Raw genomic sequence first — 57,671 nt, 5'->3', positions numbered from 1 at the left:
GGTTGGTGAAGCTGTTGGACATCACAAAACTGGGGTGACCTGTTGCACAGCCCAAGTTAACCAAACGACCCTCAGCCAACACGATAATACGGTTGCCGTTGGGCATGGTTACATGATCAACCTGTGGCTTGATGTTATCCCACTTCAGCTCACGGATCGAAGCAATGTCAATTTCAGAATCAAAGTGACCAATATTACAAACAATGGCCTGATCCTTCATCTGCTCCATATGTGCACGGGTAATAATGTCCTTATTACCTGTTGCGGTAACAAAGATATCCGCTTGGGAAGCAGCCTCATCCATGGTCACCACACGGTAACCTTCCATAGCAGCCTGCAGGGCACAGATGGGATCAATTTCAGTCACCCATACAGTTGCACCCAAACCACGGAAGGCCTGCGCACACCCTTTACCCACATCACCATAGCCACAGACAACGCCAATTTTACCCGCAACCATCACATCCGTGGCGCGCTTGATGCCATCCATCAAGGATTCACGACAGCCGTACAAGTTATCAAACTTGGACTTGGTCACAGAATCATTCACATTGAATGCAGGGCACTCCAGGGTACTATTCTGGGCCATTTCATAGAGACGCAGGACACCGGTGGTGGTCTCTTCTGAAATACCCTTCACACCTTTCATAATATCCAGGTATTCAGGGCGGTGCATGATCTCCGTCAGATCACCACCATCATCCAGAATCATATTAGGCACCCAACCATCAGGACCTTTAATGGTCTGTTCGACACACCAGACATACTCTTCCTCGGTTTCACCTTTCCAGGCAAACACAGGAACACCAGACTTGGCAATGGCAGCGGCTGCATGATCCTGAGTCGAGAAAATGTTGCACGAAGACCAACGGACCTCAGCACCCAAAGCGGTAAGGGTCTCGATCAACACAGCTGTTTGGATGGTCATGTGCAGACAACCTGCAACGCGGGCACCTTTTAAAGGCTGCTCCTTACCAAACTCACTGCGCAGGGAGACCAGACCGGGCATCTCGGTCTCTGCAATTTCAATCTCTTTACGACCCCAATCAGCCAGGCTGATATCGGCGACTTTAAAATCTTCGCCAGGGACCAGTTGCATCTTGTTGACCTCAACGTTCATGGCTTACCCATTCCCTCTATAAATGGAATCCCGGACGCACTGGCGTCCGGGATGAATTTCCCAATTGATCGAAGCAGGGTAACAAACCCCCGCTAACATGTCATTAACGACCTTAGATACCCGCTGCAGCCTTCAGTGCAGCAGCCTTGTCGGTCTTCTCCCAAGTAAACTCAGGCAGCTCACGACCAAAGTGTCCATAGGCTGCAGACTTCTTGTAGATGGGACGCAACAGATCCAGCTGCTGAACAATGGCTTTAGGACGCAGGTCAAAATTTTCCTTAACCAGCTCAGTAATCGCCTCATCCTCAAGCTTACCGGTCCCAAAGGTATCAACCATCACCGACATAGGCTGGGAGACACCAATGGCATAAGCCACCTGGATTTCACATTTTTCAGCCAAACCAGCAGCCACAATGTTCTTAGCCACATAACGACCCATATAGGCCGAAGAGCGGTCAACCTTGGAGGGATCCTTACCGGAGAAAGCACCGCCACCATGTGAGCCCATGCCGCCGTAGGTATCGACAATAATCTTACGACCGGTTACCCCGGCATCACCCACAGGACCACCAATCACAAAACGGCCCGTTGGGTTGATAAAGTATTCCGTACCTTCATGCAGCAGCTCAGCAGGGATCACCGCTTTAACCACTTTTTCGATGATCTCTTTTTCAATGGTGTCGTGGTCGACATCGGGGCTGTGCTGGGTAGAAATAACAACCGCCTCAACAGAAACCGGCTTATCATCTACATACTTAACCGTTACCTGGGATTTGGCATCAGGACGGGCCCAAGCCAGTTCGCCACTTTTACGCAGTTGCGCATGTTTTTCAACCAAGCGGTGGGCAAAATAGATCGGCATAGGCATCAGCACATCGGTTTCCGTACAGGCGTAACCGAACATGATGCCCTGGTCGCCAGCACCCTGGTCCAGGTCGATACCTTCTCCTTCATTCACACCCTGAGCAATGTCTACAGATTGCTTATCCAGCGTGACGAAGATGGCAGCACTATCACCGGAATACCCCATCCCATCGGCAGAGGTATAACCGATTTCGTTAATGGTATCTCGAGCGATCTGTTGATAGTCGATCACAGCATTGGTGGTGATCTCACCGGCCACTGTACAAAAACCGGTGCTGACCATGGTCTCACACGCCACACGGGAAGCTGGGTCCTGCTCAAGCAGGGCATCCAAAATGGCGTCGGAAATCTGGTCGGCCATCTTATCGGGATGACCTTCGGAGACCGATTCGGAAGAGAACAGATAGTTACGCGGCATGATCCTCACACTCCTGTGATGCCTAACAGCATAATAAAACCGTGTTAACAAACACGGTGGGTTAATCCACAAAACAGGGTTTGAACCAGCCGGCCCCACACCCTCACTCTCATCTCACATACCAACATCCTACTGAGTGACAACTCAGAAAGAAAGTTTTCGTCTTTTGAATATCTCTCGGGTTATGCAACTATTTGGCCGACTTGCGGTGTATATCCCGATGCCGCACCAAAACCCTGTACCCCAACTGCGCCAAGGCATCCTGCAAACGGTCGACCAAGTAGACCGAACGGTGTTGACCGCCGGTACAACCGATATCCACCGTGAAGTAGCATTTGCGCTCTTTAATGTAGCGGGGGATCAGATAGCCAAACAGACCCTTCAAATGGTCCAGGAACTGCTCAGCCTCATTATCCGATTCCAAAAAATCCCGTACAGGCTTATCCAAACCGGTTAAAGGGCGCAAGTTGGCGTCGTAATAGGGGTTTTGTAAAAAGCGGGCATCCAGAACCATATCCGCATCGGTATTAGAGCCATATTTAAACCCTAATGAACGCACAAACAGGGTGATTTCCTGACCATTGGGGTCACTGCGGAATAGGTCAGCCACACGCTCTTGTAACATCTGTGGACGCAAGTAGGTGGTATCAATCACCAAATCGGCATTGGCCCGGACCGACTGCATCAGCTGTTTTTCTTCTACAACAGCTTCTTTAACCGTGCGCCCTTCCAAAAAGTGCTCACTGGTATGCGCTTCTCCCGCCAAAGGGTGGCGGCGGCGGGTTTCCCGAAACCGTTTGACCAGAATATCGCTATCCGCCTCGAGATAGAGCAGCTCCAGACGGGCTGCCATCTCATTAAGAACCGGGTAGAGCCGCTCCAAAGCATCTGGATCTCGGCTGTGGTCACGCATGTGTAGACCTACTGCGACATGAATATCCTGGTTGTTTTCCCCCAACTCCCTAAGCAGTCCGGGTAGGGCCAACAGGGGCGGGTTATCGATCCATAAAAAACCGATATCCTCCAAACTTTTTAACGCTGTAGATTTACCTGCGCCTGACAGGCCTGCTACCAGGACTAAACTTGTGACTTGAGGGGTATTTGCCCCGAGCTCTTCCATGGATCCGGCCACTTCCTGTGTAAGGGTATCCGATTGGGCTTATTTAGGTTCCAGCTGTTTACGCCGTGACGATGAAGGTATGTTCATCGCCTCCCGATACTTAGCCACGGTACGACGGGCAACATTAATGCCTTGCTCTTTGAGCATTTTGGCCAGCTTTTCGTCAGAGAAAGGACGTCGAGCCGGTTCACTATCCACCAACTTGCGAATTTTAAACTTCACGGCCTCGGATGAGTGTGACTCACCGGTTTGTGAGGTCAAAGAGGAGGAGAAGAAATACTTCAGCTCAAAAATACCACGCGGGGTGTGCATATACTTATTGCTGGTCACCCGGCTGGTGGTGGATTCATGCACACCAATATCATCAGCCACATCCTTAAGGATGAGCGGCTTGAGATATTCTGGCCCTTTTTCCAAAAAATCTTCCTGAAAACGCACAATACTCTCCGCCACCCGATAGATGGTTGAGGAGCGTTGTTCCAAAGATTTAATCAACCACTGGGCACTACGGGCCGACTCTGTCATAAAGCGCTTGTCATCGGCCGAGGCGTAGCGGGAGATCTGGTCCTGATAGTGGCGGTTAATACGCAAACGAGGCTGGGTCTCAGGGTTAATCTCTACAACCCATTTGCCATTTTGCTTACGCACATAAACATCGGGCACCACATAACTGGTTTGATCACTGCCGTAGGCCAATCCGGGTTTAGGATCCAGCGCATGGATCACCGAAACCGCATCCGCCAACTCCTCTTCAGAGAGTTTTAAAACCCGGCTCAGTTTTCGGAAATCCCGTCGGGCCAGATCATCCAAGTGATCCAGCAACGCGGTATAGGGCGCCACCGCCATGCGGTCTGCTTTAAGCTGCAGCAACAGACATTCCGCCAGGGTTCGCGACCCCACACCGGAAGGTTCAAACGATTGTATCAGCAGCAGGGCATCTTCCAGATCATACAAAGAGGCCCCTGTGGTATCTTGAAAGCTCTCCAGAGAGGCCGTGAGATAGCCATTTTCATCAATGGCATCAATCAGGGCCATGCCCAGGACACGCTCACTGTCATTTTGTGCGGAGAGACCCAGTTGCCAGATCAGATGATCCGACAGGGTGTCGTTGCGCACCAACGTATTTTCCAGTGGCGGTGCTTCAGAGGTATTGAGGGAGTTATTACGGGATTCGAAATTGGAGTTGGTATCGGCATAGACATCCGACCACTCCGCATCTACCGGCAGATCCTCACTAAGGTTGGTGACCTCAGGAGCGGGTCCTTCCTCGACCTGAAAGCCTTCCATCTCGGCCGGAGTCTCTGTTGAGGGCTCGGGGGCCGTTTGGGGTTCCGCAAAACTTTCGGTCTCTGAGCTACCTGCACTTTCAGATGCCGCAGCTTCGCCACTGTCGGGGGCGGTATCACCGTCCACGGCATTGCCGTTTTCGTCTTCACGCTCCAGCAGTGGATTTTTCTCCAGCTCTTCCTGGAGATACTCCTGAAGATCCATGCTGGACATTTGTAGCAGCCGAATGGCCATCTGCAACTGTGGTGTCATCACCAGTTGCATACCCATCCGCAGCTTGAGTTCCATACCCAAAGCCATGGACACACTCCCTGTTAAAAGAGTTGTTCCTCCCTTTGCCATAGGGTGGACAGCCTGCCAACTCTTGTGTGGTTCCATTATGAAGGTCGCTACCTTGCAACCTTTCGTTTGACTCCGACTTCCAGGTCAGAGTTTAAAGTTTTCACCCAGATACATTTTTTTCACCCGTTCGTCCTCTACGATCATACCCGGTTCGCCGCTTGCCAGCACGCGCCCTTCGGAGAGAATATAGGAGTGATCACAAATACCTAGGGTTTCACGAACATTGTGGTCCGTGATTAAAATGCCGATACCCCGCTCTTTTAGATGGCGGATGATCGACTGGATATCCCCAACAGCCAGGGGGTCAACCCCAGCAAAGGGTTCATCAAGCAAAATATAGCGTGGTTCAATGGCCAAGGCCCGCGCGACCTCTACCCGGCGACGTTCACCACCGGAGAGGGCGTAACCTTTGGTTCTGGCCAGATGCGCCACCCCCAACTCCAGCATCAGTGACTCCAACTTTTGTAGCCGCTTTTCGCGCCCCAAAGGTAGGGTCTCCAAGATGGAGAGAATGTTATCTCGTACCGTTAGCTTACGAAATACGGAGGGCTCCTGGGGTAGGTAAGCGATACCAGCCCGCGCCCGTTTAAACACAGGCTCTGTACTGATATCACGCCCATCCAGCACAATAGCGCCGGAATCCGGCCCAACCAGCCCGACAAACATATAGAACGTTGTAGTTTTGCCTGCACCATTGGGTCCCAGCAGGCCAACCACCTGCCCTGGCTCCACACCAATACTGACATTGGCCACCACTTCACGACCACGGTAGCGCTTACTCAAGCTACGTGATTCCAGCCGGTTGGTCGCCTTATTGATCCCTGAATTCATGAGATCCTATTTCCTCAAGGCCGTTCTTGGGGTTTGATATCCCCATCTGGCGTGATCACCGCAGATACCCGACCCCGGCGGCCACCCTCGACCTTTACATTCTTGATCTGGCGGTTTTCATCCATCTGCAACAGAATTTTTTGCCCTTCCAGGCGATCCTTGTTGCGTTGCACCACCGCCGTACGTTTTTTGCCTTCCAGGATCAGTGATCGCCCTTTGACGTTATATTTGGCCACATCTGCCCGACCAATATGTTCACCTTGGCGTAACACCACATTACCTGTGGCCAGGATTTCGCGGATGCGATCCTGTTTATTACTGCCCGGCTTACTGGGGCGATAGCGCACCGACATACGGTCCGAAAAGAGCTGCATAGCCCCCTCCTCCGCATGCACATTGCCTTTGAAAATGGCAATCTGCTTAACGTCATTCATCTCCAGCTGATCAGCCGATATGGTCAATGCCCCTTGTTGGGCATGACTCATCGGCACCAGACAGAGGGTGCATATAAACGCCATCCATGTGGCGACAATCCATTGTTTTGCCATCGAGCTCATGCTCACACCAGATCCTCGGTGCCTTGGAGAAAAATCAAACGTACCCGCTTAAGCACATGCAATTCTCGTGCCTGTTTTAACAGACGGAGCCCCACACCTTCAAGGATTATATTTTCGCCAACCAGTTTAAACGCCCTGTCCGAGGAAAGCTCCCCCTTTTTGGCATCAAAGTGCAATCGGTCTGTCGTCAGCCGCCGTTGCAGCTGATCGGTAACCTGTACATCCTTCAGAAATTCCATGGCTCGGGTACTGGCATGCACCCGCCCTGATAACGCTGAAATGTAGATGGCATCACCATCTTCCGTATAGAGCGTTAACCTTGGTGCACGAATTTCTGTCCAGCCACTCAGACGCTGATTGGCCCCAGGAGCACTTAGGGCCCATTGTAATTTATCCCCATCATATTGGGTCAGGGTAATGCCCGTGACTTTACCTTGGGCATCAACCTCTGTTGTAAAGCTGTTATTGCCCAGCAGCTCATCGGTACCGGGCAGATCTTGATTGGTTAAATACCAACCCGTCACACCCACAATACTCAAAGCGGTGAGTAAAAACATATTTTTGACATGCTTGCGCACAGTCTTGACACCCTACCCGATCATTCTCGCCATAATAGTATCCCACACACCTTGGGTTTGCAGCACTACATCCGACAGTGCCCGCACGGCACCAGCCCCACCGGGTTTAGGCGCCACCCAATCCACCCGTTCCTGAACCGCCATATGACCATCAGCCGGGGTTGTAGACACACCAACACGGGTCAGAATGGACAGATCGATCAGATCATCCCCCATATAGGCGCACTGACTGGGTTCAACCCCCAGCCGTGTCATCTCCTCACGCAAACAGCCCCACTTCTCTTTAACACCTTGATGCACAAAACTCATTTTCAGCTCAGCACCCCGGCGTGCCACCAACTGGGACTGCCGAGCGGTAATTAAGCCGACATGAATGCCCGCATCCAACATTAAGCGAATACCCAGGCCATCTTGCACATAAAAGCGCTTTAGCTCTTCACCCTGGTTACCATAATAGATCCCCCCATCGGTGAGCACCCCATCGACATCCAACGCGACCAGACGGATCTCTTTTAACCGCTTCAACAGTGCTTCATCCATAACCAAGAGGCTCCTTATACCACACCAGCACGAAGCAGATCATGGAGATGGATAATCCCCACCATCTTATCGCCATCCACCACCACCAATGCGGTAATGGAACGGGACTCCATATCATGAACAGCCTGAGCCGCCAAGGCATCCACAGAGATGGTCTTTGGGTTCACCGTCATAATCTGCTCAGCTTTAAGATGCATGAGGTCAGCCGGGTGGTCCTCCAGCTGGCGACGGAGATCACCATCGGTAATAATGCCACAAAGTCGCTCATCCTCTTCCAAAACCGCGGTCAAACCCAGCCGTTTAGAGGTCATTTCCCACAGCGCCTCTTTAACCAGTGTCTGCCGTTGAACACGGGGCAGTTCCGCCCCTTTATGCATCAACTCCCGCACCGTAAGCAGCAGTTTACGGCCCAGGGCACCACCGGGATGGAACAGGGCAAATTGCGATTCATCAAAACCTCTGGCTTCCAACAACACCACAGCCAGCGCATCCCCCATCGCCAAAGCGGTCGTGGTGGAGGTGGTCGGGGCCAAATTAAGCGGGCACGCTTCACGGGTGACCGAGGCATCCAACGCGACATCACTTTGCCGAGCCATGGTGGAGTCCATACGGCCTACAATGGCGATCATGGAGGCACCAATACGCTTGATCACCGGCAACAGGGCCAAGGTCTCTGCGGTTTCACCACTGTTGGAGAGTGCGATGACACAATCGTGCTCGGTCACCATTCCCAGATCTCCATGGATCCCCTCACCAGGGTGAAGATAGAGAGAGGGCGTACCGGTTGAGGCCAGAGTTGCCGCAATCTTATGACCAATGATGCCCGATTTACCCATACCGGTTACCACAACCCGACCGCGACAGGAGAGAATAAGATTCACCGCTTTTTCAAACTCACTGCCGATGCGATCACGCATCTCCAAGATCGCCTCTGCCTCCAACTGCATGGTTTGCCGTGCTCTATCCAGCATCGCTCTACTCTTTCATACCGATTTTAAAACCCATGGGACACCATTCAACACACCAACCATGGGCACAACATGTGAAGACCAAAGGGTGATTTTGCCCTTTTCTAAGGGTAAAAGGCCATGGTTGATAAAAATTGATCGGCAGGTTTGTAAAAAAAACCGGTCACATCCGGCCCAGCTATGGCTATAATGCCGCTGCATGCACCCCATTCACCGGCCTGAAATATGAGCCATAAAGGAAGCCCCCATGAGCCATCACGACCACAAGCCCATGAAGGTGCGCGACCGAATGATCGGAAACGTCATCACCCTGACCCCTACCTCCAGCTTACGGGACGGTATGCGGGCCATGACCAGCCAATCCCACTCGGCACCCGGTTTTGCCGTGGTGTTGCAGGATATGGTACCGACAGGGCTGGCCACAGAGTTTGACTTTCTAAAATGGATTGTGCAGGGACGCGATCCCGATACCACCAAGATTGGGGAAATGCGTCTCTCCCGCCCCCATATTGTCCATGAAGAGACCCCGGTACAGGAGCTGTTGGATCTTTACAGCCGTCGCCGGTTCCGTCGTTTCCCGGTACTCAATGAGGAAGAGATCCTTATTGGGGCGATTAATGAAAAACAGATTCTGGCCTCCCTACCCCGCACAGATCTACTCAAACAGTTCCGTGCTATGGATGTGGTCCGTAAGCCGATCCCCATGCTCTCCCCTGGTATTCAATATCGGGAAGTAGCCCAAAAGATGTTCGCCTGGCACCGCGGCTGCGCGCTGGTGGTAGATGCTGGTATTTTAATCGGCATTGTCACCGAGCGGGACTTGATGAACCTGCGCCTGAGAGAAGATTGGTCACCGGAGTGGTTATTGGATCATTTCATGCGCCGCAAGCCGGTCTCTATTGATCCAGGTCGTACCCTGGATGAGGTGATGGAGATCTTTATGGAGACCGACCATCGCCGCCTACCAATTGCCGATATGGATGGCACCTTCCACGGCATGATCAGCATGACCGATGTGATCAACGCCATGGCCAGTAATCTACGCAGCCATCAGGCGGTGCTAAACCCTGAGAGCGTACCCGACCCGGCCGTTTGGATTTTGCCAGAAGGGGAACACACCATTTTGGCCTTTAACGAAAAGGGCAAAAAACTTTTGGGGCTAACTGAAGCTGCGATTAAGGATCAGAGCATCACCGCCAACCACCTGGTCAAGGATAAGGAAATTTGGCCTGCCCTCTATACCCTGCTGACACACTGTGGTGAAATCCGTAAAATCCAGATACCGGCCGTCACCACAGAGGGCGAGGAAAGAAAAGTTTTGTCCCGTATTCGACTGGTCAAAACCCCCTCTGGTGAAGAGCGGATCTTCTGGGCTATCCAGGAAAATGATGATGATGACTACTGATTTGGTAAGGGAGTAAGAGACAATGCCCATCATGAATGACGACCAGATGGTCGATATGTTAAAGACCAGCAAGACCATCGCCGTGGTAGGTTTAAGCCCCAAACCGGATCGTGCGTCCAACATGGTTGCTGCCTATATGCAGCGCCATGGCTATACCATCATCCCCATTCGCCCGGGTATTGATGAGGTGTTGGGTGAAAAAGCCTATGCCACACTGGAAGATATTCCCAGTGATATCCAGGTGGATATTGTCGATGTTTTCCGCCGTGCTGAGCAGACCCCTGAGGTGTGCGAAGCAGCGGTTAACATTGGAGCCAAACATGTCTGGATCCAACTTGGCATTGCCAATGAGGATTCCATGGCCATCTGTGACAAAGCGGGCATCCCAGCCACACAAGATCTTTGCCTAAAGATTGAACATGCCCGTTTGCAGTCCCAGCTTTAAGCACTAAGGTACCCACACGGGCTGCTTGCTGCAGCCCGTGTTTTATTAGGCACACACCACCTCATGGGTATCCCCCCCTGCACGACCCTGAATGGCCATAAACCCAGGCAAGTTATCTAAAAACATATCCACCACGGCGGGCTCAAACGCGCTGCCCCGCTCCTGTTTAATAAGCTCCAACACCTGCTCCAATGGCCAGGCCGCTTTATAAACCCTGGGGTGGAGTAGCGAATCAAACACATCAATCAGGGCGGTAATGCGTGCAAAAGGGTGAATATCCTCCCCCTTTATCCCTTTGGGGTATCCGGTACCATCCCATCGCTCATGATGTTCCAGAGCGATGATAGCGGCCATCTTTAGCACACTGCGTTCAGCCCGTTTTAACACCTTATAGCCAAATTCGGAGTGGTCACGCACCTGATCCATCTCCCCAGGGTCCAACCGGCCCGGTTTATGAAGAATTTCATCAGGAATGGCAATTTTTCCCAAATCGTGAAGAGGGGCCGCTTGTCGCAGTGTCTGAGCTTCCTCCTCTGAAAACCCTAAATAACGGGCTAACAGATAACAGCTCTCCGCCACGCGCTGAACATGGCTCCCGGTCTCTTTACAGCGCATTTCAATCACCTCACCCAAGGTAAAGGTAATCTCCTGCTGGGTTTCCAACACTTCGTGATGCAGATTCAGGTTCTCAAAAGCCAGACTGATGTTGGATGAAAAAATACGAATCAGATCCTGATCCATCTCACTTAAAGGCCGACTGCCTTTGAGTAAGATCAACGCGCGCTTACCCCCGCTTGTCTTGAACAGCCCAGCAAAGGTATCTTTTTCAAACCGATTTTGACCACGCTCCAACACCGTGCGAATACACGCACTTTCGGCTTCACATAACCCTGTTTCATTAAGAAATTGATTCTGGTAGGCCTCAAAATGCCCAGTCCCTGCAATGATGCGCCAACCACTAACCGCATCATCTACCGCAGCCAAGCCGCCGGTGGGGCAAGCCATTAAAGAGTTCTCCTCCATCCCCAGTATCCCCACCAACTGCATTAAAATACCCGACGCCAACCGCTGTAGGGAGGAGACCTCAAACAGTTGATTGGTGGAGTCAATAATCCGGGCTAGCCCCGCTCGGCTCTGCTCAATGGTTTTTAAATCCCGATAATTGCGCAGTGAGGCGATCAGTACCGTCACCAACTTGCGCGCACTTAAGTCACTTTTTTCTTTATAATCATTAATATCATAGTCAATGATCACGGAGGTTTCAGGGGCATGCCCCGGCTGCCCAGTGCGGAGAATAATACGGACCAGATGGTTTTTAAGCTCCTCACGAATATATTTTACAGCCTGCAAACCCGCTTGATCCTGCTCCATCACCACATCCAGGAACAGCACAGCGGTATCTGAATGTTGCGCGATCAGGGTTTGCGCCTCTGCACCGGAATGTCCATGAATAAACTGGATCGATCGCCCGCCAAACTGCACATCCTTAAGCACCAGCTGGGTTAAGGCATGCACATCCTCATCATCATCAATCACCATCACCTTCCAGGGTTCCAATACAGAGGTGCCCTCAGGCTCAGATGAGGATGGAGCCTCTGGTGCCAAACCCAGTTCATCAAGCATATCGTTCATATCCCACTCCGAGGCTTTATTAGGATAATGCGGCTTGCGCCAATAAAGTTTGTGCCCGAGAAACCGTTTGGGGGAACATGAGGGTAAAACAGCTACCCTGCCCCACCTCACTCTCCACAGCAATGGTGCCCTCCAAACGGGTTACCACCATATTGTAGACCACATGCAAACCCAGACCTGTTCCACCCGCATGGCGCTTGGTGGAGAAGAAGGGATCAAAAACCCGGGTTAAATGCTCTGGCGCAATGCCACACCCATTATCCTTTATGGTCACCACAATCTGCTGCTGCTGCGTCTGCACCTTTAAATCAATACAACCGACCTGCTCGCCTTCATCAAACGCATGTTTCACGGCATTAAGCAGCAGGTTACTCACCACTTGGGAAAATGAGCCAGGGCAACTGTAGAGCATAAGCCCTTCAGGACAGGTTAAAGAGAGGGTGACAGCCGTATGCCTTAAGGTGGGTTGTAAACTTAAGAGCAGCTCTTCCAAGTAGACCTTTAGATCAAACCGACGATCTTGGTTTTCTGTCTGGTCAACCGCGACCTGCTTAAAGCTATGGACCAGATCAGCCGCCCGCTTTAAGTTGGCGCGTATCATTTCACTGTTCTGTTCCAGATCGGTAAAAAACTGTTCCAAACCGGACTTTGTCAGCTCTCCAGCCCGGTAGCGTTTTAAGGTCTGTTCCAGGGTGTCACGAAAGTGGGTAATACCGGTATAACCAATACCCAACGGCGTATTGATCTCATGGGCAACCCCAGCCACCATACTCCCCAGGGAGGCTAATTTTTCAGCCTGAACCAACTGGGTCTGGGCCTGTTGAACTTGCTCAAGAGAAGCTTCCAGCTGTCGATTACTCTCCTCCATCTGAGCATGTTGCAGACGTTGCTTCGCGTGGCTAGAGCTCACCAGACAGACCATCTGGTTAAAGTAATCTTCCAGCTGATCCAGGTCATCCCCTTGTTTTTCTGTTAGCTTTATATGTTCCAAATTACAGCTATAGCTATTGGATATCTGCTCCAATCCGCCGGTTAGGCGGTAAAAGCGTTGCATCAGCCAGCGTACAAACCAAACCCCAATAAATAACACCACCACAGAGACCATCAACGGCATGGCCAAGGCATAATTTTTGGCTTCATGAAACTGCTGGTGCAGTTCCGATTCACTGCGGACAATCTCCAGCACCCCTAACGAATCGCCCTGAATATTCAAAAGCGGCAGTTCAATGGCAATGTTGGAGGTCGCCTCATCCCACCGACCGACTTTCTCTATAGCCGTGACTGTGGGGCGGTAAGCAACACGCTCAAAGTTTGTCATCTTGGCAAATGCTTGCACCAACCCCGGCATATCCATACCAAGCACGGCATAGGCTAAGGGTTTGCCTACCCCTACAAACAGTGGCTGGATCACCACCAACCGAACTTGCCCATCCGGGCAGCGCATAAGACCCACTTGACCTTGCTGTTGTTCACGGGCGCGGCTGATCAAAGCGGGTTCTCTATCCTGCCAAACAGGGTTTTTCATACCATAATTGACCATACCTTGACCTGACATCCCGACTTGCCAGATATAGAACAGATCGATGGTATGACGCATCTGGTTCCAACTACTCAGTGCAGCCTGCTGAGCATCCAGCCCATCCTGACCGTTGAGTGCCCTGCGTAGGGTCCCATTACGCCAGACATGATTCACCAGACCCTCCATCGCCTGACTTTTCCACATCAGCAAATGTTTCCAATGCCGCTCAGACTCCTGGGGTGCCGTATGAACCAACTGAGCGATGCCTGCCTCCTCCAGCTTGTAGATGGAGAGATAGACGGCGACCTGCACCACCAACAGTGGTAAGAGCACAATCCATAAAAGTTTGCTGCGCAGGGAGGTCAACATCGCGATACCTCTACATCATAGGTCGACGTTGCGCACGCCATTGGTTCATACCTTGACGGTACCAATAGACCTGCTCAAAACCCATAAGCTGCAAGGCCAATACAGCTTTGGCACTACGCCAACAGTGGGCACCATTACAGAAGACAACCACTTTTTTTTGTGTGTGGCTCTCCAAACCCTCTAAGGCAGAGCAGCCCGATAGAATGCCAACCACCGCTTCAATTTCATCACGCTGAAGGGTGGGTGCACCAAATGGGACCGGGCAATTATAGGCGGTAGGAATGGTACCATTGAGATAGTCAGAGCGGGTTCGGGCATCGATAACCAGCAAAGATCCGCCCAACACACCTTGCATAAGCTGTGTGCTCACGATCTGCTTTACAGCAGGGAGTTGCAGGGGCACATCCACAGCTGCAGATGTGCCATAAACCAAGCCTGAAGGGAAAAAAAGAAAGCTAAACAGAAAAAAAAGTCGGCTCATGACCATACCCATAAATAATAGACACGGAATACAACAACCTAAGTAGCATACCAAAAATATTTGTCAGCATTACATCTTTATACATATATACATATAAACAGAAGGGTTTTTTATATTTATCTCATAAAATCTTATGGATATCCCTTTTTTCCAACCCATGCTCAGCACTTTTTTTCGGACCACGGCGTGCCTATTTTCTCCTGCATCAACACAGCGTCAAAACAGGGATCCACCCACGACCAAAACAGTTAAGAACACCTTACTTTTGCAGCATTTACCGCGGATACGGACCATTTATTATCTCTGTTACCCTGTGTTTCTTTTGGGTGCTTTCACTATGATATAAATTCCATTAATCTAGCGTTGCAGTTGCGGCTGGCCTGGCCGTTTGTCCGTAGAGTTTTCGACCCCACGATAGGAGTGATGCTATGGGTATGACACGACGCCAATTCTCCGCCCTAGCCCTGGGTAGCCCCCTCTTACTGACAGGGTGTGGCGACGCGCCTGAAACCACCCCCCACATATCCGCCAAACAGCATAAGAGCAAAAAACCGAACCTGTTGGTCTATTGTGGCATTACCATGATTAAGCCGATGATGGCGATCGGCCAGCTGTTGGAGCAGCGTGAACAGATTAAGGTGGTCTTTACCCAAGGTGGCTCTCAAGATCTTTATATGAGTTTAAAAAAATCTCATGAAGGGGATCTCTACCTACCCGGATCAGCCTCGTACCGGCAGCGAAATATGGCCGATGGCCTACTGGGCGATGCCGTACATATTGGCTACAATCAAGCCGCCATTATGGTGCAGAAGGGCAACCCCAAACAGATCAAAGGGGATGTTCGTGAGCTCTTGAGAGAAGATCTCTCTGTGGTGATTTGTAATCCAGAAAGTGGCAGCATTGGCCGTGAGACCAAAAAGATCCTTAGTCGTGCAGGCATTTATCAAACAGTATTTGAACATGCTACCTATCTAACTACGGCATCTCGCACCTTAAACCGTGCCCTGCGTAAAGGGGATGCCGATATCATTATTAACTGGCGGGCTACCGGCTACTTTGAAGAGAACAAGCCCCTATTTGATGTAATTGATCTACCCCCTGCCATGGCCAAACCTAAAAAGCTGGTTCTCTCCAAACTTACCTTCAGCCGTCACCCTGAACTGGCCGATAAATTTATGCAATTAGCAGCCTCTGAGGAGGGGCAATCTATTTTCCGCGCCTTTGGTTTTCTGGATACCCATACGGATGTTAGCTAAAGCATATGCTTAAGCCTTTAAACCACACAGCGCCACCTTTGCATACCGAAGCGGATGAAGCCTCACCCAGACGTCGGGTCTATCTACAGATGGCGCTCTTTCTGGTGGCCTTCATCCTTCTTCTGCTGCTCGACTTTATCTTTACCAGTGTGATTGATGACTTAGGCCAGAAAACAGAAAATCAGCGTGCCCGTATCTTTTTGGGTGAACAGATTATCCATAATCTAACCCTCATTGAAAAAGGGGTGTACGCCCTGCCGCTCACCCCAACCCCCCGAGGACGCTTGGTGGTTCGAGGGCAACTGTTGGATGAAATTAACAGCCTGCGCAGTAAATTGAAGGTACTTAAATGGGGAGGGGTGGTGAATATGACCACCCATCTGAACCTGACCGTTCAAGACACCATGACCCGCACCGTGCACTACCGTATTGATGAACGCCACACACCTTTTGTACTGGAGATGATCGACCTGGAGCCCAAGCTGGAGCAAATTGAAGATAAAATTGCCCAGTTATCGGTTCTTTTACGTCAACAGGATCATCTTTTTCAGCTCAAGACTGAGTTGAAACGCGGTTTGGGTAACCGCCATGCCATTGAACGTTTTATTAAAACCATACCCCCTCTTTTTGTGCGCATGCATGAAAATGCCAGCCGACTTTTTTATGAAACCAAGCAAACATTGGATGCCTTAGAACAGAAGGTTGCCCAACAGAGAGCCCGCTACCGGGTGATGCAGCTGCTGTTCTCACTCCTGGTCATTGCACTGGTACTTTTAATGGGCATGGTGATTGCGCGACAGGTGGACCGCACCCACCGTAACCTGCACAGGTTGGTTAAAGATCTAACCAAAGCTAAAGAGCAAGCCGAGAGCGCCAGCCAAGCCAAAACCGCCTTTTTAGCGATGATCAGTCACGAGATCCGCACCCCACTTCACGGTATTCGTGGCATGACGGACCTACTGCTTGGTTCCGAGCCTAACAGCCAACGGCAACAGCAACTGCGTACCATAGAGAGCAGTAATTTTGCCCTTCAGCAGATCATTGATGACCTTTTAGATCTCGCCAGCTTAGATACCGAAACACTGGTTTTAAAAGAAGAGAACTTTGATCTACTGGAGTTGATGGAACATGTAATTTCCGTCATTTCCCAACAGTGCCCGGCACAAGGTCCCGCCATTGGCTACCATCTACCCAGCCCCTTGCACCGCAGCTATCAAGGGGATGCTCAACGCTTGGCTCAGGTCCTATTAAAACTACTGGGGAATGCCCTTAAATTTACCAGTGAAGGGTCGATCACCCTTGATCTGGAGTTGGTCAACCGTTTTTCAGACCACCATCTTATTCGCTTCAATGTGCAAGATACGGGTATCGGGATCTCTCCGGGCTTACAGAAAACACTGTTCGAAACCTTCACCCAGGGGGATGATTCCGCCTCGCGCCGCTATGAAGGTGCTGGCCTGGGCCTGTCTATTATTAAAGCCCTGGTTCATCGAATGGGGGGCACGGTTCATGTGCAGAGCCAGGAACGTCAAGGCTCTCACTTCTGGTTTGACCTTCCTCTCCCCCTGGCTGAGACCATTCACGCCCCTCCGCCAACACACTTACGGGATTTACACCTGCTTTATTGGCACCCCAATGCCGTGGTTGGGGAACTACAGCGGGATCTGCTCGCCCCTTATTTTCGTCAGGTCACGCTGGTTACCAGTGAAGACCAAACCTTGCGTACTTTATGGCGGTTGCATGCTCAAGGACGCCCTGTGGATCTGGTGTTGCTCGAACATGAGCAGGATGAGTTTGCCCAAGCACTGCGACGTAAACTGCGTAAAGAGAACCCTTTTGAGCATCTGCTCATCATGCTCATTCATCCTCCCGGTGTTGAGGTTGATACCTCCGCAGGCCTACTTACCTTGCCGCGCCCTCTGCGGTTGCGGGCCCTGCTAACACGACTGGATCATCACCTCAATCCCCCAGCAGACCTTGATCCTGTGAACCACACCGGCGCAAACAGAGCTGGCCCATCAGGCCAACATACAACCCCTGATCGTGCGCCCAGCCTCCAGATACTGGTTGCAGAGGATAATCTGGTTAATCAGCAGATTGCCGCAGGCTATTTGGCCAAACTGGGGCATGAGGTGACCTTTGCCAACAACGGTATTGAGGCACTCCAGCAGGTTCAACAAGCGCACTACGATCTGATTTTAATGGATATTCGCATGCCAGATATGGATGGTTTGGAAGCGTGCCGCCACATAAGGGCACTACCCACGGCACCACATGCCATACCAATTATTGCCCTGACAGCCAATGTGCTGGAGCAGGATCGGCAAAACTGTATGGCAGCAGGTATGAACGGCTTTTTGCCTAAGCCTATTGAGTTAACCCAGTTGCAACAGGCCATTCATCCGTATGCCTGCCTTGTTGAAGGAGTCGACCCATGACCATCAGTGGTAAGATCATCACCTTGGTCAGCCTGATCGCCGTCTTGGCTGCAGGTAGTGTGGGCTATGCCATTATGCAGCGGTTTCAACAAGAGCTGGTGGTGCATGCGGAAGAGGAAGTGACCCGTTCCGCGCTGGACATTGCCGTTCAACTTAATCAAACCCTTCAGCATTTGATCTCCGATCTACGCACCCTATCCAAAGATCCGGCTCTGGTAGAGCTTGCAGAACGTGCCCGCGGCCAAACCCGTGCCCTGGGAGATTTAAACTATCATCTGGACCGTACAGCACAGATCTTTACCAATTTGGCCCAAGAGCGCCCCGATTATCAGCAGATCCGCCTTATTGGTCTTGAAGCACACGGGCGAGAGGTGATCCGTATTGAACGCCCAACTGGTCAGCCCCATATTCTACGTATACCCCAGGAAAAATTGCAGTCCAAAGGACAACACCCCTATTTTAAACGGGGTATTATCCTGCCCAAAGATCGGGTCTATCTGTCAGAGATTAATCTAAACCGGGAACATGGCGCGATCCAAGAACCCCATGTACCGGTTATACGCGCTAGCATGCCTATTTTTGATCAGCGGGGAGAGACCTTCGGCATCCTTGTCATTAATTTGGATGTCCGCCCTCTGTTCCGCCTCATCCAGGCCATGCCTCAGGGACGTTCCATGTATCTGTTTAACAGTCATGGCTATCTGTTGGCAGGCAATGCCACCCATAAGGGCGAAGATCTGTTTGGTTTTGAGTTCAACCAAGCACCACAAATGCTAAACCTCTATCCGCAACTGGCGCAAAGGCTGAATCATGGCCTAAAAGACTCCTTTTCTTTGATCTCCAACGGAGCCCAAGGCTATGAGGAGTTGGTGGGGGTCGTTGCCCTGCACCATAATCCGGATCGTCCCGATCAGCGGTTGGTCATCACCGTCGGCCTGCCCTACCATGAGATTTTAGCCCAGCTCTACAACAGTCGTAATGAAAGTTTGGTGGTGGGCCTGACCATGGTGGTCATGGCCTTGCTCTTAGCCGTTATGCTCACCCGCTCTCTAACCCGGCCGTTACGTGAGATGATCCACTCGGTCCATGCCATCTCACGGGGGCAGGTTGATCAACCCCTGCCCACCACCGCCAGTGGCGAGGTGGGCATACTGGCCAATGCCTTTGATGAGATGCTCAAACTCATTGCACAAAAAAGTGAAGTCGAAGCCGATAACCGCGCCAAACAGTTATTGGAGGCTACCGATGTCGGTGTTTTTGGCATTGATGAGCAAGGGCTTGTCTCCTTCATCAATCCAGCCGCTGAGCGGATGCTTGGCTATCATCAAGAAGAGCTGCTGGGGCAAAATATTCACGATAAAATCCATCACTCCTACGCCGATGGCACCGCCTACCCTGAACATGCCTGTCGTATGTCAGCCGCCCTACGGGAACAGCGGGAACACCATGTGACAGATGAGGTGTTGTGGAATAAGGATGGCAGTTTTTTCTATACCGAATACAGTAGCATACCCCTATGGAAAGGAGAAAAACGCTCGGGTGCCGTTATCACCTTTTGGGATATTACAGAAAAGCGTTTGGATGAGCAGAAACTGATCCTCTCTCAACAGGATGCCGAGCTGAATGCCGCAGAAGAGCGCACCTTGGAGATGCTGCTTAAACTAACCCTGCAGGAGAGTGATGTTGCGAACTATCTGGAAGAGGTGCTGGAAACACTCATCTATTCCGTCCCATGGTTAAAATTAAAACGGGTTGGTGCCCTTTTTCTGACCGATGACTCAGGCCCAGAGCCCTGCCTGAAGTTAATGGTCAACCATAATTTAGATCCTGAACTCACCCAACGCTGTGCCGAAGTACCCTTTGGTACGTGCCTCTGTGGTCAAGCAGCCCAAAGCGGTACCCTACAGTTTGCTGACTGTATTGATCACCGACATGAGATCCAATTTGAGGGCATTGCCCCCCACGGTCATTACAACGTACCCATTATGGATGGTGAACAGGTCTTGGGTGTGTTGGTGCTCTACCTTACCCACGGACATCAACAAAAAGAGGACGAGACCGCTTTTCTGGCCCGTGCGGCCAATGTGGTTAGCATGGGGTTAATGCGACGGCAAGCGGCACTGGAGCTGAGCAACGCCATCCACCGAGCAGAGCAGGCCAACCAGGCTAAATCGGAATTTCTGGCGACCATGAGCCATGAAATTCGCAACCCCATGAATGCCATTATTGGGTTGAGCCATCTGGCCATGGAACAGACACCGGATAAACGACAGAAGGATTATCTGGGTAAGATCCATCATGCGGGACAATCCTTGCTGCGTATCATTAACGATATTTTGGACTTCTCCAAGATTGAGGCCGGCAAACTGGCGATTGAACAGACCGACTTCCAACTGGACGATGTGCTGAGCAATCTGGCGACCCTCACTGCGGTTAAAGCGCAAGAGAAGCAGATTGAACTGATTTTTGATAAAGCCCCTGGTCTACCCAACACCTTCCGTGGGGACCCATTACGTCTGAGCCAGATCCTACTTAACCTTATTGGTAACGCCATTAAATTTACCGATGAAGGTGAGGTAGAGCTTTGTATTACCGCACACCCTTTACCAGCCACCGAAAACATCACCTTAACATTTGCGGTACGGGATACCGGCATTGGCATGACCGACGCGCAACTATCCGGCCTATTCTCGGCCTACCAACAGGCAGAGGCCTCCACCTCTCGCCGATATGGGGGTAGCGGTTTGGGACTGTCGATCTCTCACCAATTGGTTACGCTCATGGCTGGGGAGATCAGTGTCACATCCACCCCTAATAAGGGCTCACTCTTTCAGGTTACCTTGCCCTTCTCAGTACCAGAGCATGAGCAACCCAGCCCACAAAACTTTGAAGGTAGCGTAGTGATTGCCAGTACCAATCAGCGGGTCCGGGAGGTCGTTGGGGAGCATCTTCAGCGCTTTGGTCTGATCTGTCATCCCGTAAAGGATATGACAGCCCTTAGCCAGTGGTTGGATCAGCATCCGCTACCTCTGCTCATGGTGGTGGATGCCGATATGTTACCGGTCTCTATGGCCCAAGATCTGGAGCTGTTATTAAGCCCCATGTTGCAACGGTTTGAGCACGGCGGGGTTCTGCTCCTGCATGGGTATCAAACCCAACAAGCGGTTATGGATCTCTCGGCCAATGATAACCGGGTGGGGTCGGTACAAAAGCCTGTGACCCCCTCCAGCCTCTATGACAGCACCATGCAACTGTTGGGGGATACCCAGTGGCAAGGCCTAGCCCAAGTTGACGTACCCAAGGGCTCAGAACCGACAGAACATTGGCCTCAACTGGCCGGTCGGCATCTGCTCTTGGCAGAGGATAACCCCATCAACCAACAGGTTGCCTCAGAGCTTCTACGCCGGGTGGGCATTCAGGTCACCGTGGTCAGTAATGGGTTTGAAGCGGTGGAAAAAGCCACTTCGGGTCAGTTCGATGCCATACTCATGGACCTACAAATGCCCATCATGGATGGTTTTCAGGCAACCACTCAGATTCGTAGCCGTTTGGGAGAAGCCCCCCTTATTCTGGCCATGACCGCCAGTTCATCGGTAGAAGATCGCCAAAAGGTTAAAGCGGAGGGGATGAATGATCATGTGGGCAAACCTATTGACCCAGAGGCGCTGTATCAAACCCTGAGCCACTGGCTTGGCAGATCCAACCCAGAGGGTGCATCCGCCCCCCCCCAATCGGCTAAGGAAGCTGAGCCTGCTACAGAGGATGCAGCAACGACCTCATCGAACCGAGCCATCACAGCAGAACCCACCTCAGACCCCTATCCAACCCTACCCGGTATTAACTATGCCATGGGTTTACAACGCCTGGGTGGTGATGAACAGCTCTATCGGGAAATTCTCCTCGCCTTTGAGGTGGATCAACGGCACACCTGCGAAACACTGCGCAACCTGCTTAATACCGGTGATTATGGCGATCTTGAACCCATTGTTCATACCTTTAAAGGACTACTGGGAAGCATTGGTGCAGACCATCTACAGGCGATGGCCCTGGCCTTGGAAACAACCATTCAAATGCGCCAACCCAAAGATGAAATCCACACCCTTATCGACCGTATGGATCAGGAGATAACCCCACTGTTGCAGGCTTTGGCTGCATGCCCTGAAACCACGTAAAAGCCTGGGGCAATCCGGTTAGAGATGGGGGATAAACCCTCATCACGCACCCCCATGGCAACAGACAAGCTGGGGGCCGAACCTGCAAGGGTGGTTCAAGCAACCATAAGCCATACACAGAGACCCTAGAACAGACGGCCAAAAGTGGGGACATCCCCGCTTTTGGCCCCCTGTTTTATCCCATCTCATCGGGCACTCTGCCCTTTTAACCGCGCCCATACCGCCCAATAATAATCTGGACAGTATACCCCACAGCATTTATCTTTATATGAAGATACTTTGCATAAAGACATTAACAGAACATCTGGATCACGTGGGGGATATCATGGCTCAACATGATCATGTGGATACCGTTTTGGCCCAATGGCGTCATGTCTCACCGGAGCGCGATGCCTCACCCATGGCCATCTTCACCCGGGTTTTTCGCCTGTATAAGCATTTAAATAAGCGTGTGTCGCATCTATTTCGCAGTCATGGCCTACATGATGGTGAGTTTGATCTTTTGGCCACCCTCTACCGTAGCAATCAGCCCCAGGGCATGACCCCCAATCAACTCCGTCATGCCTCAGTCCTGAGTTCGGGGGCCATGACCAACCGATTAGACCGGTTAGAAAAAGCAGGGTTTATTCAGCGCCTGCCTAACCCGAATGACCGACGCAGTCTACTCATTCAATTAACGGAGACGGGAACAGAGAAAGTTCTAATGTTGTTGGATGATTATCTTGAGGCCCTACATCAACTACAAGCCCCACTACGCCAGGCGCAAAAACGTGAACTGGCCGACGGTTTACGGACTTTGTTAACGGCCCTGGAGCAGGATCATGGCGTTTAAAACCCCAATCTCTATCGCTCAAGCGCATATGGGCATGTTTGTCTGGACGATCATTGTGGGGTTTTCATTTCCTGCCGTAGGGTGGATGTCTGAAGGCTTACCCCCCATGTTGCTCACCGCCATACGCTTTTTAATCGCTGCGCTGGTAATTTGGCCCATGCTACCCAAAAACCAACCCCAACGGTTGGGCTATGGCACACTCCTGCTCTATGGAATTATGGGCAGTGCCTTGGCGCTCTATTTTGGCATTATGTTCTGGGCTGCACATCGGGTCACTTCCCTGACCATGGCCACTTTATATGTAAGTGTCCCTGTGCTGGCCTATGCCATGGGGCGCCAGCTGGGGGTTGAACCCCAAGCCAAAGCGTTGATGAAGATCTTACTTTTGGGTGCACTTGGTGCGCTGGCATTGGCCTGGGCAGAGAGTGGTGGGCAACTTCAACAGATTCAATTGGGGCCGAGTGAAGCCATCTTCTTTTTAGGCTGTATCGCTTCTGCCCTCTACCCTGTGTTAAGCAAGTGGGGGCTTAACCGTGGGTTGCTTGCCCCTTCGGCCCTGTACCGTACGTTCTGGAGCTTATTGATCGGCAGTGTCATCATCGGTGTCATGGGCTTGCTTTGGGAACCCCCCCAAGCCCTAGGGCGTATGCACCTGCTGGATCTGGGTTTGTTGCTCTATCTTAGCCTGTTTTCCAGCGGGCTCACCTACTGGCTCCTTCAACAGGCAACCTCGGTGCTAACCCCCGCGGCGGTTACCGCTTATAGCTATCTGCTACCCTTTGTATCCATGTTGCTGTTGCTCACACACAGCCCAGACTTGCGGGGGTGGCACTGGCTACCCGGAAGCACCCTGGTAGTGATGGCCATTACCCTGCTTATGTATCGGGATATCAGACAACGTCAGCTCATTAAGGGGGGGTAAATCAGCGCTTAGGTAGGCACAACATCAACGGTGGTAGGGCACACCATGTTGGATGGTCATTGCACGGTAAAGCTGCTCGGCCACCATGACACGCACCAACATATGGGGGAACGTCATGGGGCCAAAAGCGAGCTTAAAACGACATTTTTGCAACAGAGAGGCATCCAAACCATCGGGACCACCAATGAGTAAGCCAACATCCCGGTCACCTGCCTCGTGCCAGGTTTGAATCTGCTTGGCCAACCCTTCACTATCCAAGGGTTTACCACCGCGATCCAAGGCAATCCACAACCGCTTATCCATCTTCTCGGCCATACGCGCCGCTTCATCAGCCTTGGCTTTTTTGCGGGTTGCATCACTCTCTTTGCCAACCCGGCGCCCCTCTGCAATTTCCAGAAGTTCCAAGCCACCATAGCGCTTCATACGGCTGGCATAGTCATCAAACAGCCCTTTTTCAAGCTTGGGCATACCACGACCAACAGAGAGGATGCGAAAACGACTCACCCTTCCGCTTCTTCCAGATCTTTATCGTCCAGATCTTCGGCATGCCAGGGATCATTAGAGGGCTTATCATCTTCCTCAATTTGAGCCACCTGTTGGGCTTGCGCCTTGGAAGGATGCGGAGAAGCAGCTTCGGTGCTCCACAGTTTTTCCAGGTTGTAGTGCGCACGGACCTCATGCTGAAAGACATGGACAACAATGTCGCCAAAATCCATCAACACCCACTCCCCATCTTGCACACCCTCAATACCCACCGTGGTGAGTTTTAACTGAGAGGCCAGTTGATCAACATCGTCCGCCAAGGAACGAACATGGGTGTTGGATCGACCAGTGGCAATAATGAAGAAATCCGCCAATCCTGAGCGTCCCTCCAGATCCACCAGAACGATATCTTCGCCCTTCTTGTCATCCAGCTTGTTTTTAATGGCGAGGGCAGCTTGCTCAATCTCTGCCTTGATCTGGTCATCGTTCTTAATGTCGCTCATGGACGGTAAAGCTCCTGCTTGTGTATGTAGTCCACCACCCGTTGGGGGGTAAGATAGTCAATGCTCCGCCCTGCCACCAGCGCCTCGCGCATGGCTGTAGAGCTGATCTCCATAGGCGTAACGGGTTGTATGAGCACCCCATTACGCCCCATCTCTTCTCGGTACAACAGCGCACCACTTTGCACCAGAAAAGGTTCTAAATAACGTCCTGCCTCTGTCGCACTAAGATCCACCGAATACCCCGGGCGGGTCATAATACACAGATGGGCATACTTAATGAGTTGCTCCCAATCCTTCCAAAGGTGCATCTCTTCCAACAAATCACTACCCAGCGTAAATACCCACTCAATGGTGGGCCGACTGCGCGTTAAACTACGCAAGGTATCGATGGTATAACCTATGCCCTCCCGCAGGACCTCAATATCATTGGCTTCAAAGCGGGGTTCACGGCTAACGGCCAAACGCACCATATCCAAACGATCTTCAGGTGCGGCCAACACCTCATCCCCTTTAAAGGGGTGGGCACCACTGGGGATAAGATGCATACCATCCAACCCCAGCCCCTCCATAACCTCCATGGCAGAACGCAAGTGTCCTAAATGGGGCGGGTTAAAAGATCCCCCCAAAATACCAATACGTTTGGCCAGATGTTGGCGAAAGGCTTGAGACATTGTCTTAACTTCTCAGCTGACCATCACCCAATACAATCCACTTTTCGCAGGTCAAACCTTCCAGACCCACAGGACCACGTACATGCAGCTTATCCGTAGAGATCCCCATCTCTGCGCCCAAACCAAACTGGAAGCCATCATTAAAACGGCTGGAGGCATTCACCATCACCGCGGAAGAGTCAACCTCCCGCAAAAAGCGCATAGCGGTGGCGTGGTGCTCCGTCACAATCACTTCGGTATGCCGTGAGGAGTGGGCATCGATATGATCCATGGCCATCTCCATATCCTCAACCACACGTACCGATAGAATAGCGGCCAGATATTCGGTATCCCAATCTTCATCGGAAACAGGAATAACCGGTGCAACTTCACCCACGTGACGGATGGTCTCCGGGCACCCTTTAATCACACACTCAGCCTTGTTCAACTTCTCCGCAAGGGCAGGAAGCACAGCCTGGGCAGCTTGGCGGTGGACCAGCAAGGTTTCCGTAGCATTACAGACCCCTGTGCGCTGCATTTTTCCATTAAAGGCCAACTCAACCGCCTTGTTTGTATCGGCATGCGCATCAATATAGGTGTGGCATATGCCATCCAGATGCTTAATAACAGGAATGGTGGAGTCCTCCATAACCCGTTGGATCAACCCTTTACCACCACGGGGGATAATAATATCCACATAGGCATCCGCCTTCAGCAAAGCACCCACAGCAGCACGATCCGTGGTACCCACCACCTGTACGGCATCGGTTGGTGCCCCCCCCTTTTCCATCCCTTGGGCCAGGGCTGCAGCAATGGCCCGGTTGGAATGAAACGCCTCAGACCCCCCACGCAGAATGACCGCATTACCGGATTTGACACACAAGGCTGCGGCATCTGCCGTCACATTGGGGCGGGATTCATAAATGATCCCAATGACGCCCAAGGGCACACGCATTTTGCCGACTTGCAGATCATTTTCCAGGCGACGCATACCACCGATCTCACCAATGGGATCAGGCAGTGACGCAACTTGGCGGATGCCTTCTGCCATACCGCTAATCACCTTATCGGTTAAGCGCAGGCGATCCAGCATGGCATCGGTCAACCCATTTTTTTCACCGGCTTCCAGATCTTTCTCATTTTCAACCTGGAGGATATTTTTCCCGGCGATCAGCGCATCCGCCATGGCGTGTAAGGTGGCATTTTTTGTAGCGGAGTCCAGCCACGCCAGTTGCCGCGCAGCTTTACGGGCCTTTTGGCCAATCTCTTTAATTAACTTGGTTGCGTCATCGCTCATGGTATTGCCATCCATTATCTTTGCTTTTCTCAAGATACCATCCCCCACCCACTCTTCATGTTGATCACTGAAGAAAGCATGGTGGGGATCTGGGGAAAAACATGTGGTTTTCTCACCCAGGTTTAATACAGGCCAGCCCCACTCAACCAGGCTTACCTACCTAAATGCCAACGGTATAAAAACAGGGAAGAAGCCCTGTTTAACCAGCTGGTTTGCCAAACGTCCGGTGCATGCAGGTTATCGGTACACGCGGCAACGCTCTATCGCTTATACCCTATAAGGGTCAGCCTTGTTGGCATGGTTGTCGTCTCAAACCACATCTCTCAAGCCTTAGCCTGATCTACCGGCCCTCTCTCAAAGCACATACACACCATGGCTGGGGGGCACGTGATGCTTCTCGTTAGGGCCCCACCTTTGAGAGATCAACAGCATGTACGGGCACGGGCTGCACCCTACTTCACCAACAGCACCATATCATCTCGATGCACAACCTCTTCATCCACAATAAACCCCAGGGCCGCCTCAATATCACGGCTGTGCTTACCCTTGATCAAATCCATATGGGTGTGGCGATAATTGACCAGACCTTTACTAATGCGGCGACCATCGCGATCACAACAATAGACGGCAGCCCCTCGGTCAAACTTACCTTGGACCCCAACAACGCCACGCGCCAACAAACTCTTGCCCCGTCGTAACGCCGCAACCGCACCATCATCCAACAGCAGCGATCCTTCACAGGTTAAGCCGTTGGCAATCCACCGTTTACGGCTGCTAATGGCGTCACCAGAGGCTAAGAATAGTGTGCCAATCCCACCCTTATTGATCACGCCATCGATGGGGTTATCCTGAAAACCATTGGCCAACACGGTTAAACACCCGGTCCGTGCCGCCATTTTTGCGGCACGCAACTTGGTGATCATCCCCCCAGAGCCCACTTCAGATCCTGTGCCACCGGCTAAGGCTTCGATCTCTGGTGTGACCTCCTTAACCATGGGAATCATCTGTGCCGAAGCATCCTTACGGGGGTCTGCGCTGTATAGGGCATCCACATCCGAAAGTAGAATAAGAACCTCAGCTTCAACCAACCCTGCCACCAACGCCGCCAGGGTGTCGTTATCCCCAAAGCGGATCTCCTCTACGACGACCGAGTCATTTTCATTGACCACCGGGACCAACCCCAAAGACAACAAGGTCTCGAGCGTATCACGACCATTCAAATAGCGACGGCGATTGGCCACATCATCTCGGGTTAATAGGATCTGTCCCGTATGCAAACCATGGGCATGAAAGCCTTGCTCATAGATCTGCATCAGCTTGCCCTGCCCCGCTGCTGCAGCCGCCTGCTTTTCAGGCACCGTTGTTGGACGCCGCCCTAAGCCCAAACGCGACGCACCCGCCGCCACCGAGCCTGAGGTCACCACCACCACCTGTTTACCCATACGGATTAAGGCGGCAATTTCCGCACAACGCCCTGCAATCCAATCTTCACAAACCCCATCTTCCGAGGTCAGCAAATTGGAGCCAATTTTCACCACAATCCGTTTGGCATCAGCCACGCGCTGCCACGCCTTTGCAGCCTCGCTCATACTCACTCCCGCACCCAGATGACCTCTACACCGTCGTCATCATCCTCATCGTCCTCATAATCATCCGCATCCCACTGCTCGTTCTCAGCGTCCCGCAGAGCCTTTAGACCCGCACGAGTGGGGGCATCTTCCATAGCCAGACCAACACCACCTTGCTCTTCACGCCACTTGGCAACGATATCACCCACATGATACATGAGCGTATCGACCCCTTCCCCTGAGGCAGAAGAGATAATATAGACCGGTGGCATATCCTCCCCCAAACGATCCTTAAACCAAGAGGTCACCACCTCACGATCCTCCTCACCCAGCACATCGGCCTTAGAGAGAACCAGCAAACGGGGCTTTTGGGACAACAGCTCTGAATACCCCGCCAACTCTGCTTCAATGGTCTCATAACGGGTCACTGGATCGTCATCCTCCAGAGAGTCGATCTCAACCAAATGTAGCAAAATGGCGCAGCGCTCAATGTGTTTGAGGAAGTGAATACCTAATCCTTGCCCCTCATGCGCCCCTTTGATCAAACCCGGGATATCCGCCATGACAAAGCTGCGATCGACCTCCAACCGCACCACACCCAAGTTGGGTTGTAAGGTTGTAAAAGGGTAGTCCGCAATTTTTGGCTTGGCTGCAGAGACCTTTGATATCAAGGTACTCTTACCCGCATTGGGCATACCAACCAAACCGACATCTGCCAGCAGTTTAAGCTCTAAACGGACCCAGATTTCCTCACCAGGAAAACCGGGATCGCCCCGTCTAGGGGCCTGATTGGTGGAGCTTTTAAAGTGTAGGTTGCCCCGGCCACCATCCCCACCTTTACAGATCAGGAACTGTTGGCCTTCCTCCACCATATCCACCAGGATTTGGCCATCCTCATCATCCCGAATAACGGTACCAACAGGTACTTTAACAATGGTGGCATCCGCGGAGGGTCCTGTGCGCTGGCTACCCATGCCATGCATACCACGCTTGGCTTTGAAGTGCTGCTTATAGCGGAAATCGATTAAGGTGTTCAGGTGGCTATCGGCTTGAAAAATGACATCGCCACCCCGACCACCATCGCCACCGTCTGGCCCGCCGTAGGGAACATACTTTTCCCGTCGAAACGAAACACAGCCGTTACCGCCGTCGCCTGATTTTAGGTAGATTTTCGCTTCATCGAGAAATTTCATGATACCCAGAAGGTGTTAGTTTATTTTGATTGACGTGACGTTACGATGGAAAACGCCCATATCCCTAACCTTTACATGCCATCCTAAGGTATCGGAAAACCTAAGCAAAGCCATACCCTTGCTTTACTTAACGCTGTACATATGGGGTCGATACTGGCTGACCCTTTAGATAAGGGATCGCAACGGTGCAATGCCTTATCTAAAGAGGGGCCCACCGACCTTGGCCTATTCATCGATTCAAAGGCGTATTGGACCCCTATTTAATGTCGGTTTTTCATCCTACCACAGCGCCGCAAAAGAAAACGGGGAAACGGCCAAGAACCGTTTCCCCATCATCCATGCGGTAGAGCTTACACTCTACATAGGTCACCGGTGCTTACTGAGCAGCGCCGGCTTCCACATTCACATACTGACGATTGCGTCGGGTGGTAAAGGATACACGACCCTCTTCCAACGCAAACAGAGTGTGGTCCTTGCCCATGCCCACACCCTCACCAGGCCACATCTTGGTGCCACGCTGACGTACAATGATGTTGCCGGGAATAACAGCTTCACCACCATACTTCTTTACACCAAGGCGACGGCCCTCTGAATCACGACCGTTACGGGAACTACCGCCAGCTTTCTTATGTGCCATGACGTTTCTCCTTTATCAAACTCGTCTTAAGAGATGCCGCTGATGCGAACCACAGTCAGACTCTGACGGTGACCCTGCGTACGCAGGTAGTTCTTACGACGCTTCTTTTTGAATACAATAACCTTCTTGTCGCGCATTTGGCGGACAATAGTACCAGTGACCTTGGCGCCTTCGGCGTCCTTGCCCACTTTCATACCATCTTCACCACCAACCATTAGCACGTCTTCAAAGGTCACTTCGCCGCCAGCGTCGCCAGCTACGGTTTCAACCCGCAGAACGTCGCCCTCGGTTACCTTGTACTGCTTACCACCGGTACGAATTACCGCATACATTGATCATTCCTCCAAAAACGCACTATTTTCAATGCGTTGAATCTCGGTCTAAAAGCCTGTTCCTAAGGGCTGAACGCCTAAACACCCTAGCCCACAGCGCTTGGGAACCGACTCTCGGACCCGCCAGACCTGTAAAAAGGTTCGTGTATTATCATGAACGCCAAAAATAAGTCAAGAGAAATCCCCCATTACGTCATCATGACTCGGTCACTTTTTCCATCATTCAAGGCCGCCTTGTGCAGCAATGCCAAGCTCTCAACCAAAGGCAAACCAACCACAGCACTATAAGAACCCTCGATACGGCTGACCAAAAAGCCCCCCATACCCTGAATGGCATACGCGCCCGCTTTATCCATGGACTCCCCATGGTCAATATAGGCCACCACCTCATCCAAGCTGGCCTGACGCATGGTTACCTGTGTTACCACCACCTGATGGTGTATCTGACCAAGCAGGTCATGTACCGCCACACCGGTCATCACCGCATGATTACGCCCCACTAAAGATTGGACCATAGCAATGGCCTCATCCCGTGATTGCGGTTTACCCAGAATACGGTTATCCACCACCACGGCTGTATCCGATCCCAGTGTAAGGTAGCCAGGCAATGCACCCATTTTGGCTTTATCACAGGCTAAACGCACCACATAGGTCCGGGGATCTTCACTTTTTTTGGAGGTTTCATCACAATCCACAGGATTAAGCTTAGGCTCAATACCAACCTGACGCAATAATGCCAACCGCCGGGGAGAGGCCGACGCCAGACAGATTTTATGCTTACGATCGTGCCACCACAGTGCGGGTTGCTGCACCATATTCAACCTTCCTTCTATAGAGCTTGCATCGATTTCTAAAATTGACCAAAGCGGGCTCCATATTCCGCAATGAATATGCTATAGTTGCCCGTTGATGGCGAATGGTCGCGCTCTTCCTTATCAGGATTGCACACCACAACGCTACTAAAAAGAGTACGGGTATGGTCTTGCCTTGAGCAATTAGCCCTTGACCTGAAGCGGTGATACTTCGTATGTTCCCTTGACTTTGATCTCCCTTATCAAAGAAGAGACTCCCGCTTGAATTTACGAATTCAAGCTTACTGATTGGACGGCTAAACCCCATGGCCCAACAGACCAACGAAGCTTTGGCACGTCTGCGTAGTCTTGTTGAACAGGACCTGCAGCGCACCAATGAAGTCATTTTGGAACAGCTGGACTCCCCTGTTGAGCTGATTACCCAAGTGGGTGATCATCTCCTTAACAGCGGCGGTAAACGGCTGCGCCCCATCCTGACTCTGGTGACCGCTAAACTTTTTGGCTACCGTGATAAAGATGTTCATGCGCTACTGGCCGCTGTGGTTGAGTTTATTCATACCGCGACCTTGTTGCATGATGATGTCGTGGATAAGTCTAATACACGCCGTGGCCAAGCAACCGCCAATTCGGTCTGGGGTAATAAAGCACCGATCCTGGTTGGTGACTTCCTCTTCTCCCGCTCTTTTCAGATCATGGTTGCCCATGGTGACCTTCGGGTACTGCGCATTGTTTCAGACTGCTGTGCCATTATCTCTGAAGGGGAAGTGATGCAGCTGGTGGCCAGTAATGATCTGGCGACAGATGAAGAGCGCTACCTGGATGTTATCCGTCACAAGACCGCTTCACTGTTTGCCTCAGCCTCTGAGCTGGGGGCGGTGGTTGCTGATCAATCCGACGATATCGCCAAGCGTATGTATGACTATGGCATGATGTTAGGCACAGCCTATCAGGTCGTCGATGATCTGCTGGATTACTCTGCTGAGACAGAAAAGCTGGGAAAAAATGTCGGGGACGACTTCCAAGAGGGTAAGATCACCCTGCCAGTCATCCACGCATACCGCAATGGTAGCGAGGAAGAGCGGGCTTTTTGGAGTCGTTGCCTGGAAGATGAAGAGCAGGATGAAGGCAGCTTTGATCATGCCCGTGCATTGATTGCCAAGCATGACTCCCTGGCTTACTCCATGACCCAAGCTCGCGAATTGATCGTCCGCGCTAAAGCTGCACTGGAACCTCTACCGGATACCCCTGAGCGTCAGGCATTGATGGATCTGGCAGATCTTTCTGTGGACCGCGAATATTAGAGTACGGTAACAGACCGATCAAAGCGTGAAGGCTACCTACGCGCTATGACCGTTGACCGCCATCTATACGGGGTCTAAAGTAAAGCCCTGACCATTGCTTCGGGGTGTAGCTCAGCCTGGTAGAGCACTGCGTTCGGGACGCAGGGGCCGTAGGTTCAAATCCTATCACCCCGACCATTATGTGCAACAGGTTAAACGCTGTTTCTGGGATACTGGAAAGGGCGTTTTTTCATTTCTGCACCGAAGCATTCAAGCTCACCATCGCCGATCCCCTGCGCTATAAGCAGAACCCACAGCTTACATACCCGCCCACCCTATTATGTTCGCAACTAAAAACATAACATCTTCATCTCTAGCCGCTTATAGTGACGCTATCGTCACCACCTGCATGGGCAAACCAAACAGCGTACCATCCTCATAACAGGCCCTTTGACAGATCAACCTTTTGTCACTGTTGTGCATCCTCCGCCCCCCCTCAACTGCGCATCGGGTAAGGATCAACAGCTTCGCGTACTCAGACAGACTGGCCCACTTGACGCACCGTTTGCTCTCTAAGGCTTCATAGGTTGCCCCTCCCCAGCTCAACCGCTCTGCAGAGCCAACAGCCGATGAACAACGTTATGGGGTTTCAACACAGATCATGACTGACATGGCCTATGGCTCATCAACCAGAAAGCGCCCAGCCTTAGCAAAGACTGGACGCTTTTGTAGCGGTGCCCCCTGTTGTACAGACCAAGATGGGTGCGTTTATAGAACCATTGACCTGGCCTGTTCAACCTAGAGCATGATAACAGCCTGGGCTGAATCTACTTTGCAGCGATAGACTTACCTTGAGATCCCAGATCTGCAAAAGCTTCATCCAAACGCTCAGCCATACCGATTTCAGCAGCCCGCAGCCACTGTCTGGGATCGTAGAGCTTCTTGTATGGGGTGCCCTCTTCTGGATCGATCTGATACAAGAAGGCTTTGGGGTTGGCGGTGACAAAGGCTCCTGCCGCTTTGGAGAAAGCAAACTGGGTGTCGGTATCAATATTCATTTTAAAGACACCATAGCTCACCGCTTCAGAGATTTGGCTCTTCTCAGAACCCGATCCACCATGGAACACCAAATGTAGCGGGTTGGCCTCGGTCTTATTGGTGGTGGAGACCAGCTCTTGGGAGTTCTTTAAGATCTCAGGACGTAACTTCACATTGCCGGGCTTATACACACCATGCACATTACCGAAGGAAGCCGCGACGGAGAATGATCCGATGGGAGAGAGCTTATTATAAGCAACCAAGACATCTTCGGGCTGGGTGTAGAGGTGTGAACTATCGGCAGATTCATCAAAATCACTGCCGATACCATCTTCCTCACCACCAGTGACACCCAGTTCAATCTCAATGCTCATGTCAATTTTAGCCATGCGCTCAAGCAAACGGGCAGACTCACTTAAATTCCAATCCAGCGGCTCTTCGGAAAGATCCAACATGTGGGAGGTATAAAGTGGCTTACCAGTCTCTTTATAAAAAGCCTCACCATGATCCAACATCGCTTCAACCCAGGGAATTAACTTTTTATTGGCGTGGTCGGTGTGTAGAACGACGCAAACACCGTAGTGCTCAGCCATCATGTGTACATGGCGAGCGGCAGAGACGGCACCCAAGATTTTAGCTGTTGTTGTATCAGGAAAACCCTTACCCGCAAAAAACTGGGCCCCGCCATTGGAAAGCTGAATAATGACATCACCCTTATTCTTCGCCGCAGCCTCTAGCACAGCGTTAATGGTGCTGGTGGATGTCACATTAACCGCTGGGAGGGCATAGCCGCCCTTTTTGCATGCAGCTACCAACGCTTCATAGTCTGAACCTGATACAACACCTGGTTTGATGGACACTGCTGTTCTCCTGAAAGATTTTATCGTTAGTTTCTAATGTAAAGACAGCATGCATGCGGACCGGCCCCCCCTTAATCCAAGGTTGAAACCCACCCTCATGCGTGCTTTGTTGTGTTTTTTTGCCCGCTGGATATCTGTTTAGTCGCGCACAGACCCTTCTCTTTTCTCGCGCAGGAACAGACCTTATAGAAAAGAGGTGCTCATAAAAAACCCTATCTATCCCAAGCTATGATAGGACATAGAAGCTCAAAGAGCGATTGATCACGCACCTCACAAGAGGATGACAGCCTCGACACCATCAGATCCAGGGATTCATTCAACGGCAAGCCATTTTCTGCCTACCCAAAGTACACCAGCTTTGTGATCAAGATCCCTGGTAGATGGGTCGATCAACAACGGCATAAGTATCCATATCATGAACGGATACACATTAAAATCCGACCATGGCACGTTTAGACCATTTTTGCCATGAACAGATGACCCTTATATTGAGCACATGGTCACGACAGGCCCGTGTGACATGCACAGTATCTACTGAGGATAAGCCCCACGCATTAAGAAGCGGTGAATCGTTCTTGCGTGATCCGTAACGTGTTTACTACGCTGCGGTAACACAAAGATCGATACACCCAACACGATCAACCGGACGCTCCGCGATCACACAACGAGCACGCTCACGCACGCTCACCCTTGTAAGCAGACACCCTCTTTATTCGGATAGCCCAACCGAACACCGCCATAGATTGGCCCACCTTGCCCAGATAAGGAGCCGTGTAAGCACAGCGGCCTAACCAACCATCCTACCTTAGCAGTCATGGCCAGGGTGGGCAATTCCTTGGATCTCACATCTGTATAAATGAGCCAGCAATGGGAAGAGGGATAAAGATGACTTCAGATAACCCTTTTAAGCAGAGGGGTAGATGAGGCGTAGCCCAACACCCGGCAACAAGAGCCCCAACATACAGGGTGAGCCTATCCACCTTCGGCTTACCTCAATGGGCAAACGGGCCGGATGTGATGCCAAGCTCTCGTTCAAGGTGATGCGTATGGCGATATCTTGCGGCTATGGGTTCGCTAAACAGATGGCGCAACGCCCCCCCCATGTTTGCCGATTTCAAATCGAGACCACCCCAAGCCATTTGTTCGATGGCATGGTGCTTGGATCATAAAAATCGGACAAACCATACCCAAGTTGGAGAGGCATAAGGAGGCTTCGGTGAGATAAGGCTCCTCTCCGAAAAAGGGGATCATCAGGTATCTGTATTTGGTGCGCTCGTGTCACCATCCAGATAACGCACCAGGTTCTCCAATAGGTGGGCTTTTTTGATGGGCTTGGTGAGGTGATCATTACAGCCAACCTGAAGACTTTTTTGTCGGTCCCCTTCTAACGCATGGGCCGTCAGGGCGATAATGGGCATAGCTCTGCAGCCCTGATCTTTTTCCCACGCCCGGATTTTAGCCGTCGCCTGATAGCCATCCATTATAGGCATTTGCATATCCATAAGGATCAAATCGTAGCGGTTGTTTTTAACCATCTCCACCGCTTGGGAACCATCATGCGCAATGGACAGCTCATACGGCGTTCTTTTAAGAAAGGCCATGATCAGGTGCTGATTATCTTCTGAGTCTTCCACCAACAGCAGCTTAATCTTCGCTTTAAAAGGTGCTTTTTCTATGGGTACAGGGTTCATGATGGATTGAGCCTCTAACGTCACAGGCTTATAAGGGTGGGTAAAAAAGAACTGGCTCCCCTGCTCTTTAGTACTCTCAACCCAAATCTTCCCCCCCATCAACTCTACCAACTGTTTGCTGATGGCTAAACCCAGACCACTGCCCCCATAACGCCGGGTTAACCCAGACTCACCTTGGGTAAATTTATCAAAAATAGTCGCTAACTGATCCGGCCCCAAGCCAATACCACTATCCCGAACCACAATCTGTAGTTGGTTTTCGTGCTGAGGATCCATACCAAGAGAGATCTCAACCACACCTTTTTCAGTAAATTTAAGGGCATTGGAGAGTAAGTTCGTCAAAACTTGGCGAATTCTACCCGCATCTCCCTGAATATAGGGGGCCATATCCTGCTTTGTCTTCCAGCGGATCTGCAACCCCTTCTCGGCATAGGGGAGCTGGAAAAAACCCACCACCTCTTTGATCAACTGGTTAAGATCAACCGGGGCCAAGTGTAAGCTTAGGCGTTTTTCCTCAATGCGTGAGATATCCAGAATATTATTGATCAACTCCAGCAGGGCATTACCTGCATGCTGTAAGCGCTGAAGTTGTTGACGCTGCTCAGGGGCACGGATGGACTCCAACAAAATATCGCTCATACCAATGACGACATTCATCGGCGTCCGAATTTCATGACTCATGGTGGCAAAAAAGTCACTTTTCACTTGATCGGCCACTTGGGCATCCCGCAACGCTTGACGCAAATGGTGCTGATAACGGGCCAAACGGGCCAACCATTGATAGACCAACCCACCTGCTAATACCGCAATCAAAAAACCAGAGGCAACCAGATAGATCAAAGCAGGAGAGGCCTGGTGCCAGCCCAGCATAGGCTCAGCAGCCAACTGCCAGGATCCCCCCGGTAGCTGCACACTTAAATAGACTGAAGAGGCATTAAAGAGAGCGGCGTCACCATGGATAACCTCACCGGCAGCCCCTTGCCCATCACGACCTCGCAAAGCCAAGCGGATCGTATGACCCGGATGGTAAAGCCCTGTCACAGTGAACAGGTGGTCCATATCAATAACAATACTGGCCAGCCCCCAGTATGCGCCTTTTCGTCCATCCGCTTGGGTCACAAAAATGGGCGTACGGCTGATAAAGGCTTGGCCACCCTGTATCAGTTGCACCGGCCCAGCCACCACGGTTTGTTGATCCACAATGGCTTTTCTGACCGCAGGCCACTGCTTACGGTTTTTGGTGTAGTCCAACCCTAAGGCACGCTCATTACCTTTAAGTGGATAGATATAACGGATGACATTATCCGGCGCTAAGCCGATGTTACGGATATTATCGCTCTGAAAGAGCAGTTCACGGGCAATCGCTTGAAAGGTTTTGTTGCTGAGATTGGGCTTTACAGCCACAAACGCCCATAAACCACGGGTGATCTGAAAGTTCAGGTTAATCTCATTTTCCAAGCGGCCACGGATCTGGCTCAGCTCATCAATCACCTCAACTCTAAGTTGCTCTTGATAACGGGTGTTCTCTTGCAATACCAGTAAACTTGTAAGCAAAAGCATAAACACAAAGGTCAACACACCAGAAACTCTGGCACGATATAGGGTTGTGGAGCGTCCACCAAAAGGTTGCTGCCTCTTCATCAGCTCAACCAATGCATCTGCAACAGATCTATCATAGCCAACCTCAACGTTTTTCTACTGCACGGCTTCGTACCGTAAGGTTTATCCTAGGATAAAAAGGGGCGCCTTATCCATTCGCTATTGGATAACCTGATACGCACTCCGTAAGACTTGAGAAGGAACCTGAAGACCAATGGCACGAGCGGTACGTAGATTAATAAACAGATAATCTTCACCGGTCTCCACAGGCAGATCCCCCGCACGGGCACCGCGCAAGATTTGATCCGCCATCCGGGCGGCCTGTTTACCCAGGTCATAGCCACGAAAACCAAACCCCATGAGTGCCCCAGCCTCAACCTGTTTATAACGCGGCGTTGAAAGGACCACTTTGTGCTGGATGGCCGCTTTGGAAAAATCTTTAATCCGAGACATCACCAGCCCATCTCTGGGCAGAAAAATCGCATCGCTACGGGGCGGAAAATTTTTAATAACTGCTGTCACTTCTGCTGCGGAGGTCACAGGAACCTCTAACAGCTCTACACCAACTTGCTTAGCGACAATCCGTACTTTTTTTAACGTTGTTAACGCGCTTGAGTCCGTGGCATTAAATGGTACAAGAACCGTTTTAATGGATGGATCCACCTTTAATAGCCATGTTAGCCGTTTTGGGTCACTATTACCCAAACGCACACCTGTGATATCGCCACCTGGGTGACGTAAATCATTCAATACCCCTGTTGCAATGGGATCGTTTACCGGCGCAAATACCACAGGAATACCGATGGATGCCGCCTTTTTTTTGGCCATAAGCGTGGCAGGGGTGGTCGAAGCAAAAATCAGATCCGGCTTTTGTGAAACAAGACGCTGTGCCATGGGTTGCAACATATCAATATCTTGGGCTGCACCCTCGAACAGATAGTGGATCTGCTCCCCTTCAACATAACCCAACTTACGCATGCCTTCTTTAAAGCCCTCCAATGTTGGTAGGTTGTTGTTAGTAAAGTGCAATACACCAACACGGTAAACCTTTGGTGCCTGTTCCCACAGCCCCCAATAAACCAGCAAACCCAACACGAGAATTAAACCGCTTCCCCCCATTATTCGTCGCATGACGCCCCCCTTAAATCCCGCACTCAGACATCTTTTTCTATGCTTAATAGCATACGCCGTTTTACAAAACTTCGCATCTTAAGGGTTGCCTTACTGCAATTCTTTAACAAAAAGCATAGAATGAAAGGTACTTTTTAAAAGGGACTAACACTCTTATGCAGTTGGCTTTTTCCTAGCTGAACTTTGCACAACAGTGGTAACAGATAAAAAAACAACACATAACGGACTTGACCATGGCACAGAGAGGAACCCACATACGCACCCGCATAATGGCAATTTTTCTGCCATTGGCCGTGATCCCATTATTGCTACTGGCCTTACTCATTGGTTGGCAAAGCTTTGATGTGCAGTCCCAACAGATTTTTTTACTACAACAAGAGAAATCTCAACGTGTTGTTGAAGCTGTACAACGTTTTGTACAGAGCCAGGTCCTTCTTTTGGAGAGCACAACACGCATTACCAGTTTAATGGACAAACCCAGCAAACAATCCATCATTTTAGAAGGGTTGATCAATACCCAACAACAGTTCAATGCACTCTCTTTGATCACCCCACAAGGTACGGTCTTACAGCAGATTCATCGTAATCAGCTGGATGCCAGCTCAATGGGGGCTAGCTCTTTGAGCAAAGAGAGTCAAACCTTGCTTCAACAGGCTCTTACATTTCAAAGCCCCACCTATGGCCCAGTACACTATGCCAGTGACTCTCAAGAGCCCTTAATGCAAGTGGCCATTCCTCTAACACCCTGGCCAGGTGCCAAAGTAGACGGGGTGTTACTGGCTGATTTACGTTTTCGTAAAGTCTGGAATCTCATCGCAGATTTACATACCGCACCTGGAGAGAGTCTTTTTTTGGTGGATGACACACAACATGTCGTAGCGCACCGCAACCCTTCCTTTGCCTTAAAACAGCTCCGTTTTGCCACCCCACCCCAGCCAGGTTTTCACAATGGTCTACACAACAAACCGGTCATCCTAAGCCACCAAACCCTCACCCTGGGTTCACGCCAACTTACGGTCGTTGTGCAGCAAGAGGTGTGGCAAGCTTTTGCCCTGTTTCGTCAAATGCTGCTTGCTGTGGGTTTAATCTTACTGCTGACTTTTATCGCCACCACCCTCGCCATTACAGCCAGTGTGGGTACCATTGTGCGGCCAATCCAGCAGCTGGCCCAAACGGTTCAAACGTTTAGATTTGGTCATCTTTCGGAACGGGCTGATATCAATGCAGAAGATGAAGTGGGCCAACTGGCCAGTGGTTTTAATGAAATGGCCAACCAAGTTGAACAGACCTTGGCGGCCCAACGCCGTAGTGAAGAGCGTTTCTCCCTAGCCATGAAAGGGGCTTCTGACGGTCTGTGGGACTGGAATGTACGTACCGGTGAGGTCTACTACTCACCACGTTGGAGTGCCATGTTGGGTTATTTACCCGCTGACATTGACCCAACCCCAGATGCTTTTTATGACATGTTACACCCTGAAGATAAAGAGAGCACCCAGGCCAATATTGATCATGTTTTTCAAGGTGGTGAGCAGTTTGAGGTAGAAGTACGCTTACGGGGTAAAGATGGCACCTACCGCTATATTCTCTCTCGCGGGTTACCGGTTAGAGATCTATCCGGACAGGTTATCCGTATGGTTGGAACCCATGTGGATGTTACAGAAATTCGCCAAACTCAAGAGGCTTTAGCTCAAGCCAAACTGCGCGCTGAACAGGCCAGTGAAGCTAAAAGCGCCTTTTTGGCAACCATGAGCCATGAGATCCGCACCCCCATGAACGCCATTTTAGGCATGGGGGATCTGTTGCGTGATTCCGAACTTAACAGCCATCAACGGCGCCATCTAGAGGCATTGGTTGGGGCCAGTGAAACCCTGCTTGGACTATTGGATGATATTCTGGATTTTGCCAAACTTGAAGCAGGCCAACTGGATATCCTGCCTGAACGGTTAGAACTGCTGCCCTTTTTAGAAAATGTGATCAATTTAATGAAGCCAGTCACTGCACAAAAAGGCATTGGGCTAACCCTTCAGACACACCCTAGCACGCCGACCCATATGGTGGTAGACCCCACTCGCCTACGCCAAATTCTGCTCAATTTATTGGGTAATGCCATTAAGTTTACCGAAACAGGCGGTGTACAGTTGAGCATTTCGCCACAACTGAACAGTCAAGGCCACGGCTGCCTGGAGTTTAATGTTTCAGATAGCGGGATTGGTATTGATCAGGATAAGTTGGAACACATTTTTGAAACCTTCTATCAAGCCGACGCCACTCTTACCCGTCGTTTTGGTGGTAGTGGCTTGGGCTTGGCCATCGTACAGCAGTTAGTGAAACGTATGCATGGTGAGCTGTGGGCAGAGAGCCAAATTAAACGGGGTAGCCAGTTTCATGTATTGCTACCCTTAGCCAGTAGTCGCCATACCCCCCCACCATCCGTGAAAAAACAGTCCAGTAAACCTTCAACACCAGCAGCAACCCTATCCAAACCCTTACGTATTCTGGTGGCGGAAGATTCTGAAGAGAACCAGATGGTGGTTCGCAGTTTTTTAAGCAATATGCCTTATGAAATCACCATTGTAGAAAATGGCTTAGAAGCACTCAATGCCGTTAAACAGGATAATTTTGATTTGGTATTGATGGATCTACAAATGCCGGTTATGGATGGCTATACCGCAACCGCACAGATCCGCCAATGGGAGCTTAGCCAAGGGCAGCCCAAAGCACCTATTCTTGCCTTAACCGCCCATGCCCTGGATAAAGATCGTGAAGCAAGCCATGCCGCCGGTTGCAATGCTCACTTGACCAAACCCATCCGTAAACTGGATCTACTTGCGGCTATTACCGAACATACGGTAATCCAATCTTAATCTCTGAACCCATACTCACTACCACACCTCTTTTAAGCCAAGGTGAGCACATAGCGCGCTGAACGGCCCCTACCCTATCATCACCGCAAACCATAGTTGGACATTATTAAGGTTTCTAATGTTGGTGGTGGCACAGTCAACTCTCTACGTTTATTCAAGACTGCGAAGGATTGCTCAATAGGGTTGAGGTCTGGGCTGTACGGGGGAAGCGGAAGGCGTACATGACCATCTCTAGCACGTATTTCAGCAATCTTCCGTCTATTGTGGAAACTGGCATTATCCATAATGATTACACTGGGCTCCTTTAATTGAGGCCATAGCATCTTTTCAATCCATGCCTCAACCAACGGAGCATGACACGAACCCTCAAAGATCATGGGTGTTAACCACGCATTACCGCGCTGGGCCATGATCAAGTTGGTTCGTTTACGCTTACTCCCCGCAAAGTCACCATAGATCTTTTTACCCTTTGGTGCCCACGCATGACGGCGAATCACCTCTTCTTCAAATCCGCTTTCATCAAAATAGACTATATTTTCATGACCGTACTACTCCCAGTGACGATACAGGTCAGCCCAATAGTACGCTCTTCTGTACATCTCTCAGTGTAGCGCTTCGTTTTTTACCGATCCCAAGCTTCCTTAGCGCAGCACTGATGGTGGTGTCACAAACCCCGAAATGAACGGCGCGCTCTCTTTGCAAAGCGTCTGGATAGGCTTTGACATGTTCTATCAAGGCTTCCTTGTTTAATTTTCGTTCGCTTGGAACTCGCAGGGTTGGTTCCAGGCTGTCTCGTGACAGCCAGTTGTAAATCGTCGCTCGACTTACTTGAAAAATCCGGGCAGCCTCGGCCTTCTTACCTCCAGATTCCACAAGTCGATTACTCGTTGGCGTAGTTCTATGTCACAGCTCATAATCAATAATCATAGACTGTCTAACTTTGATTTGAGATGGCTATAGCCTCCTCATCCAGCATGAACACCTCTTATGCGATTCCTATTTGCCGGTCCAGTGTTTTTGCCTTCAGCTTCCTTCAAATCCCACCTCGCGGTGGACACCCTTGCCGTTCAACTAACAGTTCCCCCCGCACAGGGCCTGTAGAGGACTTGCACCACCAAGCATGTGTGCCCAACCGGGCACACTAAAAGAAAAAGGGCTGCTTTACAGCAGCCCTCTCTCCTATAACTTGGATTTCTCGACTTACCAAGCGATATGGTCGATACCGTCGAAGTCCAGTTCGGTACCATCCTCCAGGGTGATGGAGCCCGCAGCGTCGCCATCTTCGAAGGAGATCGCGTCGAATACATCGCCGTTGATCTCCAGCTCGGTAACGCTGTATTCGGCATCGGTTTCGATGGTCCAGTTGCCCACATCCCCCAGTTCCAGGTTGGGATCATCGGACATGCCATCCATACGGATCACATCGTTGTAGTCACTACCACCGCTGATGAAGTCGGACCCCTCATTCATACCGAAGATAAACAGATCATCCCCAGCGCCACCGGAGAGCATATCGTCACCGGCACCACCTTCGATCACATCATCACCATCCCCACCGGAGATCACATCATCACCGGCACCACCGCTAAGGGTGTCATCGCCATCCCCACCGGTGAGTACATCGTGGGTATCGCCACCGATCAAGGTGCCATCTTCACCATCGGCCAGAGCCAACTCATCTTCACGTACAGTGATGTCAAAGTTTCCGGCCTCACTGGTGGCACCCTCTTCATCGGTAACCTCTACAGAGATGCTGCGGGTACCGCCATCGGCGACATCCAGCTGGATGGATTGCAGAATATCCTCATACTCACCCGTGGTGGCGGTACCAGAGAGGGTCAACGGACCATCCCCATCAATACCAGCACCGGTGACCACAATGGCGGTTCCGGCAATCATAAAGGTGGAGCTGCCATCATCATTGCTGTGCTCTTCCACCTCATAGCCGTCAAAGCTGAAGGCATCTTCAGATCCTTCCCCATCGGTGATGGTGATGGTGGCACCGCTCATGTTATCGCTATCGTTGTCGTTGATCTCGATATGGGAGCCCACATCCACCGAGCCGCTCAGATCGTCATAAATTATCTCGGAGGGGGTAGAGACGGTGGGTACGTCATCCACCGTGATGGTGAAGCCTAGACCCACATCCAAGACTGTTTCATTGTTCTGGTCACTGGATACCGACATGGTGGCATCCACCGTACCGTAGAAATCCTCAGGTGGGTTGAAGGTCAACCCGTTGAGCTGATCCCCGGTCAGGCTCCAGGTGCCATCATCATTTTCAACACCAGCGGAGAGCTCCGATCCTTCTGGTAAACCATTTAGCGTGATCAACATGGTTTCTGGTGAATCATCCTGGGTATCAAAGGATGCTGAGCTCAGGTTTAGGCTGATGGCATTGTTTTCAATCCCAGAGGCATCGTTGGCTTCAGATTGATGCACACTGGCATCTTCCTCAAAGACAATGCTGAACGAGGCTGAGCTGTTGGCTTGGATATCAATATTGCCACTCTCTGGATCCCGCTCCAGAGAGTAGGAGGTCAGCTCTAGATCCATCTCCCCGGACCAGTTGCTGGGGGATTTAATGTTCAATGCGTCCAGATCTTCGGGGGCAACACTCCAGGTGCCATCCCCATTGCTAAAGCCGTGGGAGAAGCTGGACTCATCAGGATATCCAGAGATCACCACGTTCACGGTCTCCCCATCACCACCATCGAGCATGGCGGAGAGGCCTTCTAACTGAATGCCTTCCCCTTCTAGACCCACCGTCTCTTGATCCTCAACGGTCAGGATCACATTATCGGCTACCGCTTCGACATCTACAGTGACCGTCGCGCTAACCTGCACATCATTGGCTCCATCCACACCACCTTCACCACCGGTGGCATTAAAGGTCAGATCAAAGTTGGTATTGTCATCCGCTGCTGGGGTGATCTGGAGACCATCGGTACTCCAAGCGGTGGCGGTACCATTATCTGCCGTTGCTGTAACGGTTAGATCGGCAACATCAATCTCCCAGTTGCCGGTATCTTCGTTAAGGCTACCCATGTTCAGCTCTGCCCCGTCCGGCACCCCTTCTACTTCAAGGACACCGCTTAGGGTTTCACTACCATCGGTATCGGACATGCTTAAGTTCACATCCAGATCGATGATGGTATCTTCATCCCCACTTGCTGGGGCGACGGAGATGTTGGGGCCATCGGTCACAGCATTCACATCCACCGTCACCGTGTGATCCTGCTCCAGCTCCTGGCCATTCACATCCATCGTGATAGCGGTCATGGGGATGTTCAGATCCCCACTGAAATCTTCTGGTGGTGTGATCTCAAGAGTCTCCACATCCTCCATGCTGAAGACCCAGGTTTCATCGATGGGGTTATAGATACCCGCTGACAAGGTGGCCCCTTCGGGAATATCCTCATCGGCTATCACAAAGGTAGTCATTTCACTACCATCGGTGGGTACAGTGGTCGTCTCATAGATGTTGTTATCTTCATCTATGGCCGTCAAGACCTCTCTGGTATCTTCAAACTCAACAACAACCTCCTGCTGTTCTGTAACAGTATAGGTCTCAGTGGTCATGAGGAGATCATCATCATCTGCGGTCACTGTCACATCTCTGGTATCTGTGAAAGTCTCCGTATAGATGTTTTCATCAACAACGTAGGTCTCAGTTTCGTAGATCAGATCATCATCTGTCGCAGGGGTGAAGGTCTCTCGGGTATCTTGAAATGAGACTTCAACTTCCTGCTGCTCTGTGACCGTGTAAGTCTCTGTGGTCATTAAGATCTCATTACCTTCTGCAACATCGGTCGTGGTTTCAGTGGTTGAAATCCCTTCAACTTTGAACTCTTGGCTATTCGCACCGCCACCCTGGCCAGAACCCGTATGGGAAATACTAACATTGGCGAGCGTTAGTCCGTCAGCTAGGTCAATGGTAAATGTATCCGTACCATTGTTGCCGGTGTATACATCATCAATATCTACCGTACTGCTCGAACCATCTGTATATGTCAGAACAACTTCGCCATCATCCTTGCCGGTTTTAAACGACTTGATGTTGATATCGACACTATCTGTAGCCGTCACATCATAAGAAGCTGTATCGCCTGCTTGGTTTAAGTTGAAGCTTGTGTCATCTGTTTGAACTTGTGCAACATCCTTCTCCCACTGGCCATCATCATTTTGACTCCAGCCAGCGGTTTCCATGGCATCGGAATCAACAACTTCCCGCTCCTGTTCCACATCAACATCCTGGAGCTCTGTTCTTGTGTTGGTGAAGGTCTCCGTGCCTGCTGTCCCCCATTCACCATCTTGAAGCGTAAAACCATCATCGGTCATAGCTTGAGAATCAACGGTGTCGGTATCGCGGGTTCCCAGAATATCGTCACCATCAACAGTTCGGGTATTTTCAAACTCTTCCTGAACTGTCTTCTCCCAGTTCTCACCATTATCACTCCAACCGGCGGACTCCATGGCATCGGAGTCAACAACTTCCCGTTGTTGTTCAACATCTACATCCTGGAGCTCAGTTCTTGTGTTGGTGAAGGTTTCCGTCTCAGTCGTACTCCACTGACCATCTTGATTGGTATATCCCGCATCAAGCATAGCCTGCGTATCAATGGTATCCGTCTCAACCTGCTCTCCCTCATCTATTTCCAGGGATTCCACAGAGATACCCATGTCAATGGCATGGTCTTCATTACCTGTACCACCACTATTGATGGAGACACCGCTCACTTCACCATCCCAGGCCATATCACTATTGGGATGACCATTACCAGGGCCGGGGTTATTGCTATGATCCAGGTCCGTATCAATATCGATGGTCACTGTGACGCTGGCATCAAAATTGATATCCCCATCGTTCTCTACTGTAACGCCGGTGACAGTGATATCAAAAGTATCCCCCGTCTCCAAACCTTCTTGGGGTACCAGGTGTAAATCTTCCAACTGCTCTTCGGTAACGATCCACTGACCACCACCAGCATTCAAGCCAGCATGTATAGCATCACCATCGGCATCAACTCCGGCAGCTAGGAAAGCACCATCAGGTACATCGGTGACCATGTAATAACGTTCTTCCGAGCCATCATCATCGATCATGGTAGATTGAATCTCGATGGGAATCTGATGAACCCCGTCTGAGGCGATATCTGAACTGATATCTCCCCCTTCATAACTGACATCGCTGGTACCAAAGGTTAGGGTACCGTTGTCAGCATTTAAGGAAACATGGCCATCGTTGGCATTGTTGTCGATAACACTACCGCCACCATTGTCATTACCGTTGCCATCGTTACCGATCACACCATGGGTTTCTGCCTCAAAGCGTTCACCACCAATGGTAATGCCGTTAACCCGCAGGGCGGAGTCATCATCGGCCCCTTTGATCATAATATTTTCAGGGTTCAGATCACTGAAATCGACACTGTCGATGGTAATGCTGTCCCAATTGTTGTGGCTACCGGTCAGGGCCACATCGGTATTGCCTTCAAAGACCAGGGTGCGGTTGCCTTCATCATCTACTACGTAGACTTCAAAAGCACCGGCATTGTCATCACTGTTGTTACCATTGGCATTACCTGCCTGGGCAATGTCGATGGTCAGGGTGGTATCCGCCTCTGTGGTTTGACCCGCTTGCAGATTCTCCACCCCATCCGCCACACCGGTTACATCAACGTTGTGGCTTACCTCACGGGTGGCGGTATCGCCATTGTTGTCCATGGCGGTGGCCGAGACGGTGATGTCAAAATCTTCATTACTGTGGGTGGGGGTAACCAGGGTCAGCCCATCCAGATCGCCGGCATCAAAGTTATAGTTGCCATCGGCATCCGGTGTAACGGGTAGGCCGCCTTGCAGCAGGGTGACATCAGCCGGAATATCAGAGACGGTCACCTGGGTGATGATCTCACCACCCTCATGGTCATTGCCATCGGTGACACTGGGGGAGATGTTCAGGGGAATACCACCAGCGGTATCCTCATTGCCCGCAGCACTGATATCGATACTGGGGTTGTCAGCATCGGCCACCACGGTGATGTTGTACTGCTCCATGGTGCTCCAGACATCCCCACCATTGATCTCCTGTACATTCCCGGCATCATCCAGAATCAGTTCGCCATTGTCATCCACCAGATAACCACGCTCAGTGACCACAATGTTCACGTCCACATTGATCTCACCAGAGTAGTCCTCAGGGGAGACAATACGGATTTGATCCATAGCGTCGGCACTGACAGCCCAGTTGCCGTTACCGGCATAGCTCAGATCATCCACCTCTGGTGACCAGATGTAAGCACCATCTGGTGCATCATCGGGCATGCTGATAATGACCGAGAGCTGCTCAGAGTTATCCGTATCTTCCGTGAGCATGATGCTGGAGAGATCCATGACCACCGAACCATCGGGGGCATCAACCACAGCCTGATCTTCGGTCATGGTGGCGGAAAGATCACCAATCTCTGCCTCATCAGCCTGACCCATCACCAAGACCTTGATTTGGCTGGTCACTGACGCGCTGGAGGTATCCACCCCACCGGCATCATTGGCGTTATCTTCCCCTGTGGTGGCATTGGATTCCGTCGCCGTTGCCGTAACCTCAAGGAAGAAATTCTCATCACTGTTGGCTGGTGGACGAACAGAGAGACCATCCAGATCTTCAGGATCCAAGGTCCAGGTACCATCCCCATTATCCGTGCCAGCCGACAGGTAGGAACCCTCAGGCATACCGCTGACGGTAACACTCAGAGTTTCTGAGCCATCGGTGTCTGTAAGGGTCGATTTAATGTTCAGGTCAATGTCCGTATCCTCTTTACCCCGGGCACGTTCCGGCGTGCTAAGGGTTGGATCATCAGCCACAGCATCCACAGTGACATTCAGGCTACCGGCAGCCGTGGCGGTATCTTCACCGTCATCACTAATGACCAAGGAAAAGTCCAGGTCAAAGTCGGCATCGCTATCTGCCGGGGGCTGCACGGTCATATCATCAAAGGTCCAACCGGTGGTGTTGCCATCCCCATCTTCAGTCGCACTAAGCAGTGCGGTAGGCACCCGCCAGGTGGTGGTGACCTCTGTGGTAGTTTCAGGCTTACCATTATCCCCCATCACCACGTTGCCGTCGTCGTCGGTAACAGCCGTAACGGTCTTACTGCTGCTGCTCTCCAGGGTGGTGCCATCCACCACAATCTTGGCCCCAACCGAGCCAGGATCATCAGAGGTAATGATCACATCCCCACTGATGGTCTCAGAGCCATCAATATCCCCATCCAGACTGATGGAGGGTTCCAGAGAGATGGTACCATCTTCCAGGCCGGTGGCATCTGGGGTGGCCAGAATGGCCCCATCGGCATCGGCTTCTACCTTAATGGTGGCGGATTTGCTGCTTACCTGGGTGACCTTATCGTTGCCATCATCGGTCTCTTCGACGGTGGTGGTGGTGAAGGTCAGCTGTACATCCGACGAATCATTCTCGGCTGGCGTAAAGACCAGATCCTCAATCTCCCACTTGTAATCTTCACCATTTTTGGTGCCGATGGCCTTTAGAGCACCCTGATCAATGCTGTAGGTGCCATCGCCATTGTCGGTAATCAGGTGGGCATTATCCCCGGTGATGCTCAACGTCGCCCCATCAGGCACACCAGAGATTACGACTGGCCCTTCCAAACTCTCGGAACCATCATAATCGTAGATCTGGATCGTGTTGTTAATGGCTATACCGCTATCTTCGGTACCGCTGCCGTTGAAGGAGATCTTGGTGCCATCGGCATCGGACTGGACATCTACGGTGAAGCTGGTGGACTGCATGGCACTGGTGTCATCTACCGTGCTGCCATCCTCATCCATATCCTTGGTGTAGGCGTTGACGTTGACGGTAAAGTCGGTGTCTTCGTGCCAACCGCCGTACATGCGTACTTCACCGGCATCCAGATCCTCAGCGGAGACGTTCCAGTTACCATCCTCATCGGTGGATTGGTTCTTCCATTTATTGCCTACTTTAACTTGCAAACGTACATCGCTGTTATCCGCATTGATCTGATAGTGGATGGATTCGGACCCATCGGTATCCAGCAGATCACTGGAGATACCAGGACCGTTATCCGCATCGTTCAGGTAGAACCACTTATCCTCACCCACCTCTACATCGCCTGCATCGGCCATGTCGGTGACACCATCGGCCACACCGGTAACCTCCACGCTGATAGAGCCCGCATCGGTGGTGGTATCGCTGGTCAACCCATCATCATCGGTGGTGGTGATGGTGATACCCAGGTCAAAGTCTACGTTGGAATCATCAGGGGCCTGAACCTGCAAACCATCAATGGTGAAAGTGTTGTCATCACCAGTGCCCACCACATAATCCATGGGGATGGTAGCGCTGCCATCGGTGACGGTGATGGCGGTGCCATCTTCCATCTGCAACTGAGCCCCGTCGGGAATACCGGTGATGGTCACGCCGGTGACCGATTCGGATCCATCAGTATCCTGCAGGGCAAAGGTGGGCTCGTTGACCGAAATCCAAGTGTCCTCATCGCCACTGGCGCTGCCATCGGTAATGGTCACTCCATCGGCATCGGTATTGACGGTGACGGTAAAGCTCTCCGAGCCGCTCAGGGTGTCATCAACAGTAACCCCATCTTCATCAAAGTCGGTGACGGTCCAGTTAACATCCAGACCGATCTCACCACTGAAGTCCTCGGTCAGATCGCTTAGCTCAATGCTGGTGAAGTCCACCGGATCATCCACGGTGCTGGTGATGGTCCAGGAGCCGTCACCATTATCGGAACCTTCAGAGAGCTGGGCCCCGTCGGGAATACCGTCGATGGTCACCGACAGGCTTTCCGAACCATCGGTATCGGTCAGGCTACCGCTGAGATCCAGGGTAATGGCCTGATCTTCTGTGCCGGAGGTATCGGTGGCGGTAAACCCTGCATCATCAGCGACACCAGTGACCGCAACATTCAGCGTACCCACATCGGTCGTGGTGTCGGTCGCACCATCATCACTGGTATCGGTGGTGGTAACCCGCACACCCATATCAAAGTCGACATTGGAGTCTTCAGGTGCCTTAACCTGTACACCGCTCAGGGTATAGCTGCCATCACCATTGTCACTGACCAGATCCATACTGATGTTGACGGTACCATCATCGTTAACGGTAATGGCGTTGCCGTCAGCATCCTGCAACTGGGTGCCATCGGGTAGGTCGGTTAAGGTCACGGCGGTGACCGCTTCGGAACCATCGGTATCAGACGCAATGGTGAAGGTGGAGTCACTCATGGTGATCCAGCTATCTTCCAGACCGGTGGCACTGCCAGTATCAATGGTCACCCCATCGGCGTCGGGGCTGACAGTAACGGTGACGGTGGTGGACTTGCTGGCGGTATCATCAACCGTATTGGTATAACCGCCATTGCCATCTTCCTGATAGTCCGCGGTGTTGACCGTGACGCTCAGGTTAAAGTCATCGGAGTCATGCTCGGTGGTGATGGTGGCGGAGAGATCATCCAGATCCGCGGCATCAAAGGTCCAGCTGCCATCACCATTATCGGTACCGTTATTAAAGGTCACATCACCGGGTACATCTGAGATCACCACACTGGTGACGGCCTCAGAACCATCGGTATCGGTCAAGGTAACCAGACCGGTCATGTCGATGGTCTGATCTTCCACACCGCTAAAGCTGGTGTCGATGGTGACATCGTCGGCCACGCCCTCAATATTGACCGTAATGCCTTCCCCTTCGGTAGATCCCGTGACCGTACTGACGCCATCAGAGTCCGTGGTGGTAACCTCAAAGCCTAAGGTAAAGTCAACGTTGCTATCTTCAGGACCCTTAATCTCTAATCCGTCGATGGTAAAGGTGTTGTCCTCACCATTGCTCACAATGGCATCGGAAGGAATGGTCGCGGTACCATCCGCCCCAACGGTGATCTCGGTACCATCCGCCAAGCGTATTTCTGTGCCCTCAGGAATATCCGTCAGGGTGACATCGGTGATGGATTCGGAACCGTCGGTATCAATCAGGGTGAAGGTCGGTTCATCCACGGCGATCCAACTATCTTCCTGACCGGAGGCAAAACCATCGGTCCAGGTGACGCCATCTGCTTCTGGATCGACTGTGACGGTGATGGAGGCGGTGGCGCTGCTGGTATCATCAACAATAACCCCACCTTCATCCATATCTGCCACGTTGGTGGTAACAGTCAGGGAGAACTCACCACTCCAGGTTTGATCGGTGTGGATCTCCAGCCCTTCCAACTCATCGCTAGCCAGTGTCCAGGTGCCATCGCCATTGTCGGTACCGGCTGAGAGACTTGCCCCATCAGGCAGACCATCCACAACGACTGAGGTGACGGATTCGGAACCATCGGTATCGGTCACACCGGTATCAATGTTCAGCTCATGGGCGACGTGGGCCTCGCTCTCCACCTCTACCGTGACATCCATGTTGACATCATTGTAATCATTGTCGGAGCTGGCCAGCTTCAGATCTTCCCAGTTCTGGTTACCGCCCAGGGCATTGTCGACAGAGTAATCTTCACCATCGGCATTAAACTTGTCGTGGGTCATCAACAGACCGCCATTGGTGTTGTGCACCAAGACGTTGCCATCTACGTCCATCACCTGCCAGGTACCTTCATCATTCTGGGCAAAGGTGACTGAATCGCCATCGTTAATGTCGTTACGGTTATCGCCGTTGGAGAGTACGAAGAAACCAACACTGTCAGGATCCACACCCTCCAGGGTATGGGTATCCCCCACAGAGTCATGAGCATCGGCCCAGATAATGCCACCCTCACTGGGTTGACCGCTCTCATCCAAGGTATAGAAGCCATAGGTGTTGTGATAACCGGCACTGGCGTGCCCATAATCGCCATCACCCATGTTCTCAATGGTGATATCCGCACTGGCTTCTACATCGGTGCTATCCCCCATGGAGAGAGAAAGATCAGGGGTATCGGCATCCCCGGTTACGGTGACACTGATGGTGCCATCGGTCACCAGGGTATCGGTACTATCCCCATTGCCATCGACACTGGTTACCGAAATACCCATATCGAAGTCCACATTGGAATCTTCGGGGGCCATGACCTGCAACCCATCCAGGCTGTAGCTGCCATCGCCATTGTCGCTGACCAGGTCCATGGAGACAGTGGCAGTACCATCGGCATTGACGGTAATGGCGCTGCCATCTTCCGATTGCAGAGTGGCTCCATTGGGAATACCACTCAGGGTCACACCGGTAACGCTCTCGGAGCCATCGGTATCACTCAAGGTGAAGGTACCATTGACATCAATCCACTGATCTTCAATACCCTCGGCGCTACCATCGGTAATGCTGACGCTGTCGGCATCGGCATCCACGGTCAGGGTAAAGCTGGTGGATGCACTGCTGGTATCGTTATCGGCGGCTCCATCAGCGTCGGTATCTAGGACATTGGTGGTCACCGACATATCAAACACGCCGGAGACATCTCCATCTACCGTGGCGGTCAGACCATCTAGATCACCAACTTCAAAGGTCCAGGTGCCATCGTTGTTGTCGGTACCGGCGTTAAAGGTGACCGTGTCGGGCACATCACCAATGACGACACTGGTGATGGACTCACTGCCATCGATATCCGTCACCGCACTGGCAATGTCAATGGCTACGGCACCGCCATCTTCATTCACGGAGGCATCTTGGGCGCTGACTGTGGGGGTATCGGCTACCGAAGTAACCTCCACATTGATGGTGCCATCGGTGGTCTGGGTGTCTGTCACCACACCGTTGGAATCCGTCGTGGTGACGGTGATACCCATGGAGAAATCAACATTGGAATCGGCTGGTGCCATGACCTGAAGATCATCAATGGTGACAGTGCCGTCGGCATCGGTGGTGACGCTATCCATCGGTACCACAGCGCTGCCATCGGTAACGGTAATCTCAGTACCATCGGCCAATTGCAGGGTGACGCCATCGGGAATATCGGTCAGGGTGACGGCACTAACGGACTCAGAACCATCGGTATCGCCCAGGGTGAAGCTGGAGCTGACATCAATCCAGCTATCTTCACTGCCCGAGGCATCCCCAGCGGTAAAGGTGACCTCCTGGGCCTCAGGGGCGATGGTAAAGGTAAAGCTCTCACTGGCACTGCTGGTGTCACTGTGGGCAGCGTTGTCCCCATCCACATCCACCACATTGGTGGTAACGGTAAGGTCAAACACCCCGGCGGTACCATCCTCGGCAGTGATCTGTAGACCATCCAGATCATCGGCACTCATGGTCCAGGTGCCATCTTCATTATCGGTACCGGCATTAAAGCTGACAGTATCGGGCACACCGGAGATCACCACTGAACTGATGGATTCACTGCCATCGGTATCGGTGACTGCGGTGAGGATATCCAGATCCATGCTACCGCTACCCTCTTCACCGGCCACATCATTGACGGAAAGGTCGGGGGTGTCGGCATCGGAGGTGACGGTGACAGAGATGGAACCACCATCGGTGGTGATATCGGTGGTGGCACCGCTGTCATCGGTGGTGGTGACGGTCACACCCAAGTCAAAGTCCACGTTAGAATCTTCGGGGGCTTTAACTTCCAGACCATCAATGGTGTAGCTGTTGTCGTCGCCGGTTTCGGTCACATAATCCATGGGGATGGTAGCACTGCCATCGGTTACCTCAATCTCGGTACCGTCGGCCATACGGATCTCGGCCCCATCAGGAATACCAGTGATGGTGACACCACTGATGGCCTCGGAACCATCGGTATCCTGAATTTCAAAGGTGGGCTCATTAACTGAGATCCAGCTATCTTCGCTACCGGTGGCGGAACCATCGGTGATGGTCACCCCATCGGCTTCAGGATCCACCGTCAGGGTAAAGTTGGTAGAGACGGTCGAGGTGTCATCGCCACCAGCATCGGCATCGCTGTCCAGAATGTTAACCTGCACGCCCATATCAAAGACGCCGGAGACATCACCATCTACCTCGGCGGTCAAACCATCCAGATCATCGGCACTCAGTGTCCAGGTACCATCCTCATTATCGGTACCGGCACTCAAGGTCACCGTATCGGGTACATCAGAGATCACCACACTGGTGATGCTCTCGGATCCATCGGTGTCGGTTACCGCTGCAGAGATATCCAGAGCAATGGCTCCGCCATCTTCACTTACAGTGGCATTATCCGCACTTAAGGTGCCGGTGTCGGCCACCGAGCTGACTTCCACAGAGATGGAACCATCGGTAATCTCGGTATCACTGGTGGCACCGTTTCCATCGGTGGTGGTGACAGAGATANCATCCATCCAGCTATCTTCTGCACCAGAAGCCGAACCTTCAGTAAAGGTCACTTCATCGGCATCAGGATTAACGGTCAGGGTGAAGTCGGTGGAGACTGAGGTGGTGTCATCACCACCAGCATCGGCATCCGTATCCAACACGTTTACGGTAACGCCCATGTCAAACACGCCGGAGACGTCGCCATCTACGGTGGCGGTCAAACCTTCCAGATCCCCAGCTTCCAGGGTCCAGGTGCCATCTTCATTATCAGTACCGGCATTTAAGGTCACGGTATCCGGCACACCCGTGATCACCACACTGGTGATGGATTCGGAACCATCCACATCGGTAACCGCGGAAGCGATATCCAGAGGGATATTTGCGGCATCTTCACCGCCGGTGACATCCGCAGCTGTCAGATCCGGTGCATCGGCGACAGAGGCGACCTCAACACTAATGGTCCCGTCGGTAATCTCGGTATCACTGGTGGCGCCGTTTCCATCGGTGGTGGTGACAGAGATGCCCATGTCGAAGTTCGCATTGGAATCTTCAGGGGCCATCACCTGCAAACCATCCAGGCTGTAGGTGCCATCACCATTGTCGGTGACTTGGTCCATGCTCAAAGTGGCCGAACCATCGGTGATCTCAATGGCGGTGCCATCTTCCATCTGTAAGGAGGCCCCATCGGGAATGCCGGTAATGGTCACAGCCGTTACAGACTCAGAACCGTCGGTGTCGGTCACGCCAAAGCCGGAGTTGACATCCATCCAGCTATCTTCATCGCCAGAAGCTGAACCGGCGGTGAAGGTCACTTCGTCGGCATCAGGATCAACCGTCAGGGTAAAGCTGTCACTGCTGCTGGAGGTATCATTACCTGCTACGCCGTCGGCATCAACATCCAGAACGTTGGTGGTGACAGTCATGTCAAACACGCCGGAGACATCACCATCCACCGTCGCGGTCAAACCATCCAGATCACCAGCATCCAGGGTCCAGCTACCATCTCCATTATCCACACCGGCCGAGAAGGTGACGGTATCGGGCACGTCACTAATGACGACGGAGGTGATGGATTCAGAGCCGTCGGTATCAGTCACCGCAGAGGTGATATCAATATCAATGGACGCGGCATCTTCGTGACCGGATGCGTCATTGGCCGTGAGGGAAGGATCATCAGCATCGGAAACCACTTCAATGCTAATGGAACCACTATCAACGGTGCTGTCACTCACAATACCGTTGCTATCAACCGTGGTAACGGTGACGCCTAAGTCAAAGTCCACATTGGAATCGCTGGGGGCTTTAACCTCTAACCCGTCGATGGTGTAGACATGATCGGTTTCGCTCTCAACCACATACTCCATGGGAATGGTCGCTGAGCCATCGGTGACTTCAATGGTGGTGCCATCGTCCATACGGATCTCTGCACCATCAGGTATACCGGTAATGGTCACACCGGCCATAATTTCAGAACCATCGGTATCTTGGATCTCAAAGGTCGGTTCGTTAACAGAGATCCACTGATCTTCTACACCTGAGGCTGAACCGTCGGTAATGATGACGCCATCGGCATCTGGGGTTACGGTGACGGTAAAGTCGGTGCTGCGGGTGCTGGTATCATCCCCAGTGCCATCGGCATCAGCATCCAGCACATCTACGGTGACACCCAGGTCCCAGCTACCAGAAAAATCTTCATCTAATGTCGCGGTCAACCCGTCCAGATCTCCAGCGTCTAGGGTCCAGGTACCATCTTCGTTATCGGTACCTGCACTCAGCGCCATGCCGTCGGGCACGTTGGTAATGGTGACAGCGGTAATGGACTCACTACCATCCACATCGGTGACCGCCGCAGAGATATCCAGATCAATGGTCGCGGCATCTTCATGACCGGTGACATCGTTGGCGGTCAGATCGGGTGTATCGGCATCGGAAACCACTTCAACATTAATGGCACCATCATGAAGTACCGTATCGGAGGTAACGCCGTTGGTATCTGTGGTTTCAATGGTGATCCCAAAAGAGAAATCTTCGTTGGAGTCACTGGGGGCTTTAACCTCCATGCCGTCAATGGTGTAGGTATCATCTGCACCAGAGTCGGTCACATAGTCCATAGGGATGGTGGCACTACCATCGGTAACATCAATGGATGTACCATCGTCCATACGGATCTCTACACCATCAGGAACACCGGTAATGGTCACACCGGTAATGGATTCTGAACCATCCGTATCCTGAATTTCAAAGGTAGGTTCGTTAATGGTGATCCAGCTATCTTCTGCGCCAGAGGCTGTGCCTGCCGTAATTTCTACACCATCCGCTTCGGGATTTACCGTCAAGGTGAAGTCGGTGGAGACCGAGGTGGTA

General features: G+C 51.6%; 36 protein-coding genes and 1 tRNA gene (1 of these 37 running past the window's edge). 10 read left to right on the top strand and 27 right to left on the bottom strand.

Annotated elements, in window-relative coordinates:
• The 9 genes from ahcY to V5T57_RS09125 all read right to left on the bottom strand — a co-directional run.
• A protein-coding gene (gene ahcY, locus V5T57_RS09165; RefSeq protein WP_442918190.1) for an adenosylhomocysteinase crosses the window boundary here: on the bottom strand, positions 1–1,120 show its 5' portion. Its footprint begins 206 nt before the window's first position; 1,120 of the gene's 1,326 nt are visible here — the first part of the coding sequence; its start codon is at positions 1,118–1,120; its stop codon lies beyond the left edge, outside the window.
• A gap of 112 nt (positions 1,121–1,232) precedes the next feature.
• Positions 1,233–2,402, bottom strand: coding sequence for a methionine adenosyltransferase (metK, locus tag V5T57_RS09160; protein ID WP_332890897.1), 1,170 nt, complete (start codon positions 2,400–2,402; stop codon positions 1,233–1,235).
• A 190-nt stretch (positions 2,403–2,592) separates the two neighbouring features.
• Positions 2,593–3,522, bottom strand: coding sequence for an RNase adapter RapZ (gene rapZ / locus V5T57_RS09155; protein ID WP_332890896.1), 930 nt, complete (start codon positions 3,520–3,522; stop codon positions 2,593–2,595).
• Between the two features lie 39 nt (positions 3,523–3,561).
• Complete coding sequence (locus V5T57_RS09150; RefSeq protein WP_332890895.1) at positions 3,562–5,109, bottom strand: RNA polymerase factor sigma-54; 1,548 nt, start codon at positions 5,107–5,109, stop codon at positions 3,562–3,564.
• Positions 5,110–5,235: 126 nt separating this feature from the next.
• Positions 5,236–5,982, bottom strand: coding sequence for an LPS export ABC transporter ATP-binding protein (gene lptB / locus V5T57_RS09145; RefSeq protein ID WP_332890894.1), 747 nt, complete (start codon positions 5,980–5,982; stop codon positions 5,236–5,238).
• Positions 5,983–5,996: 14 nt separating this feature from the next.
• Positions 5,997–6,530 (bottom strand): LptA/OstA family protein, encoded by a 534-nt coding sequence (locus tag V5T57_RS09140; protein WP_332890893.1) that lies wholly within the window; start codon positions 6,528–6,530, stop codon positions 5,997–5,999.
• Between the two features lie 11 nt (positions 6,531–6,541).
• A complete protein-coding gene (lptC, locus tag V5T57_RS09135; protein ID WP_332890892.1) occupies positions 6,542–7,117 on the bottom strand; it encodes an LPS export ABC transporter periplasmic protein LptC in 576 nt (191 codons plus the stop codon).
• 12 nt (positions 7,118–7,129) lie between these two features.
• A complete protein-coding gene (locus V5T57_RS09130) occupies positions 7,130–7,657 on the bottom strand; it encodes a KdsC family phosphatase (protein WP_332890891.1) in 528 nt (175 codons plus the stop codon).
• A gap of 14 nt (positions 7,658–7,671) precedes the next feature.
• Complete coding sequence (locus V5T57_RS09125) at positions 7,672–8,628, bottom strand: KpsF/GutQ family sugar-phosphate isomerase (protein WP_332890890.1); 957 nt, start codon at positions 8,626–8,628, stop codon at positions 7,672–7,674.
• A gap of 244 nt (positions 8,629–8,872) precedes the next feature.
• On the opposite strand from V5T57_RS09125, the gene V5T57_RS09120 reads away from it, so the two are divergent.
• Complete coding sequence (locus V5T57_RS09120) at positions 8,873–10,030, top strand: CBS domain-containing protein (RefSeq protein ID WP_332890889.1); 1,158 nt, start codon at positions 8,873–8,875, stop codon at positions 10,028–10,030.
• Between the two features lie 22 nt (positions 10,031–10,052).
• On the top strand, positions 10,053–10,475 hold the full coding sequence (locus V5T57_RS09115) for a CoA-binding protein (RefSeq protein WP_332890888.1): 423 nt from the start codon (positions 10,053–10,055) through the stop codon (positions 10,473–10,475).
• A 45-nt stretch (positions 10,476–10,520) separates the two neighbouring features.
• Here the strand turns inward: V5T57_RS09115 and V5T57_RS09110 are convergent, their stop codons facing one another.
• Genes V5T57_RS09110 through V5T57_RS09100 form a run of 3 tightly spaced genes read right to left on the bottom strand, consistent with a single transcriptional unit; the run spans position 10,521 to position 14,476 of the window.
• Complete coding sequence (locus V5T57_RS09110; protein WP_332890887.1) at positions 10,521–12,107, bottom strand: DUF3369 domain-containing protein; 1,587 nt, start codon at positions 12,105–12,107, stop codon at positions 10,521–10,523.
• A 19-nt stretch (positions 12,108–12,126) separates the two neighbouring features.
• On the bottom strand, positions 12,127–13,995 hold the full coding sequence (locus tag V5T57_RS09105; RefSeq protein WP_332890886.1) for a sensor histidine kinase: 1,869 nt from the start codon (positions 13,993–13,995) through the stop codon (positions 12,127–12,129).
• A 10-nt stretch (positions 13,996–14,005) separates the two neighbouring features.
• Positions 14,006–14,476, bottom strand: coding sequence for a rhodanese-like domain-containing protein (locus V5T57_RS09100; protein ID WP_332890885.1), 471 nt, complete (start codon positions 14,474–14,476; stop codon positions 14,006–14,008).
• A 428-nt stretch (positions 14,477–14,904) separates the two neighbouring features.
• Here V5T57_RS09100 and V5T57_RS09095 point away from each other — a divergent pair, with 428 nt between their 5' ends.
• The 5 genes from V5T57_RS09095 to V5T57_RS09075 all read left to right on the top strand — a co-directional run bounded on the left by V5T57_RS09095 (position 14,905) and on the right by V5T57_RS09075 (position 24,096).
• Complete coding sequence (locus V5T57_RS09095; protein ID WP_332890884.1) at positions 14,905–15,732, top strand: substrate-binding domain-containing protein; 828 nt, start codon at positions 14,905–14,907, stop codon at positions 15,730–15,732.
• A 5-nt stretch (positions 15,733–15,737) separates the two neighbouring features.
• On the top strand, positions 15,738–18,170 hold the full coding sequence (locus tag V5T57_RS09090; RefSeq protein ID WP_332890883.1) for a hybrid sensor histidine kinase/response regulator: 2,433 nt from the start codon (positions 15,738–15,740) through the stop codon (positions 18,168–18,170).
• Positions 18,167–22,342, top strand: a complete 4,176-nt coding sequence (locus tag V5T57_RS09085; protein WP_332890882.1) for an ATP-binding protein — start codon at positions 18,167–18,169, stop codon at positions 22,340–22,342. The genes V5T57_RS09090 and V5T57_RS09085 overlap by 4 nt, the downstream gene beginning before the upstream one ends.
• 325 nt (positions 22,343–22,667) lie before the next feature.
• A complete protein-coding gene (locus V5T57_RS09080) occupies positions 22,668–23,174 on the top strand; it encodes a MarR family winged helix-turn-helix transcriptional regulator (protein ID WP_332890881.1) in 507 nt (168 codons plus the stop codon).
• Positions 23,164–24,096, top strand: a complete 933-nt coding sequence (locus V5T57_RS09075) for an EamA family transporter (protein ID WP_332890880.1) — start codon at positions 23,164–23,166, stop codon at positions 24,094–24,096. Before V5T57_RS09080 ends, V5T57_RS09075 begins: the two co-directional genes overlap by 11 nt.
• Before the next feature lie 24 nt (positions 24,097–24,120).
• Here the strand turns inward: V5T57_RS09075 and rlmH are convergent, their stop codons facing one another.
• From rlmH to V5T57_RS09030, 9 genes are all read right to left on the bottom strand, one after another.
• Positions 24,121–24,600: a 23S rRNA (pseudouridine(1915)-N(3))-methyltransferase RlmH gene (gene rlmH, locus V5T57_RS09070; RefSeq protein ID WP_332890879.1), complete on the bottom strand. Its 480-nt coding sequence runs from the start codon at positions 24,598–24,600 to the stop codon at positions 24,121–24,123.
• A complete protein-coding gene (rsfS, locus tag V5T57_RS09065) occupies positions 24,597–25,082 on the bottom strand; it encodes a ribosome silencing factor (protein WP_332890878.1) in 486 nt (161 codons plus the stop codon). The genes rlmH and rsfS overlap by 4 nt, the downstream gene beginning before the upstream one ends.
• Positions 25,079–25,753, bottom strand: coding sequence for a nicotinate-nucleotide adenylyltransferase (gene nadD / locus V5T57_RS09060; protein ID WP_332890877.1), 675 nt, complete (start codon positions 25,751–25,753; stop codon positions 25,079–25,081). The genes rsfS and nadD overlap by 4 nt, the downstream gene beginning before the upstream one ends.
• A 4-nt stretch (positions 25,754–25,757) precedes the next feature.
• On the bottom strand, positions 25,758–27,029 hold the full coding sequence (locus tag V5T57_RS09055; RefSeq protein WP_332890876.1) for a glutamate-5-semialdehyde dehydrogenase: 1,272 nt from the start codon (positions 27,027–27,029) through the stop codon (positions 25,758–25,760).
• A gap of 452 nt (positions 27,030–27,481) precedes the next feature.
• Positions 27,482–28,618 carry a glutamate 5-kinase gene (gene proB / locus V5T57_RS09050; RefSeq protein WP_332890875.1) on the bottom strand — a complete coding sequence of 379 codons (1,137 nt, stop codon included), beginning with the start codon at positions 28,616–28,618 and terminating at the stop codon, positions 27,482–27,484.
• 2 nt (positions 28,619–28,620) lie between these two features.
• Entirely contained in the window at positions 28,621–29,790 is a 1,170-nt protein-coding gene (obgE, locus tag V5T57_RS09045) for a GTPase ObgE (protein ID WP_332890874.1), read from the bottom strand.
• Between the two features lie 376 nt (positions 29,791–30,166).
• Positions 30,167–30,427 carry a 50S ribosomal protein L27 gene (gene rpmA / locus V5T57_RS09040; protein ID WP_332890873.1) on the bottom strand — a complete coding sequence of 87 codons (261 nt, stop codon included), beginning with the start codon at positions 30,425–30,427 and terminating at the stop codon, positions 30,167–30,169.
• Positions 30,428–30,453: 26 nt separating this feature from the next.
• Complete coding sequence (gene rplU, locus V5T57_RS09035) at positions 30,454–30,759, bottom strand: 50S ribosomal protein L21 (protein ID WP_332890872.1); 306 nt, start codon at positions 30,757–30,759, stop codon at positions 30,454–30,456.
• Positions 30,760–30,947: 188 nt separating this feature from the next.
• Entirely contained in the window at positions 30,948–31,574 is a 627-nt protein-coding gene (locus V5T57_RS09030) for a Maf family protein (RefSeq protein WP_332890871.1), read from the bottom strand.
• A 302-nt stretch (positions 31,575–31,876) separates the two neighbouring features.
• On the opposite strand from V5T57_RS09030, the gene V5T57_RS09025 reads away from it, so the two are divergent.
• The gene (locus V5T57_RS09025; protein WP_332890870.1) at positions 31,877–32,872 is read left to right on the top strand and encodes a polyprenyl synthetase family protein; all 996 of its coding nucleotides are present in this window, start codon (positions 31,877–31,879) and stop codon (positions 32,870–32,872) included.
• Between the two features lie 100 nt (positions 32,873–32,972).
• Positions 32,973–33,049: transfer RNA gene (locus tag V5T57_RS09020), tRNA-Pro, on the top strand.
• Between the two features lie 629 nt (positions 33,050–33,678).
• Here the strand turns inward: V5T57_RS09020 and fbaA are convergent.
• The 3 genes from fbaA to V5T57_RS09005 form a co-directional block, all read right to left on the bottom strand.
• Positions 33,679–34,743, bottom strand: coding sequence for a class II fructose-bisphosphate aldolase (gene fbaA, locus V5T57_RS09015; RefSeq protein ID WP_442918191.1), 1,065 nt, complete (start codon positions 34,741–34,743; stop codon positions 33,679–33,681).
• Between the two features lie 1,256 nt (positions 34,744–35,999).
• Positions 36,000–38,081: an ATP-binding protein gene (locus V5T57_RS09010; protein ID WP_332890868.1), complete on the bottom strand. Its 2,082-nt coding sequence runs from the start codon at positions 38,079–38,081 to the stop codon at positions 36,000–36,002.
• Between the two features lie 117 nt (positions 38,082–38,198).
• Positions 38,199–39,170, bottom strand: a complete 972-nt coding sequence (locus tag V5T57_RS09005) for an ABC transporter substrate-binding protein (protein WP_332890867.1) — start codon at positions 39,168–39,170, stop codon at positions 38,199–38,201.
• Positions 39,171–39,403: 233 nt separating this feature from the next.
• On the opposite strand from V5T57_RS09005, the gene V5T57_RS09000 reads away from it, so the two are divergent.
• On the top strand, positions 39,404–42,034 hold the full coding sequence (locus tag V5T57_RS09000) for an ATP-binding protein (protein ID WP_332890866.1): 2,631 nt from the start codon (positions 39,404–39,406) through the stop codon (positions 42,032–42,034).
• Between the two features lie 80 nt (positions 42,035–42,114).
• Here the strand turns inward: V5T57_RS09000 and V5T57_RS08995 are convergent, their stop codons facing one another.
• The 3 genes from V5T57_RS08995 to V5T57_RS08990 all read right to left on the bottom strand — a co-directional run bounded on the left by V5T57_RS08995 (position 42,115) and on the right by V5T57_RS08990 (position 57,643).
• Positions 42,115–42,567 (bottom strand): transposase, encoded by a 453-nt coding sequence (locus tag V5T57_RS08995; protein ID WP_332890971.1) that lies wholly within the window; start codon positions 42,565–42,567, stop codon positions 42,115–42,117.
• Positions 42,568–42,604: 37 nt separating this feature from the next.
• Positions 42,605–42,907, bottom strand: coding sequence for an IS630 transposase-related protein (locus tag V5T57_RS20925; RefSeq protein WP_442918189.1), 303 nt, complete (start codon positions 42,905–42,907; stop codon positions 42,605–42,607).
• A gap of 327 nt (positions 42,908–43,234) precedes the next feature.
• Complete coding sequence (locus V5T57_RS08990; RefSeq protein ID WP_332890865.1) at positions 43,235–57,643, bottom strand: hypothetical protein; 14,409 nt, start codon at positions 57,641–57,643, stop codon at positions 43,235–43,237.
• Between the last annotated feature and the right edge of the window lie 28 nt (positions 57,644–57,671).

This window comes from Magnetococcus sp. PR-3, assembly GCF_036689865.1.
GTDB lineage: Bacteria > Pseudomonadota > Magnetococcia > Magnetococcales > Magnetococcaceae > Magnetococcus.
This window is presented reverse-complemented; position numbering and strand designations above follow the sequence as displayed.

Bases quoted from the DNA above. Each gene is read 5' to 3' on its own strand.
- metK (WP_332890897.1), bottom strand. From the start codon at position 2,402: ATGCCGCGTAACTATCTGTTCTCTTCCGAATCGGTCTCCGAAGGTCAT.
- rapZ (WP_332890896.1), bottom strand. From the start codon at position 3,522: ATGGAAGAGCTCGGGGCAAATACCCCTCAAGTCACAAGTTTAGTCCTG.
- V5T57_RS09150 (WP_332890895.1), bottom strand. From the start codon at position 5,109: ATGGCTTTGGGTATGGAACTCAAGCTGCGGATGGGTATGCAACTGGTG.
- lptB (WP_332890894.1), bottom strand. From the start codon at position 5,982: ATGAATTCAGGGATCAATAAGGCGACCAACCGGCTGGAATCACGTAGC.
- V5T57_RS09140 (WP_332890893.1), bottom strand. From the start codon at position 6,530: ATGGCAAAACAATGGATTGTCGCCACATGGATGGCGTTTATATGCACC.
- V5T57_RS09130 (WP_332890891.1), bottom strand. From the start codon at position 7,657: ATGGATGAAGCACTGTTGAAGCGGTTAAAAGAGATCCGTCTGGTCGCG.
- V5T57_RS09125 (WP_332890890.1), bottom strand. From the start codon at position 8,628: ATGCTGGATAGAGCACGGCAAACCATGCAGTTGGAGGCAGAGGCGATC.
- V5T57_RS09120 (WP_332890889.1), top strand. From the start codon at position 8,873: ATGAGCCATCACGACCACAAGCCCATGAAGGTGCGCGACCGAATGATC.
- V5T57_RS09115 (WP_332890888.1), top strand. From the start codon at position 10,053: ATGCCCATCATGAATGACGACCAGATGGTCGATATGTTAAAGACCAGC.
- V5T57_RS09110 (WP_332890887.1), bottom strand. From the start codon at position 12,107: ATGAACGATATGCTTGATGAACTGGGTTTGGCACCAGAGGCTCCATCC.
- V5T57_RS09105 (WP_332890886.1), bottom strand. From the start codon at position 13,995: ATGTTGACCTCCCTGCGCAGCAAACTTTTATGGATTGTGCTCTTACCA.
- V5T57_RS09100 (WP_332890885.1), bottom strand. From the start codon at position 14,476: ATGAGCCGACTTTTTTTTCTGTTTAGCTTTCTTTTTTTCCCTTCAGGC.
- V5T57_RS09095 (WP_332890884.1), top strand. From the start codon at position 14,905: ATGGGTATGACACGACGCCAATTCTCCGCCCTAGCCCTGGGTAGCCCC.
- V5T57_RS09090 (WP_332890883.1), top strand. From the start codon at position 15,738: ATGCTTAAGCCTTTAAACCACACAGCGCCACCTTTGCATACCGAAGCG.
- V5T57_RS09085 (WP_332890882.1), top strand. From the start codon at position 18,167: ATGACCATCAGTGGTAAGATCATCACCTTGGTCAGCCTGATCGCCGTC.
- V5T57_RS09080 (WP_332890881.1), top strand. From the start codon at position 22,668: ATGGCTCAACATGATCATGTGGATACCGTTTTGGCCCAATGGCGTCAT.
- V5T57_RS09075 (WP_332890880.1), top strand. From the start codon at position 23,164: ATGGCGTTTAAAACCCCAATCTCTATCGCTCAAGCGCATATGGGCATG.
- rsfS (WP_332890878.1), bottom strand. From the start codon at position 25,082: ATGAGCGACATTAAGAACGATGACCAGATCAAGGCAGAGATTGAGCAA.
- nadD (WP_332890877.1), bottom strand. From the start codon at position 25,753: ATGTCTCAAGCCTTTCGCCAACATCTGGCCAAACGTATTGGTATTTTG.
- V5T57_RS09055 (WP_332890876.1), bottom strand. From the start codon at position 27,029: ATGAGCGATGACGCAACCAAGTTAATTAAAGAGATTGGCCAAAAGGCC.
- proB (WP_332890875.1), bottom strand. From the start codon at position 28,618: ATGAGCGAGGCTGCAAAGGCGTGGCAGCGCGTGGCTGATGCCAAACGG.
- obgE (WP_332890874.1), bottom strand. From the start codon at position 29,790: ATGAAATTTCTCGATGAAGCGAAAATCTACCTAAAATCAGGCGACGGC.
- rpmA (WP_332890873.1), bottom strand. From the start codon at position 30,427: ATGGCACATAAGAAAGCTGGCGGTAGTTCCCGTAACGGTCGTGATTCA.
- rplU (WP_332890872.1), bottom strand. From the start codon at position 30,759: ATGTATGCGGTAATTCGTACCGGTGGTAAGCAGTACAAGGTAACCGAG.
- V5T57_RS09030 (WP_332890871.1), bottom strand. From the start codon at position 31,574: ATGGTGCAGCAACCCGCACTGTGGTGGCACGATCGTAAGCATAAAATC.
- V5T57_RS09025 (WP_332890870.1), top strand. From the start codon at position 31,877: ATGGCCCAACAGACCAACGAAGCTTTGGCACGTCTGCGTAGTCTTGTT.
- V5T57_RS09010 (WP_332890868.1), bottom strand. From the start codon at position 38,081: ATGAAGAGGCAGCAACCTTTTGGTGGACGCTCCACAACCCTATATCGT.
- V5T57_RS09005 (WP_332890867.1), bottom strand. From the start codon at position 39,170: ATGCGACGAATAATGGGGGGAAGCGGTTTAATTCTCGTGTTGGGTTTG.
- V5T57_RS09000 (WP_332890866.1), top strand. From the start codon at position 39,404: ATGGCACAGAGAGGAACCCACATACGCACCCGCATAATGGCAATTTTT.